We start from the raw sequence: 57,671 nt of genomic DNA on the forward strand, positions 1-57,671 counted from the left end.
TGATTTTAGTAAGGTATGGGTGAAGCCAGACAACCAAGAGGTGTCTGAGTAGTCATGGCAAAACCGAATAAAAAGCTGCCCACCAAAGCGGTAGATATTTTCTGTGCCAAATGTGGTTGTAAATTGTATCGTTACAGAAAAGGTGGCAAAGGTTCCTTGGTAAAATGCTTCAAAGAGCGCATTACCGAAGACAATACAAAAGCCGTTGGTGTTTGCCCAGAGTGCGACATTGTTTTTGGTAGAGAAATGCTGATACGAGGAGCGCCATCAATCAAAATGATGGGTGGCAAAGTACGGATGAAATAGGAAGGATTTGATGAAATCAAACGCTATTACGGTACTCACAACAGTCGGGTCGAAACAGCAAGCAGACCGCTTGATCAAAGTCTTACTGGAATCGCGCCTTGCGGCTTGTATTCAAACCCAGCAGATAGAGAGCAACTATGTATGGGATGGAAAACTGTGTTGTGATGAAGAAGTGTTGTTGATCATCAAATCCACCAACGAGGCTTATTCAAAGCTTGAGCGAACGATTGTGGCTAATCATGATTACGAAGTACCACAAGTGGTCGCGCTACCGATTGAGGCAGGCTATCGACCTTACCTCAATTGGCTTAAGCAGCACGTGAATCCCTAGTCGGCGAAGTCAGCCAAAACAGCATTAACGCCGTTATGGCTCCGAGCGTGTCACAAAGCATATCTTTTTGTGCGTCCCAAATATCTCCTTGCGAGCCTAAGAACGCAATTCCTTCATCGCCGCCAGCAAGCGCGGCGTACCACCATTCAATAATCTCATAAGCCGCCGCTAAACTCATGATAGCGAAGAGGGCAAACATCATGGCAGGCAGTTTGTTCATAACGCGAGTGCGGTAGACATATTCGGCAATGGGAAACGCATACAGACCTATGGAAAAGTGGGCGACACGATCAAAGTTGTTGCGCTCTGAGCCAATTAACTGATTGAACCAATCAAAAGGTACTTCTGCAAAGGTGTATTTGGCGCCTATAGTGTGTAGTGACAGCCAAATGAACATCAGTAAGTAAGCCAGTTTAGAGAACTTAAACTTTCTTGAGACCAACCAAATACAGACAAGAATACCCACCGCAGGAATAATTTCGGCGACCCACACCGCTCGTGAGCTCGGTGCGATTGCTGAAAACAGAAATACTAAGCAGTAGAGTCCGGTAAGAAAGGTCAGGCTAGGGCAAAAACGGGTCGAGCTTTGATAATTCATGCGTTTAATTTATCTATACAGAATGGAGTAAGCTTAGTATAGGTATAATAAAACGCCGTTCAATTACTAATTATGTTTAATTGGCGATCCAGTGCACAAAAGAGTCACTCGATGACAAACTGTGACATGAGAATCTTTGTAAAAGGTCTTACTTTTTTTTAACATCGGCGTCGCACCATAACGATAAGAAAGTAAAGTCATGAAATTAGAAACCGTCGATTATCAAGCGGCAGATGCTGCAGAGCAATTTGTCACATCACTACGCGAAACCGGATTTGGCGTACTCAAAAACCACCCAATCCCCCAGCAGCTTGTTGAGTCTATTTACGAAAATTGGTACCAGTTTTTTATGTCGGAAAACAAAAACGACTACCAATTTAATTTAGAAACGCAAGATGGCTACTTTCCACCAACGGTGTCGGAAGTAGCAAAAGGCCACAGCGTTAGAGATATTAAAGAGTACTTTCACGTATACCCTTGGGGTCAGATCCCACCAGAATTGCGTGCTCAAATTCTAGAGTACTATGACAAAGCGAACAGCTTTGCCCAAGAGCTACTGGGCTGGGTAGAGGCCCATGCACCAGTGGAAGTACAAGAAAAGTTCTCTATCGCTCTGTCAGAAATGATCAATGGCAGTGAGAAGACGCTGCTTCGCGTTTTGCATTACCCGCCAATGACAGGAGATGAAGAGCCAGGTGCTATCCGCGCGGCTGCCCATGAAGATATTAACCTTCTAACCGTATTACCTGCCGCCAATGAGCCAGGACTGCAAGTGTTAAGCAAAGAAGGGGAATGGTTAGACGTCCCTTGCGATTTTGGTAACCTCATCATCAATATCGGCGATATGCTTCAAGAAGCGAGCGGTGGGTATTTTCCTTCTACCACGCACCGTGTCATCAATCCGACGGGAGAAAAACAGCAAAGTTCACGTATTTCGCTGCCACTGTTTTTACACCCTAAGCCTGAAGTGGTGCTTTCAGAAAAATACACCGCGAACAGCTACCTTATGGAGCGTTTGCGTGAGTTGGGTGTAATTTAACTTAAGTTTACGCTTTGTCTAGGTTTTACGATTCGATAGGTTTTATACGTCGAATAGCAAAAAGGGCTCGAATGAGCCCTTTTTCTATTTGGTCAGGTTACGGCTGAATAATGTGTTTGGATTGAGCCTCGTTGTTTGCCAAGACAACGGGGTCGATTTTAAGTGTTTGCGTAGGGTAGGCGATATCGGCGCCATGACTTTTAATTATCTCCATCACTTGCAGTAGGACGTCTTGCTTCACTTCATGGTATCGAGCCCAGTTCACTGTCTTAGTGAAGGTATAAATAAAAAAGTTGAGTGATGATGGACCAAAGGCATCAAAGTTAACCATCAAGGTTTGGCGACTATCGATGTCTTTGTGGCTTTCAAGCATTTTCTTTACATCGTCGACAATGGCTTCCATCTTGTTGCCATCATCGTACCTTAGGCCAATGGTCTCGTAGATACGGCGGTTCAGCATGCGAGATGGGTTCTCAACGACGATATTGCTGAATACGGAGTTGGGTACATAAAGCGGTCTTTTATCAAAGGTGCGGATAATAGTCATACGCCAGCCAATGCGCTCGACAGTACCCTCAATGGCGCGATCTGGAGAGCGGATCCAGTCGCCGACTTTAAATGGGCGGTCGAAATATATCATCATACCGCCGAAAAAGTTGGACAGCAGATCTTTAGCGGCCAAACCGACAATCAAGCCACCAACACCACCAAACGTGAGTAGACCTGAAAGGCTCAGTCCCAATGCTTGCATGATGGTGAGAATACCAATGGTAACAAAAAACAATCGAGCAACTTTGGCAATGGCTTGTACTGTCGTTTCGTCGCGTTTTTTCTGCTCTAACACGTGTTCTTCGACATTTTGAATCAGACGCAGTGATATCCAGATAAAGGTGGTGATGACTAGGATAAGGTCAATCTTACCAAGCCAAATAGTGTCTTTTTCTGAGTGTGAAGCGACTATGAGCCCAACGGAAACGGTAGCAGGCCAAACCCAAATAAGTGTGCTGACTGGCGTTTTGACGGCTCGTATGACGAGGTCATCCCAAGCAAGTTGGGTTTTTGCGGTGATCGCTTTTAAGCGACCATAGATAACACGCCAGACTAGCCAAAGAACAAAACTGCCAGCGGTGATGAGCAGAACATTGCTAAGCCAATCATAGCCAAATGACTCGACGTAGCGCTGTAAGAATTCCATTGAACCGTTCATTAAAAGGACACTTGTTAATTATCAATAGGTTAATTATCAGTGATTGTGGGTATTTTTCATAGTCATCATTTGTATACCGCAGATAAAGAAACGCGACATCTGGAAGGATCATCGATGTCGCGTGCGTTCAAGTTTTAATGTTGGCTCCGCGCTTGCAGCATAGGTACGCGTTACCAAACTTACTTGTCGAACAAAGGTAGGAACTCTTCGTAGCCTTGCTGCGCGAGAAGCTTTTTCGGTACAAACCGTAACGCGGCAGAGTTCATACAGTAGCGTAGGCCTGTTGGAGCAGGGCCATCTTTAAATACGTGTCCGAGGTGTGAATCTCCATACTTGCTCCGAACTTCCGTTCTCGGATAAAGGAGCTTGTAGTCTGTTTTTGTGACAATGTAACGATTATCAATAGGCTTAGTGAAACTTGGCCAACCGGTACCGGACTTGTACTTGTCAGTGGAAGAGAAGAGCGGCTCTCCTGTTACGACATCAACATAAATGCCGTCCTCTTTGTTATCCCAATACGTATTGTCAAAAGGTCTCTCTGTACCGTCTTCCTGAGTCACGTAAAATTGTAATGGCGTCAGTGCCTCCTTAATGTCTTTGTCTGCAGGGCGAACGTAAACTTTTGCTGCAGGTTGGGTGGCACGATCGATCATCTCTCTAAGGGTGACGGGATTGTCCTTGCGGTCGTCACCAAAAATGTCGTCTAAATACTGATCTCGACCTGAGTTGTAGCGATAGTACTTGTATTTCAGACTGCTATTTTTGTAGTAGTCCTGATGATAATCTTCAGCAGGCCAAAACGTCGTATATTCAATTAGTTCGGTCGCGAGCGGTTTTTTGTACACACCAAGGGCGTCGATCTCAGCATAAATGATTGAGCCACCGCTTTTTGCTCAGCGGAATGGTAGAAGACAGCCGGTCGGTATTGCGCGCCTCTGTCTACGAACGACCCTTTGTCGTCGGTTGGGTCAATGTGTCTAAAGAAATGGTCGAGAACTTGCTCGTAGCTTACGACATCAGCATCAAAAGTGACCTGAATCACTTCAATGTGCTCGGTCTGTCCACTGGCGACTTGTCGGTAGGTCGGTTTTTCTAACGTCCACCCGCATAACCGGAGACGACATCGATAACGCCGTCGAGCTGTTCGAGGTCTGACTCAGTACACCAAAAGCAGCCGCCTGCTAATGTTGCGACTTGCGGCGCGGCAGCATTGGCCTTTTGGCTATTTGCCATGCCTGAATGGCTAGTGAGGGCAAACAGCGCAGGTACCGCGACAATGAGTGAAAGAAGCAGTTTGGCTAAGTTTGTCATAGTTACTCCTAAGACGTGGTGGTCTAATTTCTTAATAAGACACAACAAACGCGCAAAAACTTTCAAATTCACAACGTGTCGGGTTACTATCTTTGCCGTCTTTCCCAATTACCATGCAGAGGTTTATATGCAAGCGGAAGTGAAATGGATCGAAGGATTCAAGTTTTTAGGTCAATCTCAGTCAGGTCATTCTATCGTCATGGACGGTAGCGGCGGCGAAACGGCGCCAAGCCCAATGGAGATGGTGTTGATGGCAGCTGGCGGATGTAGCTCAGTAGATGTGGTCGATGGTCTTAAATCGGCTAACCAAGATGTGACCGCTTGTACTGCTATATTAACGACCGAGCGCCGTGAGACTGCACCACGTATTTTCACTGCAGTGAACATCCATTTTGTCGTGTCAGGCAATCAACTCGATGAGGCATTGGTCGAGAAGGTCACAAAGGACTCGCTAGAAAAATATTGTTCAGTGTGTCTGATGCTCGCTGAAGGCGTCACTATGACCCACTCATGGGAAATCGTTTAAATTGAAATGGTAAGTGAAAAGGAATTCGATAACTTACTTATCGTACTCGGCAAGCGGCTCAATCAGGACACGTTAACCCTCGAGGGCGTGTCTCGTATTGAAGCCCTTGCCGACATTGTTAAACACCAAGATATGTCGACGACTATTGTTGCTTTTTGCGGCGGCATAACCGAAGGGCAGTCGCGCTCAGAAGCTGCGGCAATGCTTGAACACTTCCAAAGCCTTGTGACTGAAACCGACATTCAAGGTATTGGCGCCATTTTAGTTGAAGACGCATCGACAAATACCGTCGAAAATATTCAGCTATTGGCAAAAGAATTGACAGAAAGCGGGATTGTGCCTCCCGGCAGTCGTCCTGTTAACGTTACGCTTCTCTCTAACGACTATCATCTGTATCGAGTTTTCACCGTGCAGCGACTGCTTGATCAGCAAGGATTACTGAAGTATTTAGTACAGTGCTGCCAACAAGCAGGACTCGCGATTAAACTATCGTATGATCCACACCAGCATGTGTTTGTTCCGTACCCTCACAAGGAAACCCAAGGACAACTCTTTGTTCTGCTTGATAGATTGACGATTTATCGAGTTTACCTCCAGGGTGTGGTGGCTGGTGTCTTTTCTGAGCCACTGAGTGAACTGGTAAAAGAACCGTATCGAATTGCCCAAGCATCGCTTGAAGCCCTAGAGAACCAAATTGATAATAGCTGCGGTCTCTTCAACGCACTGTGCGAGCAACTCGCTACGATACGCGAAGTTGTAGAAACGACAGCACAGCTAACAGAGCCTAACTCCTTAGCACTCCCTCTTGCCAAGTTAGACGAGCTATTAACACAGCTAAACCGGGCGCTTGACCCCGAGCAAGCGTGATTGAGCGAAGATGAAGATGAGAGCTAACCCATATAGTTCTATCAATTTATAAATTAGTTTGTCATTTAACTCGACTAAACCAATAGTTTTCCTAGACTTACTGTATCTAAACTATTGTGTTAACAAGTGTTGGGCAACGGAATGAACAAACTTGAGTTTTGGAATAACCTGTCAGTAAAGAAAAAGATGCTGTTGTTGGTGCTATTACCCATGGCACTGATTGTCTACTTGGCGACAAGGCAGATCAGCGCCCTCAATGACCAGCTTAGCGACCTAGAAAAAGTTGAGCGCCTAGTTCGATATTCAGAAGTGTTGTCCGACATACAGTCGAAAACTCATGACGCTCGTCCAACAGCGGGACTTGTTGATATTGCGAGCTCGATGCAAACCCTAAAATCTCTAGGACCAGAGATTTTTCCGTCAGATGTCGCTGTTCGCCTTTCTGGTTTGCTTGATGATTATCAGGAAAGTGTTGTTTCCATTGCAGAAGCGGCCGACTTTATAGAGAAGCAAGAGCTGGTGGAGTGGCAGGTTGATACCTACAAACAGATAATCATGATCATTGAACAATCACCTGCGAAAGGCGTTTTACCGGTGGTCAATGGGCATATGGTTGCTTTGTCTCAGCTTGAGTGGTTAGTGTTTTGGGCTAATGAAGAAATTTGGCAAACCCAAGCTCTAGTTCAAGCCTATCAAGTAGGGGAAAGTGGCGATCTGTACAGCAAGCAAGAGATAGCCAACTTAGTTCAAAATCAGCAGTTGTTTGTTGAGCGCTTTGTCGCGATAAACGCTGATCCAATGCAAGTTAATTTACTGCTCGATTCATTCTCTAACCCCGCATTTGAAGAGAGCAGCCTGTTTAGAAATATTCTGCTAAGTAGTGAAGGTATTACTAGTCTGAGTGGCGCTGAAATCAAAGCAGGTTTGGATGCTCTGAATTTACGCTCTAATCTAATTCAAGGTGTCTCTTTAGCCATTGAAGAGCAGTTGAGGCAGGAGATTAGAACCTTAGTGACCGGGTTTGAACAACAACGGATCGCATTTTTGTCAGCAGTGACATTGCTTACCATCATGTTGATTGTTCTGGGTATTAGCTTAGCTCTCAGGGTGACACGAAATCTTGGTTTAGTTCTCACGTTCCTCGAACAAAAAGATGAAGATCAAGAACAAGCGGTGTCATTGAGCCGAACAATTGGTGGTAAAGATGAACTCAGCCGTTTTGCAAAAGAAGTAGAGCGCCTTACCCATGAAAGGCGAGAAGGTGAAAGACGATTACTGGAAGCCAAAGATGATGCGGAGCAAGCCAAAGAAGATGCTATTCAGGCGAGTAAAGCGAAAAGTAGTTTCTTGGCGAATATGTCCCATGAAATTCGAACCCCATTGAATGGTGTGATTGGTATTTCTGAAGTCCTCTCTGATACCGATTTAACGGCAACTCAAAAAGATTATGTGGATACCATCGAGACATCGTCACATCTATTGTTGAGCCTTATCAACGACATACTCGACTTCTCTAAGATTGAATCGGGTATGTTGCAAATCAATCCGCACTCTACATCAATCCGTGAAACCATTTACGACATTGCCTCCATCGTAGCGCCGAAGGTGAAAGAAAAAGGGATTGAGCTCAACGTCGATATTGATGCCAAAGTACCATTCCGTGTGCTTGCTGATGATCATCGTATGCGTCAAGTATTGATGAACTTTATGTCCAATGCGGTCAAGTTTACCGAGGAAGGCAGCGTGACCATAGGCGTTCAGTATCAAGGTGAATCTGACAATTTGGCTAACCTGCTATTTGAAGTGAAAGACTCTGGGATTGGTATTGACAAAGCAAGGCAGTCGAAAATCTTTGAAGCGTTCGCTCAAGAAGATGACTCAACCACAAGGCAGTTTGGCGGTACAGGACTCGGGCTCGCGATCAGTACTCAGCTAATCGAGCTCATGGGCGGCAAAATTCAACTGGATTCAGTGAAAGGCGTTGGAAGCCGTTTCTACTTCACGTTGCCATTAGCCATTGATGAAAGAGAGTACCAACATCGTAGCCCGCTTAATTTCGACGAGCTGGTGATGGTATGTAACTCGAGTACCCATGAGGAGCGAATCAAACGCGACTTAGCATTTTATGGTATGACGGTGGATAGTGTCGCACCCACGTTAGCTGAGTTAAACCTCGACAAAGTAGATTCAAAAACCATCCTTATTTATGTTGATGGTGGCGGTATATCTTCTGAGGAAGACAGTAAGCGTTTCGCGGATATTAACGGTCGAGGGACAGCAATTTGCCTTATCAGACAATTTGATAGTGCTAATAAAGACTTTGGTCGTAACATTTGTGCGTTGATTACTTATCCACTGCTTGGGAATCGTCTACTGAAATCCATCGAAGCCTGTTGTAAAGCATTGGCGCAGGGGAGTGTATACACGAGTATTCGAAACACGAGCATTGATAACCGCATTCGCGTGTTACTCGTCGAAGATAATCTAGTGAACCAAAAAGTGGCGACCTTACATCTCAAGAAAATTGGCTGTGAGTATGATATCGCCAATGATGGTCAAGAAGCGGTCACACTGTTTGAGAAAAATCAGAACTACACCTTTATCCTTATGGATTGCATGATGCCAGTAATGGATGGCTTTGAAGCGACAGAAAACATCCGAGCGACGGAGCAACGACTTGGTTTGGCTCGAACGCCAATTATTGCTCTAACTGCGAGTGTGGTCGATGATGACATTCAGAAGTGCTTTGATTCGGGTATGGACGACTATGTTCCTAAGCCATTCAAGGCTGAGATTCTCAAAGAGAAAATTGTGACTGCGATTGAGTTGAAACAAGAGCAACTAGGTGGGCAACAAGCGCCAGTTCAGAATGTGGATACAACTTCCGATGTTGCGACTGCCAATGTGGCGGACATCGAAATTGAACATAGCCAGCGACAGCCTCAACCTGAGAATGACAATAGCGCCTCAACGAATGCAACAGCGACTGAATCGAGTAGTAAAGTTTTGCTGGTGGAAGACAATTTGGTGAACCAGAAAGTGGCCTCTTTGCACTTAGAGAAGGCTGGGTACCAGTATGATATCGCAGACAACGGTGCTGAAGCGGTGGCGCTGTTTCAGCGCAACGGTCGTTACGACGTTATCCTCATGGATTGTATGATGCCAGTGAAAGATGGCTTTGAAGCAACACAAGATATTCGCAATTATGAAAAGCAGCAAGGAATGACGCCAACGCCGATCATTGCGTTGACCGCTAGTGTTGTCGATGACGATATCCAGAAATGTTTTGATGCAGGGATGGATGCCTATGTACCAAAGCCTGTTAGACGAGAAAAACTACTTCATGAAATGAGCAATTATCTGTCATAGGCTTATTTGATAAGTGCTTGGTTGCTTATTTGTTAATGCCGCCAACCGTATGTGGCGGCATTATTTATAGTAGCGTTGATTAACTATGCTCTTGTTTCATGGTTCTAAAATTCTCGCATCTAGTAAATTAAGCTCGGCTTTCTACAATACCGTTCCGTATTAAAAACCGAGACTTGCAATGACTTTAATTGTGGCATTGATTGCCATTCTCTGCTTCTTAGCGCTGCTCCCTTTAATGGTCAACAAAGAGACTTATTCTCTTAATGAGGTGCATCGTGCGGAAGCACCTGGCCAGTTTATCGAGACCAAGTTTGGCCACGTCCATTATCAACTAGAAGGTTCGCCAGATGCGCCTTTGGTCGTGTTCGTACATGGTTTCTCTGCGCCTTCGTATATGTGGGACAATAATCGCAAAGTGGTCGCGAATGCGGGGTATCGGGTTTTAACATTTGATCTGTATGGCCGCGGTTATTCATCACGTCCCAATGTCAAATATGACAAGCAGTTGTTTGTCGTTCAAATTGAAGAGCTTACGGCGCAATTGGCTCCGAATAAGCATTCCATATTGTTGGTTTGTCGATGGGTGGAGCCATTACTTCAGCTTTTGTGGCTCAAAACCCAGGTAAAATTCTTAGCGTCACCTACGTAGCGCCTTTCAATCAACCGGTGGATATTGGCCCTCTCACTTTGCCGGTCATTGGTAAATGGCTCGGTTATCTGTTGTTCATTCCTAAACTTCCAAGTAATCAGGCGAATGATTTAGTGCAGCCCGAGCGCTTTCCTTATTGGGCAGATAAGTTCAGTGAACAGATGATGTATAAGGGATTTCGAAGAGCGATAATTAGCACTGGACGTCATTTGATTGCGAAAGATCCAACTAATGACTTCGCTGAGGTGGGTAAACTTGCGGTTCCTAAGCTACTGCTATGGGGGCAGGATGATAAAGTGATTCCACTATCCGATGCTGAGCGGGTAAAAGCGTTATTGGGTAGCAACGCCAAGCTCGAAGTATTCGAAAACGCAGGTCACGCGATGCAATATGAGTGTTATGACAGGATCAACCCCAAACTTCTATCGCACTTCGAGCGAGCTTAGTGACGACAGATAGCTAGAAGAGCAAAGCAATTGAGAGCTTTGCTCTTTTTTTAGTTTTTGACTAAGCGTTAGCAAGGGTGAGGTTGTTCATCCAGTAGCGCTTGAGGTAACGATGGAAACAAAGTGAAAACTTCACTACCTCTTCAAAAAGCATACACGCGTAAACCCACTTAAAATCGAGTCCAAGAATAAAGGCGGCGCTAGCTGTTAATGGCAAGCCCACCATCCACATCGCAATAAAGTCCATGCGCAAGCAGAACTTGTTATCACCACCCGCACGCAGAATACCGTTAATGATGATCATATTGAGCATTCTCAGCCAGATTGCCCCGCACAAGATAGCCATCGCGGGAGAGGCGATGGGGTAAAGCTCGGCGGTATCTAGGTTTAACCACGATAGAATGCTTTCACGCCCCAATAAGAGTCCAAAGCCAATCATCAGACCAAACACCAATACGGCTTTAATGAAGGTTTGCGACATGCTAAACGCCTGTTCAAATTCGTCTCTACCCAAAGATTGCCCAAGTAATATCGAACAGGCGACAGAGATGCCGAAGAACAAGGAATAGCATAGCGATTCAAACGGACCCATCATGCTAAATACCGCGAGTTCCGTCGTTCCCATGTGGCCAAAAATTACTTGATACATGAGCGTGCCCATTGCCCACAACACGGCGTTCAACGTGGTTGGAACGGCAAGTGATTTATAGGAGCTCCAAAGACGCGTTGTATTGTCTAGTACTTGCTCGGTAATCAACCAATGGCGGCGTAAATTTAAGTAGCCCCAGATAAACATAACTTGTAGTAGCCGAGAAATGGTGGTTGCCAAAGCCGCCCCAGCTACGCCCATTGCAGGTACACCCCAGCCACCTTTGATAAGCCAAAAGTTAAGTCCAATGTTGATGGCAATGGTCAGGGCTCCAAGTACCAGTGGTGTTACCGCATCGCCTGAAGAACGCATAGCAGATTCTGCCACGATCACAATATGTGTCAGGATAAGCACTGGGAATGCATACCAAAGGTAAGTGGCTCCGAGTTCGATAACGCGGCCATCGGTGGTTTGCAGCATCATGATGTAACTAGAAAACAGCGTAATCACCATAGTAACGGGTACAAGCAATTTGGCACCAAAGACCATCGACAGTCGAGTGATGGTATTTGCGCTAGTTTTGTCGCCACGTCCCCAATACTGAGCAACAAGCACACCATTGGCCGATGCCATGCCTGCCATGATCATAATGGCGACAAAATGCCACTTTGAGGCAATCCCCACTGCCGCGGTCGCTTCTTTACCAATATCACTCACCATCAGTACATCGGCGAGTGCCAAAATAGCCACTAGCGCACTCTGAATAGCAACTGGGAAACCAAGTTTTACAACGGCGGACAAGAGTTGATTTGAAGCCACACCGTTAGATGACTTATGATGGTGTTGAGTTGTCATAGCTGCCTCCCAGTTATGTGAATTTGAAAAAAGTTAAGTGAATTAGAGAAAAGAAAATCACGGAATGTGACTGGGTTAGAAACGTGGCTAATATAAAAAAAATGGCATTGTGAAACCATGTTCAAAAATAGACAAAACCTGTGCAAATCCGTCATTGAGCAATTTGACAGCAAAGCAGAGTGGGTGGACGAAGTGTATTTGTCTGAACACTGTGATGAGCGATTCTTATCTGCCAGTGATGTTCCTGAGTTTGCCGCTGAAGACATTTTTATGGCTGGAATGGCCAACTTACTAGATGGCTACCATGTCGAGCGTAAGGGAGTGGATGTCCACACTATACTCTTTACCATTGAGGGGGAGGCGTACTGATCACAGAAACGGAAGTGCATGCGATAGAACCTTATTCAATTGTGGTACTGCCTGCGAATACCTCGTTCCGATTTGAAATTAACCCTCAGTACCACCATTGGCGAATGATCTGGTTTTTGCCCAAACCGACCCAGCGCTGGAACATGTTTGCAAAGATTGGTCAAAAGGTTTTACCTTTTAACGGCTGCGAGCGGATTTGGGCGCTGATTACCTTATTGTATGTAGAGATTGGCGGGCGATCGAGCTACCGTAAGTTGTTGGTGAGTGAGCTATGTCGTTTGATAACAGGATTTGAATCTCAAACAAATGATTCAACGGTGAGAGTACAGGCTTTGTTTGCTCAAATCGAGGGGCAACTGCACCTACCTTGGACGGTCAAAGATATGGCGACAAAAGCTTACTTAAGTGAAGAGCAGCTCGCGAGAATCAGTAAGCAATTGTACGGCGTTTCACCAAGAGCCAGATTGATTAATTTAAGAATGGAAAAAGCCTGTGACCTTCTAGAAAACAACGATTGGTCGGTATCAATGATTGCTGAGCGATTAGGTTACCGAGACCCGTTTAATTTTACCCATCGTTTTACAAAACAGGTCGGCTGTTCACCTTCTGCTTATCGAAAGCAAAAATTAACCAGACCGACCTTTGATAAATAGCATTTGGCGACGGGTGCTTTGGCGACGAGAGCTTTGAAGGCTAACTAGCCTTTTAAGAGCGCCTGATTGAGCCATTGATCAAACTGAGATTTCGGTAGTGCCCCGTTAATGGTATCGATTCTTTGACCGCCTTTAAATACCATGATGGTTGGGATACTACGGATTTGAAACTGCGCGGCGAGTTGTTGCTGGGCTTCGGTATCAATTTTGATAAAACGGACGTCGCCTTGGCGTTCTTCTGCAACTTGTTGAAATACTGGCGCAAAACCCACGCAAGGGTTGCACCATGTTGCCCAAAAGTCGACCACAATTGGCTGCTCGCTATTTAACAACGTTGAGAAGTTATCTGAAGTGCCTTCAATCGGCGCACCGTCAAGAAGAGGCGACTTACAGCGACCACAGTTTGGTGATTCGGCGATTCTATCGACAGGTAGTCGATTCATACCTTGGCAGTGTGGGCAGCGGGTGGTGATAGTAGACATGACGTTTTCTCCTGTTGTTTTTATTTACAGACGAGCGAGCACTTGGGCTAGAAGGCTGAAATTAACAAATCAGACTTCTTTGAACCAGTGAATGTGAGTATACTCAGTCGTCTATAGTCAAGATAAGCAAGAAATTATCTCTCATTATCATAAGTTAGTGATTGATATGGCTTGTTTATCTTGATTGGCGAAAACTATAAGAAAATAGGTACACAATGACAACTTTTTACGCCGAAATTACTGGGTGGGGTAAGTGCCTTCCACCAGCAATTCTCTCAAACCATGACCTCAGCACAGTAATGGAAACGTCAGACGAGTGGATTCGCACTCGTACCGGTATTGAAAATCGCCGAATTAGTCACGTCAACACATCTGATATGGCGACAGTAGCGGCGAAACACGCAATGGCGTGTGCAGGTATTACGGCTGATGAGGTTGATCTGATTATTGTTGCAACGTGTTCACCTGACTCGTTGATCCCAAACACTGCATCGCGCGTTCAACAGAACTTAGGCGTGCCAGCTGCAGCGGCTTTTGATCTTAATGCTGCATGTACAGGTTTTGTTTACGGCCTAGAAACCGCAACTAAACTGATTCAGTCGGGCAACTATCGTAATGCTATCGTTATCGGTGCAGAGCGCCTTTCTTTCTTCATTGATTGGACTGAACGTGATACTGCCGTATTGTTTGGTGATGGTGCAGGTGCAGCGGTACTGACAAGAACGGAGCAAAAAGTTGGCTTGCAAGATGCGCAAATCGGCTGTGATGCAAAAGGCCGTGATATTCTAGCCGTGCCTAAGTTCGGTACGTCTATGGAGCGCTTTGCAGCAGATAACGGTTACTTTGAATTTGACTTCATTGGTAAAGAAATCTTTAAGCGTGCAGTAAAAGGCATGGGAGCAGCAGCGAACACCGTTCTATCTCGTTCTAATCTGACAAAAGATGACATTGATGTTGTGATTCCGCACCAAGCAAACATTCGTATCATTCAAACACTTTGTGATTTGTCTGGCATTGACCAAGAGAAAGCGTTTGTAAACATTCAAAACTACGGCAATACCTCTGCGGCAACCGTGCCAATTGCACTTTGTGAAGCACTAGAACAGGGTAAGATTAAGCCAAATGACGATCTCCTGTTAGCCGCTTTCGGTGCAGGTCTAACATGGGGCGCTGGCCACATTAAGTGGGGTGAGCGCGTAACACCTGTTGATACCAGTGATGCGGCATTGCCAGCATGTGAAGTGTCAGCTCTTGAGCTTATGGCAACTGCGATTGAGCATTGTAAAAACAAGCCGGGTAAATAGAACTTAAGTAAACCGCACATAAGTAAATAGTAAAAAGGCCAGCTCGTTAACGAGCTGGCCTTTCTTTTATCACGAATACTTTCTGTTGTTACGGATATCAGTTTTCTTGCTGATTACGCTTTTCGTAGAAATCCCAAACTGTGTAACGTTCTTGTTCCGACAATACACAGTAAGGAACGCGCTTGCCGCTTTCAGTGACACGCTCTAGCTTGTGGCCTTGTTCAACACAATAGACATAAGCAGGATCACTCTCTACAGTAATTTCATCCACATCATACTTATCCGGTTCACTGGCGCAGCCTGCTAGAACGCCAACCGCTACAGCGCCAATCATCCATTGTACTTTTTTCATTATATCTCCTAGTTGGAAGTTAGGCTTTCGGTTAAGTGTAGGAGATTTCTAACAAAAAGTGTTTTGATTTGGTCAAATTATCGATAAATTCAGCAAATAATCCTTATCAATGCCCACTTGTTCCCAGAATTCCTACAAACACTTGATTTACTGCTGTTAAATGTACTTGTTGCCTTCGCCAAAGCGATAAATGAGTCGCGTTCCCCACAAGCGATCACGAGCACCTGAATTGCGGTGATAGTTGTACTTCCAATCGGCTTGAACTGCCCAATTCGCATTCAGTGTATAATGGATGCCGGTACCAATATTCCACTGAAGCTTTTTGGTATCGCGATCCTTGTCGATCATTGCTTCACCAACCCCTGCATTCAGATAAGGCTTAAACGCATTGTTTTCGAATAGATAGTACTGAATGTCGAAGCTGTAGTTCTCGTAAATATGCTTTTGGTTGTTTGTTGTAGACTCATAATTACCTTGCATATAACCAAGTCGCGCAGATAACTGTTGAGTAAAGTACAAGCCTAACGTGAAGGCGGGGGCAAAATCGTTCTTCAGATTACGCTCTTTATCAAGCTGCGGATAGGCGAAGCCCGCACTTACCCCAACAATACCGTAAGTGACGGGATCGTCGGTATGTTGCTGGTAACTTTTTCTCTGACGGCGCTTTAATCCATCGGCCGTTTCGCCAGCACCAAACGCGTATTGTACCTGCATTTGATATTTGGTTTCGACATCACCATTACGCAGAACATTTGAGTGCACACCAACAAAACCCGTTCCCGCTTTTATAATCTCTTTGCCTGCCACGTTATTGACGCCGCGACCCAAACTGTCTACGGGGTCAAGGAAGAATAGTGCGGTTGAGCCAAGCGCATCAGAGCCCATTACCGTGCCGCCCCTCAAACGGATCTCTTTCTCTTTATTAAACGCCCATTCACCATAAACCCAACCAAGCGTGGGTGTGACAACTAGGTCTTGAATCGATGGCACTTCAGCGAATGCTTCTATACCGTATTCCCAGTAGAAGGTAGACATCAACGTGGAATACATAAACGCGTCCCACTGACGATAACCCGACTTACGAGCCGCCTGATAGTAGACGCCGCCAAAATAAGGGTGTCCAACATAATTGATCAAGTGGTCATCACGATCCCAAACAGGTCCAGAACGTACGTTATCCCACCACTTGTTCATCAGTTTGATGTCTTGTTTTTCCCAGTTGGTGATTGACTCAGGCATCAAAGCCAATACGCCAGCAACCCCGACGCCGTAACCAAAAATGGATTTGGTTTGAGACCAAAGCCTTTCACTATCTTCACCATTTTGAGGGTTGAAAAGGGAGACTCGGTACGGCGACTCGTTGAAATCGATTTGAGTGATCGTGTCGTCTTGCCTCAACTCTTCAAAACTACTATTCGTTGAAATCGAACGATAGCCAAGGGCATTCATGGTATCTTGGTGCGATGTATTGAGCTGCTGGTCGGTGAGTGTTTGATCGTAGCGTGTCGCTTGTTCAAGGAGATCCGCTTCAGTTACCGCGTTATTGGATGCGTCTGCAAGAGCAACATCGGTGGTAGATAAAGCGGCTGCGAAGAAAAAAGTACTTGGTTTCATAATAATTGGGGTATTTTTAGGTGCTATGTCTATTATTGCCTAACGTCCCTTTAAGCGAGGTGGGGATGTTAACACTCTGGTAAATGATTGTCTCATCCCATTTGATGAGAAACTGAGATTGAACTGTAAGTTATATTTTTGTGGTAAACTTCACGAAAAATAGACCAACTCAGAGCAAGACTATGCGACAACTCACTACAGCCATTCACCCAGATATCGCTCATCTTGATAACAAGAGCATCGTAAAAAGAAACGCGACTCGTGCCATTGTCATTGATGGCGAAGATATTCTGCTTCTCTACACCGAGCGTTATCATGATTACTCCCTTCCTGGAGGCGGCATTGATGAGGGCGAAGACGTTATTGCAGGTTTGGTTCGCGAGTTAGAAGAAGAGACGGGCGCTAAAAACATCCACGGGATCAAACCATTTGGTATCTATGAAGAGTTTCGTCCTTGGTACAAAGACGATGCGGATGTGATGCATATGATTTCATTTTGCTACTCTTGCAAAGTGGATCGAGAACTCGGTGAGACTGCTTATGAAGACTATGAAGTCAAAAATGGTATGAAGCCAGTTTGGGTTAACATTCATGAGGCCATTGCTTTCAACGAGAAAACGATTGCAGAGAGCGATAAGAAAGGCATGAGTATTGAGCGAGAAACGTATCTATTGCATTTGATCGCCAAAGAAATGCTTTAGAGTCAGGAGACACTATTTCATGAAATTGATGAGTAAAGACGATAACTTCTTCTTTTTACTTGGGTCGTTATTGGTGCTGTTTTTTTTGAGCGCTGTGGTACATCAGTTTAAAGATGATGCCCAAGACTATGTGCTGGCTTTGATTATTCTTTGCATGAGTACGTCGATTGTTGGTGTACATAGAAAGCAGACCTTTTACCGCTCTTGGTATGCAGTGATGATCATAGTAGCAGTCACATCGGGCGTGTTTTCATTGTTCGAGGACTATGATCTCTCGTTGGTGACCTTGTTTGCATTACTGTTTTTCGTATTAGCCCAGACGTTTTCAGCGCTTAAACAGGTCATCATGCCGAAACAAGTCACTATCAATCAAATTGTTGGCTCAATATGCGTTTATCTACTGTTCGGTCTCTCTTTCTCATTCATCTATCTGATCCAACTCGAACTGTTCGTTGAGCCTTTTAACGGGTTGGAGGCGAAACCTTGGCTAGATAACTTGTTCGATGTGATTTACTTTAGCTTTGTCACACTGACGACAGTCGGCTATGGCGATATTTCACCGGCTCTAGCCATCCCGCGTTTCTTCGTGTTTTTGGAGTCGATTACAGGCAGTTTTTACCTAGCAATTATGGTTGCGAGCTTAGTGAGCAGTCATCTTGCTCAAAAAGAGACCGAGTAGCGCTTTTGATTCAATAGACCTGTCTATATCGAGCAGCGGCTTGCTGCTCGAGCCATTTCCGCTCTTCGCATCGGCATATCATCAATCGTTTGTTTGATTTGAACCCAATTAGTGGTTGGCCCCCAACGTAATTTCTCTGTTCCATCTTTACCAATCAAAACGGCGGTGTGATCACCCTCTCGAATGTCGTACATTTTAACCAGCTTGTGGTAATCAAACGTATCTTTTACCCAGCTCGGTGATGAGAAGCCGTCTTTGGTGATCACCATGGTGACAACATCTCGTTCGTCGAGAGCGCATTCATTGATGAGTGTCCCTAACAGGAACTCATCGACAAGTACGTCCTTGCTCGGTGCAAAATACATAACGCTGCGGTGTGAAAGTCCTTGGTAGTAGCCGCCACTATGATATTCGGCGCCGTGCTGGTCGCTATGGTAATTACCGTGAGGATCCACATCGCCGCCTTGTTTTTTAGCGTATTCTGGGTAGCCACACGCTGTGGCGCTAAACAGTGCCGCAAGGGCTATGATACCTATGCCTTTCATAATTGCCTCCAAGCAAACAACCAAAAGGTTATACGTTAAGTTTAGCTACTGAGATTCGTCTCACTAAGTTCCACTTGCGGACAATATTTTTGTTACACTGCTAACATCATAAAACGACACGCAATACTATGAATTCAGCAGCTATTTTTGTGGACGTACAAAATGTCTACTACACCACCAGACAGGCGTTTGGTGCACGCTTTGACTACAACGCTTTTTGGGCTTGGGTCAGTGAACGATTTAACATTGAAAGTGCAAGAGCCTATGCGATTGCTTCCCATGATCCAAAACAGAGACAGTTTCACCATATTTTGCGTGGGATTGGGTTTGATGTTCAGTTGAAACCTTTATTCAACGTTCTGACGGCAGTGCAAAAGGGGACTGGGATGTCGGTATTGCGCTTGATGTGTTTGAAATGGCGCGTGATGTCGAAAACGTGATTTTGCTTTCCGGCGATGGAGACTTTGAAGTTTTGGTGGATCGCATTCAGAAACGCTTCGGATCTCGGGTTACGGTAGTGGGTGTTGCGAGTTTGACTGCAAACCACTTAATAGAAGCTGCAAACGAATTTGTTGCGATAGAAGAACCGTTTTTAATTGGTGCGCGTTAGCTTAAGGTCTCTCACGGGAAAGTTTGTGATGAAAAAAGCCAGTGACATTTTGGTTGGTGCATTAGAAACCGAGTTTAAAACCGTCAAAGCTATGATGGAGATTTATTGTAAACAGCAGCATGGCTCTAACGCGCTGTGTGAGAGCTGCAAAGCGCTACTCACTTATGCGGAGACAAAACTCGATCGCTGCCCTTATGGAGAGAGCAAGCCAACCTGCAATAAATGCCCAATCCATTGTTATAAACCTGAGCAAAAACAGCAAATGAAAGCGGTGATGCGCTACGCAGGTCCAAGAATGCTGTTGCCGCATCCGATCCTGTCAATACGCCACCTCATCCACGAAAGACGCGATGTGCCGTCTAAACCTGAGGCAGGTCGCTCGAACCGTGCTCGTCGAAAAGCTAAGCAAATAGACCAGCTTAAATAGCGCCGGCGAAAGCAATAATATGCGCGACCGCTACACCTACAGTGAGATGCTTCTTAGTCGTTGATACGGTTTTGGAAACTCATTCCCCAGCGCATTGAACTTGATTCTCTCGATTAACCAAACACAAACGTAGCCAGCAAGCGCGACGACAATCCCTAATCGAAACTGCTCAGGAGTAATGACAATCACGAGCCATGCCATTAAACAAATGAGGTTACTGAGCGCGAGAATGGGAAACGATAATTTATGCGAAGCATGAGTGAGCGCGTGCGACCACAAAATGCCGCATAGAAAACTCAAAATGATGGCGCTGTAAGACAAGAATAACATTCTTGTATTAACACCCATAAAAGTGCCATCAGGTGTAAATGTGGCGATGCAAAGGCTAAATGGGATAAGGCCAAGGTAGCCAAGCCACGTCATTAGCGTAATGCTTCTCTCAGACGATAGGTTAGACGGTGAGTTTTCCATAACATCTCAGCGATTAGTGGTTGAATACCCACAAGTTTAAGACGAGAAACACTAAGATGCTAACTATGGTCGTGATTAATACGTCTTTGATAATGCGTGCTAAGACGATGGCGAAGGTCGCCGCGAGTAGGTAAGGCAGGTTGTCATCCAGTGCTAGCTCACCGTGAGGTAAAAATACAATCGGCCCCCAAATCGCTGTTAAAACCGCTGGACTGGCATAGGCTAAAAATCGCTGCGCGCCGCTACTGATGCGAAGCGGAACTCTTGGTTCTAGAAACAAATAGCGGCTTAAAAATACAATGGCAGTAAGCACGGCAATGATTAAGTAAGTCATTGTTTGAGCTTCCCCTCACTGATATACCCAACCGTCATACCGACAATACTTGATATTACCAGCCCAAGTTCTATGCCCATAGCGGCGAAGATAACTGAACAGATTAGTGCAGAAGCAGCCGCAAGAAAGATCGGCAGTGTCGTGATGTTAGGTACCACAATAGCAATAAATGTCGCGGCTACCGCAAACTCAAGCCCGTACTGCTGTAAGTTAGGGATCTGCGCACCAATGACGATACCCACCATAGTCGCGATGTTCCAAATGAGATAGAAGGAGAGACCCGCACCGAGCGCATACCAGCGATCAAACTTCTCTGGTTTGTGGTGACCGCAGAGTGCAAATAGTTCATCGGTAAGTAAAAAGCCAAGGGTTAAGCGCCAACGCAGTGGCAAACCAACAATGTGGTTACGCATCGACAAGCTATAAAGAAAATGACGTGATGTGATAAAAAAGATGGTGACGACCATAGTGAGTAGCGTGGCTCCGGATTTGATCATTCCCATCGCGACAAGCTGTGCGGCACCGGCGAATAAAATCGCGCTCATCGCTTGTCCTTCCATAGGTGTTAACCCGGAGTCGATAGCAAACGAGCCTGCCAAAAATCCCCACGGCACAACCGCTAAACTTAGCGGCAACATCGCAATGCATCCCTGTAGCGCTCGCGAGACATAACTTGATGATTCCATAAACTCTCTCCTTGAACTGGTTAAGTTGTATTTAAATCAGTGATTTTCAAGGTTGAGTGCATACAAAATCAGAATTATTTTTATTCGTGACGCCCTGATAGTATCGCGCTCCCTGTTCTAAATTGAATTCAAACCCAATGAAACGAGCCCTGGTTCCCCTCTATTTTTTCCTGCTTTCTGCGAGCTACGTGTCGCCGGCTTTATCGAATGATGATACGGGCGTTAAAGACGAAGATTACGGTCGTACTTTACCCTTCTTTGGTGACAGAGTTAGGGATATGGGAATTAAGCTGCCAAAACCGGTTGGCTTGTCATTGTTTACCCATCAGCAAGAAGACTTGATGCAATTGGGGGATTTTAAAATCGATGGCGAACCGGTTGATGACATTCTTCCTGATGGTGGCAGTCAAACCACGAATACGACGAGCATTGTTGCCCTGCGTGGCGACGTCTGGATACTGCCATTTTGGGCTTTAACGCATGATAGGCAAAGCGGTGACCTCTTCAGATATTTCTATTGGCGTGAACGATTTTTCAAATGGAAATCTAGCGCGCCTTGAATTGAACGGCATGGCAACATCCTCAACCATTACAGCGGTGGGAACCACATTGGCCTATGGTCACAAGCAGTTCTTCACGACCGTTGATGCTCAATATGTGTCAACGTCAGTATCGGGTGTTGGCGTTAGTCTAGATGCGTTGGTGGTGACGCCGTTGATTGGGCTAAATATTGGCGACAGTGGCTGGCGCATTGTGGTGGGAGGTCAATATCAAGACTATCAGCGCCAGCTTAAAGGTCAGCTGGGGGACATCCGCTTTAACGCAACACAAACATCAAGTCGCTGGTCGACTATGGTGGGTATGCAAAAAGAGTTTACCGATAATTGGGAGGCCTCATTAATGGCTCAAAGCGGCAAAACTCGTGAAGGCGTCACCTTCATGTTGGGAAAACGTTTCTAGCTCACCAATTTAAGCCGAGGGTAGAGCGTTTGCGGCATAGCAAGGTGATACCCTTGGAAAAAATCAATATCAAGCGCTTTCATCGCCTCAAGCTGCGCTGCGGTCTCAACGCCTTCTATGACGGTTTTCGCTTTACACGCTTTCGCCAGCTTAATGCCGCTTAACAGTGGCTGAGGGTTGCCATCCATATAATCCACCAGCAGTTGTCTATCTAGCTTTAATATATTGGGCTTCACTTGAGCAACGCGCTCTGGGCTGGATTCTTTGCAGCCAAAGTCGTCAATGGCAATTAAAAACTCTTCTTCATTTAAGTGTTTTGCAGCAGATGCCAGAGACATAGGGCTAAATGCGGTAAGTTCAACGAGCTCTACCACTACACGTCGGCTATCAAGCTGTAACGCTTTCAGGCGTGACATCAATAATGATGAACGTATCCCTTCCGCAGCGAGGCGCTCACTTGAAATAGGCAAGAAGTTTAAGAAAATCAGACGTTCACGATATTGAGACATGCTGAAGTTTCGAAGGTGGATAGCTCGGCTCAACCTGTCTACGTTAAGCTGATCTGCCAGGGTAATCTGATCGTTTTGAAAATAGAGGTTGGGTGGGATGGGGTCACCGTTGAGATCCACCAATCTCACCAGTGCTTCCATGCCTATGATGGCATTATCTGCATTAAAGATAGGTTGAAACACACTTTTCAGCGTCAGGTCTTTGTACTGACCAATGCAACAGCCGGTATCGTCGGTACGTATACATTGGTTGAACTGGTGTTTTTCGGTTAAAAGCATGGTCTAACAAAACGATTAATTATGTCTGACATCTTGTCATGGCTGCCAAACAAGTCAAATTTGTTCGATGAATAAAAATCTCGACAGTTATCACTTAAATTTCTTTCAAATATATCCTTTGACGATTATCTGCTCAGTTTAGTATTTAAAATTGAGACATAAACATTGATAAATTAGATGGTTACAGATTTTATTAGTGTGATAAGTGAGTTGGATCAAATTTGTTTGATAAATGAAAGTAATTGAGAGTTGAGTGAGTTGCTGTCGGTTTTATACTAAATATTTGAACTGGCTCTCATTTTATCTTTCATCAAAGAAGTCCTTATTGCGAATATACTTGCTCATTAAGTGATAAGAAAACGGTCGAATGACCCATGATACTAACGAGCGACCAAGACGAACTAGGGTAGGTGTGTTTTCATAGATTCGTCCGTTGTAGAGCCACAACACCTTACCTACATGCCAATACAGCAAAGGAAGTGGTGGCAGGAAAGTGACGATATCCAAGTCGCAGCAGACCCGATAGGTTTTGTGAGCGAGCCGAAAACCCCTCTTAAAGTTATGGTTGCCAATGGCTGGTTGACCAAATGTGACGATACGTTTTATCGATTTAGGGTACTTTTGTTCTAGGGCATCGGCGATGACGCAACCGATAGCGCCCCCGGAAGAGTGACCGGTTATAGTGACGCGTTTACCACTTTGAATGAGCTCTGAAGCAATCTCAATGGTTCGTTCAAATAAGCTAATACCAAGGCGGTCTTTTTTATGAGTGGGCTGGCTCTCTTGGTTGAGTATGTGGTGAAAACCAGCGTGAATTCGATAATTCAAACCAAAAGCTTTGCAGTGGCGTTGCCACATAGCAAACGTAAGTAACCAATCGGTCAGGCTATGCGAGCCTTTTATTACGATGACGGCTTCTTCTTTATCTTTACTCCACAATATTCGCACAACGGTTTTGCCGAAGCGGTTCGCGACTGTGCGTTGCCCATTAGGGTCAAAACCATATCGAGTTTGCTTAAACACTCTTGGGTAAGCGAGATTGCAAAGTACGGCATACTTTTCGTATTGATAGCGTTTTAAACTTTTCACGATCTTGGTAGTGAGCAAACGGATAAAGCCACTATGAAAAGTTTTGATGAAGCTTTAATGACAAACAAAGGGGAATACAAGGCTTGGTGATGATAGCGTACAGTGTAGAGCAGTTAGAGTGATGCGACAGCGTACAGTTGAACGTATTTCATGACACGTTCACCCGAGCAAGGCTTGGTCAATGGATGCAAATAGGTGACGTAACTTGGGTACAGCTGACAACGCTGAGACAGTTCTTGACTCATCGAGGTGTCGGATCCGAGCAGTTTGACCCCTTGCTTTAAGTAGTGGCTGTCGTCTTCGGGGAGTTCGTCACTCCACCAGTTAATCAACGAACGACTCTGATGGCAACGGCTTAGCCAGTGGTCGGCGAGTACGACCAAAAGATCGCGCTTTTGCACTGCGTATTGATATTCCACTAGCCATTCTTGAACCAGTGAAAAGACATGCTCGCGACTGGTTTGATTCCCATTAACAAAGTGATAAGCCAACACCCAAATGGTGCCATAGGCGGTACTGACTCGATAAGCACAGCGTAATTGGCTGTTATCTTCTTCATCGAGTGGCGTGATGCTGACATCAAGCTTGTGCTGCTGTATGTCTGCTTTAAGTCGCCGAGCGAAAGCTGCAGAGAGGTGGCGACTCGTCAAACCACCATTGTGTACGGCTGGATAGTGCTGAAGACATAACGCCTGACAATCGGTTTGGAACCGTTTGAAACTCTGTACCACTGTGTCGAGAAGCATGACTCATTCCTTGTCTTTGCATAAATGACCCGATTTAAACCAGGCCACGCTGGCTTCCTAAATCCGTTTTTCCCAGGTGCCCCTACGCACTACACCTAAAATCTCAATGTCATCGTCTTGGACCTGATGTATTGCGTTTTTCGATGTGTCGTCACCGTACCAGACATGAATAGTGGTGCCGACCTTAACTAAAGTAAAAAAGTCAGGGTGAGGATTTCCCGGTAAGCGCGCTAGAACGATATCGTCATTGATCCACTCCAACTCTCTGTTCACCAATGCTACGCAATCCCATTTATAGGAAACGTTTCCTCCAACTGGGTACAAGACAGCAAAACAGTCTTTATATTCAGGAGGAACGGGGATGGAGCCCTTACTGGCTGCTTTACCTGTTTTGAGCAGCTCGCTAATTTCTGCGCGACTGTAAACCGGTAACATAGTTGCATTACTGCTTACAGCCTTAGTCAGTTCGCTCGGCTCGGTGTGTTGATTGCCTACGCCAAAACACAACCAATGTGGTTGTACATTAAAGTAGGAGGCAATCAGCGATAAATCTTCTATCGATGGATAGGTGCGTGTAGGGCCTTTAGTAAGATATCGACCAATAGTGGCTTTTCCTTTGCCGATGGCTTCAGCAAGTTCGTGGTTGGTGATTTTATTTGCCTTGAGCAGCGCTACTATACGTTCTTGATAGCCGTAATCCATGATTCCTCCATATGTCCGCTGATAGTTTAGTTTATGGGTTTCAGAAATGAAACTAAGAGCGTTAATAATGTTTGAAAATGAGATGCGCGCTAGAGGTTTTGTGTGTGATCCAGTGTGTAAATTCACCAATTAGTTTTGAAATCATTACGTTATACACCAAACTGGTAATCAAATTTGCAAAAAAAAGCGAGACTAAACATGTTTGATACCAAGAAAAGAGCAGCAATTGTATCGGAGCTGCAAGAGTACTTTGACCGAGAACTCGAATCCGAGCTCGGGCAATTCGATGCCGAATTTCTGTTGGACTTTCTGATAAAAAAACTTGGGACCCGCCTTTTACAACCAAGGACTAGAAGATGCCAAAGGGGTGTTGGATCGTCGTGTCGCCGATATAGCTGATGAGCTTTACGAAATTGAGATGCCGGATGACTTATAGATTTCACAAAGTATGTATCGAATTAGGTAGTGACAACATGTTCAAAAATATTGAATGACTCCATCAATGGAGTGTTGTCGTTAAAGTGTCAATTTAAGTAAATACTGTGTCCCATAGGTTGATGAGTTGTTAACATAACGGGCAATGCACACGGAATCATGGAATTAACGATGGCGGTAAAAGAAGTAAAAAACTACAACCCTGTAGCAAGAGCGTTACATTGGCTCTCTGCTATCTTGGTAATAGGCATGTTTGCTATAGGTTTGTGGATGGTTGATCTAACGTACTACAGTCAATGGTACAAAACAGCCCCGGACTGGCATCGTTCGGTCGGCATTTTGCTGGCATTGGCGACGGTATTCAGATTGGTTTGGAAACACATAACGGTAGCGCCAAAAGTTGAAGGCAATAAGTTTGAAAAAGTGGGTTCCAAAGTGGGTCACATTGCTATGTACGTTGCCCTGTTTGTGATTTTTGCTAGTGGTTACCTTATCTCTACCTCAGACGGTCGCGGTATCGACGTTTTCAATTGGTTTACCGTACCAGGTTTGGGAGAACTATTCCCAAATCAATCAGACATTGCGGGTGAAGTGCATTTCTATGCTGCTTGGTTCGTCATACTTGCCGCTGCTGGTCATGCGCTAGCTGCGTTGAAACATCACTTTATAAACAAAGACAACACTCTTCGGAAAATGTTAGGAGTTTCGAAATGAAAAAGACACTAATCGCTACTGGAATGGCCGCGGCAATGCTTTTGCCACTAGGTGCAAACGCTGCTGACTATGCTATCGACACTAAAGGCGCTCACGCTTCAATCAACTTCAAAGTGAGCCACCTGGGTTATAGCTTTATCAAAGGTCGTTTTAACACATTTTCTGGTGACTTTAGCTACGACCCAGCAAACATCGAAGCGTCAACAGTCAACGTTGTCGTCGATACAACCAGCCTTGACTCAAACCACGCAGAGCGTGATAAGCATATTCGTAGCTCAGATTTTATCGATGCGGGTAAGTATAAAGAAGCAACGTTCAAGAGCACGAACGTGAAAGATAAGGGTGATGGCAAGCTAGACGTAATGGGCGAGCTTACTTTACACGGGGTTACTCAGCCAATCACGATTGAGGCGGAGTTCATCGGTGCAGGTCAAGACCCTTGGGGTGGCCAGCGCGCAGGTTTCATCGGCACAACTCGCTTAGAATTGGCTGATTTCAAAATCCCTGTGATGGGCGCATCAAGCTACGTTGACATGGAGCTGCATGTCGAAGGTATTCAGAAGTAGTTTTAGTCGTTGAAATTAAGTAGCCCCGGTTTTTACACCGGGGCTTTTTTCGGCCAAACGACTTATTTCCTAGCCAAAAATGGGTGTGTTGTATTACGCAGATTCAAGTTCGCGTTCAACAACATTCAAGCGCTCGCCGTAGATAGGGCGGACAGCTTTCATTACTTCAGCTCTTGATAAAACACCAACCAAGACACCACTTTCTAATACAGGCAACACATGGGGTTTGTTCACTTTCATCGCTTTCGCACGCTCTTCTAGTGAAAGCGTAGTGAAGCTTGTTGCGATGCCCATTGAACTTACTGGATACAGTTGCTCTTTATCGATGCAAAGAAACTCTGCCACATCGACCAATTTCTCAGACGCATTGATAGCGACAACATCACGGTTCATCAGGTCTACCACTTTTTGACCTTGCTCAGGGATGTAATCTTGGCACCACAAATCAACCATGACATCGTGTACTGAGAAGAAACCAACTAAACGACCTTCAATGTCAGTAACTGGAGCACTTGTAAGGTTGTGATCCAAAAGTGTATCTAGGGCAACAGATGTTGGCATTTCAACGCTTAGTGTTACTGGTTGAGTGTTCATGATGTCTTTTACGATGATGTTGTTGTTCATTTGCGTCTCCTTTACTGACGTAAGTTCAGTGGTTTGTGTAATTGCAGTTACGTTTGCTGGTTTTAGTTGTGGTCTGCGGTAGATACTCCAGTTCGCAAGTCCTACCAAAACCGAACCACCTATAATGTTTCCTAGCGTGACTGGTATAAGGTTGTTAGTTAAAAAGTGAATCGGTGTTAGGTCGCTAAATTGTGCTTGGGTTGTGCCCGTTGCTGCCCAGAATTCAGCGCCTGCAAAGTTTTGAATCACAATGCCAAGTGGAACCATAAACATGTTGGCTACGCAGTGTTCAAAACCGCTGCTGACAAACATTGCGACGGGCAAAACTGTCATTGCCGCTTTGGTCATCGCGTTGGCGCTGCTAAACGTCAGCCAAATTGCAAGACACACTAATAGGTTACATAGAACACCTAAAGCGAAAGCCTGTACCCATGTGTGATGCAGTTTATGCTGTGCAATATGCAGAGCGTTGAGTCCCCATTGGCCATTGTCCATTTGGTAAAGCCCCGCGGCAGAAACAATCAAAAGCAAGAACATCGCGCCAATGAAGTTTCCAACGTAAACCTTTCCCCAAATTGAAAGCATTTTGCTAAAGCTAATTTGTTTATTTGCCCAAGAGATGCTCGAAAGCACCGAGCTCGTAAACAGTTCGCCACCGCATATCACGATGAGGATCAACCCCATACTGAATGCAAGACCGCCAGCTAGCCTGCTTAAGCCCCATCCCGCATCTGCGCTTCCCGTCGTTACCGTGATGTAGAAAAGAAATGCCAAGCCGATAAAGGCGCCCGCCATAATGGCTAGGCTCATTGTCATTCCACTGGTCTTTTTAGCTTTACTTAATGCGAATTTTTCAGCTTCTGCCATCATTTCTAATGGTGAGAAGAGCAGATTGTTTTCGGAGCTAGCTGATGCCATTCCTTACTCCTTAACCTCGTTAGTGTGTGAATCGCCCATGTCATGACCCCTTACTTGATTGAAATAAAAGTGATTGAGATGTAAGTGCGAGAACAGAGCCCCGTGCTGTGTTCGAATCCAGATTAAGGGCAATTGGTGGTAGTGGTAAAATTGATAATTTTTAAAATCGAAATCAGAAATATTGATAACTTATCTGCACAAGGTAGAATAAGGCCTGAAGTCCATAACGTACTGTTTTTTGGTGATTGATTAGCGAGTGTCGTGATTCTCAATCGATGAAAAATTCGTCACAGAACGAACATCGAAAAGGCGACATAAAAGAAACTGATAGAAACAGTTCAGGATTTGCTATGAAACACAGTGTTTTAAGATTGAAGTGGTGAAAGGAAAACGGATGCGATATTCATTAAAACAACTTGCCGTTTTTGATGCCGTAGCGGATACGGGGAGCGTGAGTCAAGCTGCCGATAAGTTGGCATTGACACAGTCCGCAACGAGTATGTCATTGGCACAGCTAGAAAAAATGCTTGGTAGGCCGTTGTTTGAAAGGCAAGGCAAACAAATGGCATTGACGCATTGGGGCGTATGGTTAAGACCCAAAGCCAAGCGTTTGTTGCAAGATGCCCAGCAAATTGAAATGGGTTTTTACGAGCAGCACTTGCTAAGTGGTGAATTAAAGTTGGGTGCCAGCCAAACGCCAGCAGAGCATTTGGTGCCGGATCTTATCAGTGTCATTGATAACGATTTCCCTGAGATGCGCATCTCGCTTGGGGTAAAGAGTACCGATTCGGTGATTGAAGGGGTTTTGGACTATAAGTATGACCTTGGCATTATCGAAGGCCGTTGTGATGACAACCGAATCCACCAAGAAGTTTGGTGTCGTGACCACTTAACGGTTGTCGCGTCAGCACATCACCCATTTGCCCGCAGGGACCGAGTAAGCTTAGCTCAATTAGAGCAAGCGCGCTGGGTGCTTAGAGAGCATGGTTCGGGTACTCGAAAGATTTTTGATAGCTCAATTCATCATCTCATTGCCGACTTGGATGTATGGCGAGAGTACGAACACGTGCCGGTACTGAGAAGTATGGTAGCCAATGGTCAGTATTTAACGTGTTTGCCTTATTTGGATGTTGAGCGATTTGTAGAATCCGGTCAACTGGTGGCGTTAAATGTGCCTGAGCTGGAAATGGAGCGAACGCTGTCCTTTATTTGGCGCGCTGACATGACGGAAAACCCGCTTGTGGAATGTGTTAAACGAGAGGGGTTAAGAATGATGAAAGGCAAACCGTCGGTATTTTAGTGATCGGAGTCACTAATTTAATGCAATGAAATGTATGTAATGTCTTTTGTTGTGATTTTGATCGCTTAAATAGGAGTCTATATTCGTTACCTTAGATTGAAATTGAATCAATCATTGGTCGACGATATGAGTCCATTAATCGCTATTTCCGTTACAACGGGTATTCTTTCCGGTATTTGGGGTGGGCAGCCTTGTCATTGGGGCTGCTGTCCTGGGCTGGCTTCTTAGGATGTACCAGTTACTTTGCGTCACCAAAAGATGGTGTAACTGGACTAGCCCAAAGCTTACTGACTAACATGTCGGGCGTCGTTTGGGCAATGGTCATCATTCATGGCTCGTCACTGATCAATATGGAAATCGCTGGGTACGTAATGACCGCTTTAGTGTCATTTTTCATGTGTATTCAAGCGAAACGAGCGTGGCTTCAGTATATCCCTGGCACGTTCATAGGAGCATGCGCCACATTTGCCGCCGATGGCGCATGGCAACTCGTGGTCCCGTCTTTGATATTGGGTGGCTTATTTGGTTATGCAATGAAAGCGAGCGGTCTATGGTTGCACAAACAGCTTAGCAATCGTGATTCTGACACCAGTAACGCCAAGGCGACGAATGCTAAAACGGCACTAGCGAATGATTGATTAACGCCTGTTCTCAATTAAAAAGACCCTATCAGAATTTCTGATAGGGTCTTTTCCTTTGCTTTGAAGTCATAGTGGATTAGGTGTTGCCGTTAGCCATTGTGATCACTCTTCTTAGGATCCACCGTATCAAGACAGGAATACTATCGACACCTTTCTCCTCGCACTCTGCGACGATAGCCAGCGCCAAATCAGGTTGGCAAACTTCTTGAGCACTCGCGCCACCACTTTTTTAGGAGGGATCGGGTGGTCATGAGGGATTTTGATGAGATCCCTAAAGAAAATTTCAAACCCGTGAGTGTAAAGATAGTGCTCTATGTCTCTGTCTGGTAGCTCGGTTAGATGATGACGTGGATGCTCACCGTCTAGTTGGTGAAGTACGGTTGCTGCGTATTTCTTACCTGCGGCGTCACCATCGGTCACCACATGCCAGTCAATACCGAATGCTTTTGCGACCTTAATGAGCGATCTCAGCCCTGATTGAGCAAACTCGATGATTTGTACCCCTTCGGCGGCTAAGTTATATCCACATTGGTTGGCAAGCTCATTAAACAGCCATACTTCGGTTTCACCTTCAACCAGTAACCAACAACGCGCAAATAGAGCTCGTGAACGATGAAATCGAATATGAAATCCGACTCTTCGAAGTTCATCCTTGGTGAGTCCATTGGTGGCTAAGGATTTAGTAATGGTTTTGTCAGATTGCCTTACTAAGCGCCTTATAGATTGCAAAGGAACGGCACCCAGCAAATCGCTACTGTTGGTGGTGAGTATTTTTTGCATGGGCAACATTTGCAACAGGCTCCAAGCGCGAGCCAAATGGGTAGGGTGCAAGCGGCCTTCTGGATCTTCTATGATGAGTATCGGCCGTGCACAGCGACGTAGTTCATTCGGTCCTTTGGCTTGGAGGTAAGCATTGAGCAAACCAAGTAGCAGAAGTCGTGTTTGATGGTTTCTTGTTTCGTCTATGACCTGGGCAAGGTTTTGTTCACTGTTAGGCCGAGAGAAAAATACGCCGTCACGCTGTCCTTTGGTCGTCTTACGTGAGTGACTTTTGAATGAGAAGTAATGCTCCACTAGCGCTTTCATCGATGTAAGGCTGCTCTTAATCTCCCCCTTATTGACGTGTCCAGGAATGGCCATTAAGCGTCTGACTGTATTATTGATCCGTTTTTCAGAACGAGCGTTCAATCCATTTCCACTGCCGTTATTGCTGCTTGCAGCAACAGGATTACCATTGTTTACGCCCTCCTGTTGGTACAAACGACGGGAATCGCGTAATCGTATGACCGGATGCAGCGTCATTAGCTCCTGGGCAATTTTTTCCGAATGATGGAGCATTAGGGGAGCGCCTTCGGGATCTAAGAAATTGTACTTCTGAGTAATGTCATAGCCATCAAGCGTTGCACTGATTCGGTAATAGAAACGATTAGCGCCATCTTCGTCTTGAAACCAAATTGGCTTGAGTTTTCGGTAGCGCCCGGACAAGGTTTCATTGCGTTCAGTAGAAACAAAAGAGAGAACGATTTGCAGATGTCGCGTTTGAGGATGTGCCGCCGCGTGGTCAACGTGAAAGTCTTTCATTTCGAATGAATAAATGCGACCGTCGGCGGGGAGCGCGACATTCAATGCGTCGAGCAAGGAAGACTTGCCCCAGGTGTTCTCTCCAATGAGCGTAGTGAGATCATCCAGCGCAATGGAGAGGCGTTTGATTCCTCGAAAGCCGGATACATCGATACGTTCTAGCTTCATCCATTTCTCCCAACAAAGTCATACTATCTACTTCAATTATAAGCCTCTTTTTACAAAGCAACTGTAATCAAACTCATAAATGGCTAAGTAATTTCAGCCGGTTAGCGGCTGTTCTGGATCTCGCCAACTCCAATATTAATGTGATTAACATCATAAATAGACCTGTGATATCAGTATGTGATTTCATGAAATTCATTGGAATGTCACATAAAGCACGCTACCATCACTAGTACGATAAAAGAGAAGATGCGATGACAATAAACAACAAGCCTCTTTCGCTCACAGTAGCGCACATCAACGATACACACTCTTATTTTGACCCCACGTCACTTGCGTTAAGCATTGCCCACAACGGGCATCAATGTCAGCCATATGTTAGCGCTGGTGGGTTTGCACGCATAGCCGCTCGCGTTAAGCAGCTAAAGAACTCTCATACCAGTGATGACTTTTTGTTTTTGCATGCTGGAGACTGCTTTCAAGGGACGTTGTACTTTTCGCTGTTCAAAGGTGAAGCTAACGCTGTCATGTTGAACGCTCTGGGTATTGACGCCATGGCACTTGGCAATCATGAACTGGATATGGGTAATGAACCGGTTGGCAAATTTTTGCGTGAGATAGATTTTCCTCTTCTCGCTGGGAATTGGAATGTATCCGGTGAGCTACGCAAACAGTACCCTCTAAAATCTCATCCGAATTTGATGGATTTTGACCATCAAACACATACCGCGAAATGGATTGAAAAGCGGGTTGGTGAAGAGCGAGTTGCAATCTTTGGTTTGTCGCTCGATAAGATGGCAGATATTGCAAACCCAGATTGCGACACCACATTTGAGCCTTGTGCCGCCACCGCAAAAGCAACGGTAGACGCGATTCATAAAACAGGTATCAATAAAATCATTCTGTTAAGCCATATGGGGTACGAAGCAGATCTAGCGCTTGCTGAAAAAGTAAGTGGCATTGGACTTATCATTGGCGGTCATAGCCATGTGTTACAGGGTGACTTTTTAGCGCTAGGGCTCAAGTCTCAAGAGCATTATGGCGTTCACATCAATGGGACCTACGTGGTTCAAGCTGGGCATCACTCTATGACACTTGGCCATTGTCGAATAGACTTTGCAGCGAATGGTCAAGTTATTGGTTTTGAAGGACGTAACGAGCTACTAGTTGGACGTCGCGCATTTATGGATGTTCATGGTGAGCATTCTGCAAGCGATATTGAACAAATCAAGCAACAGATCCATGCCCATGACCACGTGGTTGTGGTAAGAAAGGATCCTGCGGTAAAAGCAGTACTGGCTGAAAAATACCAGCCTCAGGTAAGAGCATTACAAAATCAGACAATAGCCCATGTAGACTCCGAATTACGTCATGTTCGATTGCCAGATGAGTATGGCCCTAGTCAACTTGCTCCCTTAGTCGCTCATTCTTTTTTGTACACGATGCAAAGTTTGGGGCACACAGTAGATTTTGCCATGCATAACGCGGGCGGCGTTCGCAATTCACTCAGTGTTGGTGCTGTGTCGGTTGCCGATGTCGCAGGAAAACTGTTGCCGTTCGCTGTGCCGATTGGCATGTATCGAATTAAAGGTATTGATATTCCCAAGATACTGGAAGGGGCGCTCGATAATGCATACAGCAATGGTGTTCAAGGCACAGGCTCAGGCAGTTACCCCTATACTTCGCAACTTGACTTTCAATATGACGCAACCTTACCAAAAGGAGAACGTGTCTTTAATGTACGGGTCGCTGGAGAGGTATTGGATGAAAATCGTGTATATACCGGAACATCAAGCGCTTACACCATGAAAGGCAAAGAAGGCTATGATGCGATAAAAAATATGCTTGATAGCGGGATTATCACCACTTGGTCCATGGCTGACTGTTTTATCAAGATGTTATCGGAACAGCCGGATAGCGTGCGCCTCAATTCACAAAAAAACGCGGGCTTGCTTCCATAATTAGGGAACAGTTTTTGCTTTATTTGAACCAATCTACGTAAAGGTCGTCTGTTACTTATGTATGGGTGACCACCACATTTCATCGGAGGGAGTATGTGGAACAAAGATTGGGCTGATACATTTGTTGTCATTGGATGGATTGGGGCATGGTCATTGCTGGTTTACTTGATACCAAGTGGTATGCTTTAAAGTGAAAGTCTGGGGTTTGGCCGAGTACAACATCCTCTCGGCTATCCAGACGCGCAAGCAAAGGCGTTCCGTCCTAAAGCTATGGGGGAATAGGTGAAGCGTCAAGGGTAAACACACGCAATACGTTATAATATAGCCGAACGAGGAGTTTATTTAACCAATGTGCGGCCGACTTAACATTATCGATGATCCTTTTAGCCACTATGTTTCAGAGCAACTGGGTATTAAGTTTTCTGCACAACCTAGAGAAGAAGCGTTCCCGTCTGAAAATCTTGAGTGCGTGGTGGCAGGGTATGATGAACAATTATTTCAATTACCCTTAGCTTGGGGAATTAAGCCGCTTTGGAGCAACAAACTTATCATCAATGCCCAAGCAGAATCCGTTCAAACAAAACCCACTTTCTCACAAGCATACGCGTCTCATCGAGCTATTGTCCCATGCTCAGGCTGGTTTGAATGGAGAGCGGAGTCAAATGGCATTAAAACCAAATTTCTTTTCCAATCTCCAAATGATCGGCCACTGTATATGCTGCGGTGGGTTATCCTGATTCAGGTCAAGTGGTGACACTAACGACCGCACCAACAGAGAGCTACAAGACGTTCCATCACCGCATGCCATTGATTTTATCTGCTGAAGACGCAACACGTTGGTTACTACCGTCTGGCAACAACCACAAAAGTCTACTGAGGCGCTTAGTCGACGATGCCTATTGGAAAGTGTCTACGGTAGGAAACTAAACCACCTAGGGCTACTCGTTGACTAAGACTGAAAATCCACCATAAATTAGGCGTTTTGTATCAAACGGCATAACAGCCATTTCTTGTTGGATCATAGGATCATCAAACACAGCCTTCATTCCAGCGTCTCGAACTTCCTTTGAAGGCCATGAAATCCAAGAGAAGACGACGCATTCGTTGTCTTGTTTCATTACCGCTTGAGGAAAAGAGGTAAGTTGTCCCTCAGTCACATCATCTTCCCAACATTCGATAACAGACAGCGCTCCGTGTTGTTTGAAAACGGAGGCAATCTTCAGGACATGCTCTTTGTACAACGCTTTGTTTTCTTTTGGAACTGCCGCTACAAAACCATCTACGTATTCCATCACTGCCTCCTAGAATGAATGAGAACCTAACTCATAGTATGAACCAATATCATGAGTTTAGCGGATAACAACAGGTATTGATGGTTTCAATCTATCAATGGGGAAGATACACTGAACGCTAAATCGTTACACAGAGAAAATCCATGTTCATTTTGATTCGCCTTCTAAAACTTGCCGTCATTTCAGCTGTGTTTTTCACCATCTATGATCTTATTGCGTTCGGTGAGATCACTTGGTTCAGTCGTTTCTTTGGTTAGTGTTTGTATGGATGAAAAAAAGCCTCGACATTGTCGAGGCTTCTTAAATGGGGGCATAATTCAAAATTGGCGACTAAGCGTTAGATTCAGCGCTCGTCCCGCTTTTTTTTTGCATCTGTAGCAAGAAATAGACGTTTACGCATGCAATGAAGCCGTTGGTAATAACGACTGGCATAGAGTCGATTGCCAAACCGTAAGCGGTAAATAGGGCACAACCTACAAAGTTAAGTACGCGTAGCTTAACAATGTCTTTCATTGTTAATGAGATTGCGACCATGATCGATGCTGCGTAACCAAGTAATTCAACCATACTGAAGTCCATAATTTCCTCCTCAAATATTGCCAGGGGTGCTGGTACCTATTCTTCTCATCATGAGAATCTCGAGGAAGCTCCTTGCCTCGAATGGTGTTACCGTGATTTGCAGACACTATAGCAGCCTAAATTCTGTGATGAAACCGTCAATTTTGGATACGGAGAAGGTTAGCGATTACGCAAACGTTTTAGTGCGGGAGAGGGGATAGTTGAGCGTAAAAACTGTTGAAACTGTCAATAGATGTTCCGGGAGATCAAAAAGAGCCTGCGAACAGGCTCTCTAGTATTTGGCACAAGAAATTATTTCTTACCTTGAACCATTTGCTTGTCTTCTTCAGTCAGCTCACGGATACGACGGCTGATGTCACGACGAGCTTTTGAAATCTCAGCGCTCTTGATGATGTGGTCATCAACACGGTCTTCGTAGTCTGCTTTCATGTTCTTGATGATAGTGACGATTTCATCGTGCGTCATTTCTGGCTTGATGTAGTCCATCAGGTTTTCTAGTAGGTCGACACGCTTACGGTTGTCACGAACCTTTTTCTCATTGTCTAGCAGTTCACGCTTTAGTTTGTTCTTGCGACGTGCTTGCGCAACGATTTCAAATACGCTACTCATGTTTCCTTTCCTAATTCGTGTGGGTATCTGTCTTGATTAAAACACAACAAACCCATCTATAACAGACCTTAGATCAATACTCCTTGGCTATTGCTTAGTTTGTCGCCACTCAGTTGAAGAAACAATTGAGTTGCAGTAAGGAATAGCGCTATGATTTCAGAACAGCAAGGTTTTTAACACAAAGTCATTCATGTCACTGTTATCTCAAACTTCATTAGAACCCGACAACAACATTGTCCTCCCAACCGATAAGCCATCACCAAAAGAAAGGCTTAAAGGGGCATACATCTGTGAGCGTAGTAAGCTAGAGGTAGTTGAAGTCGAACTCAATCGAAGTAAAGTCGTCATGATCGACCAAGATGGGAAACTCATAAAAGTCCCGTTCTTGTCGGAGCATTGAGCTTACTTTGTGACACTGTAGCGGACTATAAAGGAATACAATAATGAACATCGAACTGTCCCCAGTTGAGGCGCGCGTCATTGGCTGCCTTATCGAAAAAGAAATCACTACCCCTGATCAATATCCTCTTACGTTGAATAGTTTGACGACGGCTTGTAACCAAAAAAGCAATCGCGATCCTGTCATGAGTCTTAGCGATGCTGATGTACAAGATGCCGCTACGGCGTTGATCAACCGTCGACTATTGAGTGATGAAAGTAGCTTCAACAGCCGCGTGTCGAAGTTCCAACACCGTTTTTGCAATACTGAGTTTGGTGATTTAAAGCTTAATGAACAGGAAAAAGGCATCGTATGTTGTATGTTGCTTCGCGGTGCACAGACGCCTGGTGAAATTCGCACCAGAACCAATCGACTTTGTTCATTTACCGACGTGAAAGAAGTGGAGGCGGTACTAGAAGCGATGGCATCACGCGAAAGTGGTGCCTTGGTGGTGAAACTGCCACGTGAAGCGGGTAAGCGCGAATCGCGTTATATGCACTTGTTTAGCGGTGAAGTGGATATTGAACAACTTGCTCAGCAAGCAGCGTCAGGCAGTTCGTCCGCTGCAGTACCAGCCGGTCAAGCGCGCATTGAGCGTTGGAAGCCGAGGTTGAAACCCTGAAGCAAGAGCTCAGTGAGCTTAAAGCATTGGTAAACTCGTTACTGTAAAGGGTAAGGCGGCTTAGGCCGCCTTTTCCTATTCGCATAGGTAAGATAATGGAATCACTTCTCAATGTCTGAAATTGCAACCGAAGCAGAGTGGTTCGTTTACTTAATTCGTACGGCTGAAGATAAACTCTACTGTGGCATCACCAATGACCTAGAGCGCCGCTTTAAACAGCACCAAGCAGGTAAAGGCGCAAAAGCACTGCGTGGTCGAGGACCGCTAAAGTTGGTTTGGAGCCAAACGCAACAAAGCAAAAGTGAAGCGCTTAAAACTGAAATCGCGATAAAGAAGTTAAGCAAAAAACAAAAAGAGCAATTAGTTGCCAACGAAGAAAAATTCATCATTAAAGTCAGCGTTTGATTCTGAAAACTGGCTGAATTGAACCTCATTGTATACACTTGTTCTTAAACACAAAAATATACAGAACAGATGCGCAAATTACATACGTTTCTCACCATAATATTGCTTGCAGCGCCTTCTTTCACAATCTCTGCAAATACTATCCTGTCTGACTATTGGAATTATCAACAATTCCTGAAAACGTACCCGGAACAAAAACAGCTTGCTGAACAATTACAGAATACAGTGCTAGAAAGTGCGGTGCCTCTGTCGGTTGAGCAAAAGGAGCCAGTGACTATTTCTGTGGTTTATCCTGGCCAGCAGGTGTCAGACTATTGGGTAAGGAACATAGAAGCGTTTGAGCTTAGATTAGAAGAATTAGGCGTTGCCTATGAGCTAAATCAGGTTTTCACTCGCCCTAACGAAGACTACCGACAACAAAGTGCATCGCTGATGGAAGCGGTCAAAAATAACTCGGGCTATCTGATCTTTACCTTAGATACAACAAGACACCGCAAGTTCATAGAGCATGTTTTGCATTCAACCGATACTAAGCTAATCCTACAAAATATCACTACACCAGTGAAAAGCTGGGCTGATAACCCACCATTTATGTATGTGGGCTTTGACCACGTCAAAGGAAGTTTACTGCTTGCCGACTATTTCAAACAGCGTTTCGGTGGCGATCCAACAAACTACTCAGTGTTGTATTTCTCTGAAGGATATGTAAGTGACGCGCGTGGCGGTACTTTCATTGAACAGATGGATGCTCAAAAAAGCTTTAACTTAGCGACATCTTACTACACCAAAGCGAATCGAGAGAGTGGTCGAGAAGCCACACTCAATGCGATGCAGCAGCACCCAAATGTAGACTTTATTTACGCTTGTGCAACGGATGTCGCTCTGGGCGCAACTGATGCACTGCGTGAACTTGGAAAAACCAATGTTATTGTCAATGGTTGGGGTGGCGGTTCTGCTGAGTTGGATGCCATACAGCGCGGCGACTTGGACGTCACTGTTATGCGAATGAATGATGACACCGGAGTGGCTATGGCAGAAGCAATCAAATGGGATCTGGAAAAAAAACCGGTTCCGCAGGTCTATTCGGGCAGTTTCGAGTTAGTGACCAGTGAAGACAGTGCTCAACGAATAAGTGAGCTTAAATCTCGAGCATTTCGTTATTCTGATCGATAGTCGCGTGTGAAGTTTGTATGCCATTAACGGATTTTAATAATCGCAAAACTCTCGCCACACTGATCACGCGAACCGTGATTACGGTAGTGGGGGTGTTCACGTTCGCAATGCTAATGCAAAGCTGGCAGTTAAGTCGTGACATCGTTCGAGAAGAAGTGCAAAAGAGCGCTAGGCAAACCAGTGCTTTGGTTGTTAACTTTTTTAATTATCGCTTAGCCTCCTTACAAATCCTTCAAGACAGTAATGCAAAAAGTGATGCCGTCGAAAGTTTTTTCCAAACCTTTGATGCCAGGCTACTCGACTACTTCTTTTTGCGAGAGGATAACCTTCAGCCTTCGCACGCGCCTGACTTTCGTTTTATCACACGTAGCAATGACATTGTGTGGGATGACGGTAACGCACTGTTTTACGGTCTTGAGCAAAGTAGCCTAGAGACACTTCACGTAGCTGCTGGGAAAACGAATAGTTGGAAAACCGTCGAGACAGGATCGCAACTCGGTGAAAGACACATCCTATTGCGTAGGACTCCTATTGTTGATCGCTCTTCGGGTGAAGTGCTTGGACAGCTATTTGTCGGAGTCATACTTGATGACAACGCGGGACTATTAACGAGCCTGTTGCGCGGCAGTAATAGTGATGACGTCATTCTAAAGTATGGTGATACAGTGATTGCTTCTTCGATTTCGTCTGACGACAGCTACACGCAAGCGTCCGTCGTAGCGGTCATCAAAAGTGGAGAAGTGGATCTAAACAAAATACTCGTTACCGAAACGCCACTGTCTATCGGTAGTCAGCTATCTAAGCTCACGGTTTACTCAGTTCAACGCAATCCGGGCATTCTCGCTCTTAGAAATAATTACCTGTTTTGGATTTTTCTCTCTTTTGTAGTGATAACTATTACTTCCGTGATAACCAGACGTTGGTTAAATAGTCGAGTCACCAAGGAGTTGGCGAAGCTGATGGTTTACACTCGAATCGCCGGTAACACGCAGAAGTTTGAGCATTTCTCCGGTTCGACTATTCACGAGTTTAACCATATCGGCAAGACTTTGGGTAATACCTTTGAGCGGCTTTCTGAGCAAGAAAAGCTGTTCCAAGACCTGTTTAACTTCTCCCTGTCTCCAATCATTGTTTGGACCGAAAATTCTACCATTTTGCAGATCAACCCTGCTGCTCGAAAAGCACTGGGTTTGGAGCGCAACGCAGACAGTAGTGATGCACTCCCGTTTCGTCAATTCGTCGAGGAAATGAAGGTTCAAGTCGATAAGGCGAATCATGGCGTGACCATCACCGGCATTGATGTACCAATCAATGACATGGTATATCGTTGGAACTTGTCGTCTATCCAAACCCGTAAAGATAAAAAGTTGGTGTTATCGCAGGGGTTGGATATCACCAAGTTGGTGGAGGCTGAAAAGCAGAGTGAGAAAGCAAGAGTAGAAGCTGAGCGTGCTGCTGTGGCTCGAACTGAATTCCTCGCTAAAATGAGTCACGAAATACGTACTCCGCTCAATGGGATTTTAGGTATTTCACAGCTGTTGAAAAAAGAAGCCAAGCAAACACGTTATCAAGAGCAAATCGACGTACTGTGTAACAGCGGTGAACATTTGCTCGCCGTGCTAAACGACATTCTTGATTTTTCAAAAATTGAAAATGGCAGCTTTAAGCTAGAGAAACACAGCTTTAGCTTCAAAGAAATTGTGACCGCACTTGATGGTATTTACCGACCTTTATGTGATGAAAAATCGATTACATTGAAGATTGATAATCGGCTTCCAATCGAGACCGTGTTGTTCACCGACCAGGTTCGTCTTAATCAAATACTGTTTAATCTGCTGAGTAATGCGATTAAGTTCACCCATTTCGGTCAGGTGAAAATCTCATTTAGCATGAACCGTCATCATTCCGACGAGACTGCTCAGCTACTTATAGAGATTGAAGATACTGGTATTGGTATACGGCAAGATCAGCTCGATCAGATTTTTGATCCATTTGTTCAATCCGATTCGACAACCACACGGGAGTACGGGGGCAGTGGATTAGGTTTAGCTATCGTTAGGAACTTGGTAACCATACTTGATGGTGATATTACCCTCACCAGTGAAGTAGGGGTTGGGACGCAGTTTAAGTTAACATTGCCTGTTGAAGTCGTCGAAGGTGCGGCTGCGCTCGCGGTCGAGGAAACAGAAATCGATTTCGATCTGTTTGATCGTGAAATATCGGTGTTGCTGGTCGAAGACAACCATACCAATGCGTTTATTGCTAAAGCGTTTTGTGAAAAGTATGGAATGCACGTTGTCTGGGCAAAAGATGGCCAAGAGGCGCTTAACTATATCGATAGCACGAGTTTTGATTTAGTACTAATGGATAACCAGTTACCAAGTGTATCGGGAATTGAAATCACCAAGCAAATACGTCAAGAATATAACAAGACACTGCCGATTTATGCCTGTACTGCGGACAACCAAACTTCGACACGCCAAGCGTTTTTTGCGGCGGGCGCCGACTTTGTTATCGTCAAGCCGATTAAAGAGAAGTCGCTTAACGATGCGTTGCGTCACTTTAAGCAGTTTCATTTTTTAGCGGCTTAGCAGGCCTCTTCTTGGCAGAGAAAACAAAAAGGATGCCTCGGCATCCTTTTTTCTGTTCACTGCTTGAGAATACGTTATCTCGCTAATTTGTGGTGGGCGCGAGAGAAGTGGCCTGCGCAGAAAGCACCAACAATAGAGAGCTCTCCAGCTAAGCAAAGCGTCGCTGCTACTTCTGCCAATGCTTGTGATTGGCCAGAGCCGTGCAAACCGAGTAGATCCAAGCACGCTTTTTGGCTTGGTAGTCCAGTGCCGCCGCCAACGGTTCCAACCATCAAATTAGGTAGAGTCACACTCGCGTAGAGTTCACCTTTTTCAGTGACTTCCATACGGGTCATACCGATTGCTGACTCCGCAACGCACGCTGCATCTTGACCACAAGCAATATAGAGAGCTGCTAACGCATTGGCATAATGGGCATTGATGCCAATCGTGCCGCTAAGCGCGCCACCGACCGTAGTCATTTGACCAAATTGAGCCATCTTTTTTGGCGTGGTGTGCAGATACTTCTCAACCAATTCCGCTGGAATGGTCACTTCAGCAGTCACTTTCTTGCCGCGAACACTGCGTAACGTTTGCGAGTTTGCTTTTTTGTCACCGGATAAGTTGCCGTCCAAAAATGCATAGTCTGGTTCGATAGGTGTATTGGTCAAGATATAGTCAAACACTACGTTGGTTGCAATGGTCACCATATTTTGACCAGAGGCATCACCGGTTAAGTATTCAAACACCAAATAGACATGATTACCCTCGATATTAACGCTAACATCGCTAAGTTTACCGTGAGAAGTCGTCGATTCTGCGAGCGTTTTGAAGTGGTCGAACTGAGTCACTAACCAAGCAACAAATTGACCCGCTTCAATGAGTGATTTGAATGCAAATCCAGGCGTTCGGGTCACACCTTCATTTAATAGCATTGCACTGGCACCACCGCAGGCAGTAATCAAGTTTGCCCCACGATTGTACGACGCCACAAGCGCTGCTTCTGTCGTCGCGAGTGGGACTTGATAATCACCTTGTGCAAAAAGGCCATTGACTCGCAAGGGACCAGCGGTACCTACTGGCATCTTTAGGGTGCCAACAAAAAACTCGATGTTTTTTTCGTAAGCTTGCATTTGCGATTCAGTATGAGCATCAAAAAGCTCAGCTTGTGCACTAGGATTGTCTAGGGTTTTCCAACGGTAGTCGACGTTGCGCTGAGTGAGATAAGGACTGCGATTCACCCTTTTGGTAGGGGATTCAAACTTGGGCGTGAGTTTTTGTTCGAACTCAGACATTGCGAGCTCGTCACCTAAATTGTTTAGGTAGTCACGCTTGTGAAGATTTACTTTTGGCATGTCGATGTTTGTCAGTCAGTTTGAACGGGGATTCTACCCACATAGACCAGAGATACAAGGTATGGTGGAAAAGTTCTGTGACATCATATTACAGACGTACGCATTTTGAACCGACAACTGTCAGCGTAGGACATAGTTGTGGGGCAATGTGCTAAACCGCTCTATTTTTCACGAAACAGCGGTGACAGGGCTTAACGAAACAGTTGTGATAGCGCAGTTAACTCTTCTTCGCTCAGTAAGTTATCTGAGTTTGGCTGTAGCTGTGAGCTGATTTCACCTTGCAGGGCTTTGAGTTGCTGGGGTGATAGCTGTTTTAGCTGTTCTTTGAGTTTTTCAAATTGCTGTGTTGGCATAGTATCACCCGTATTGACGCAGTTTGTTTGATCGTGGTTGTCTCTTATACAAAAGCGGCTTGAGTTCCTTTCGATCATCAATGATGAGTCGCTATACTGAGTATTCTATAAATTCATTTTGTGAATTTTGTCCGAGAAATGTAAGAGGGCGTCAATAGGTTGGTTAACTACGTCATGTCAATGCAAAGACTGCAGTAACATGACGTTCACTGCTGAGTTAACCTTCTTGGTTAGCTTGGGCGAGCTGTTCGGGCTTGAGGTGTGTCGACAAGGTCTGTAGCTCGGGTAGCATTCGATAGATCAAATGCAACTGTTGCAATACCATTCGCGCAGAACGATCGTCTTCGTCTCGCCATTCTGATAGTCGTCTATGGATATCAAACTGATCGACGGTGGTGTGAGTTGCATCACTTGCTGTCCCCGATAGGTTTGCTTCAATGATTTCAATATGTTGGTTGATGCTGCGATGCGCCTCAAGTACCAATAAGTGAATTGATTCATCGTCAAGACGCTGACGATGCGCTCCCAATGCTGAGATGTAACTCAGAAGGGCATGATTGAGTGTCAAAAAGCGAAAGCACTCATCGGTATCCAGTTGATAACGATCCGGTTCAGCCAGCATATTTGAGATGGCTTTGGAGAGGTTTGCATCCGCATTGTGAGCATCGCGTCTCGCGATTCTGTAGCTTAAATCATCTTTCTTACCGACTCGATATTGGCCAATGATTTGCAGCAAATACAGGCGATTGGTTTTAAGTGCCGAGACCATGATTTTCGACAAACGTTTAGACTCCCAGTCCGGAAGTATGAAGTACACAGCACAAACAGCCAATGCGCAGCCTATCAGCGTATCCATTAAACGTGGTAGCACTACCGCGTACCCTTCTCCAAGTTGATGGAAACAAAGCAGAACCAAGACGGTGATAAAGCCAGTCGCATAGCCGTAATTATTGAGTCGAAACGCAAAGAACATCACGCCAGAAATGACCAGAAGTACCAGTTGGCTCTCTGTGGATGGAAATAGGGTAAGCAAAGGCACTCCAACCAGAAGGCCGACGACCGTACCAGCAATTCGAGCGGTGAGCTTTTGCCGTGTTGCGCTGTAGTTTGGTTGACAGACAAACAATGTGGTTAGCAGGATCCAGTAACCACGTTCGAGTTCGAAAAACTGAATGATCCCGTAACCCAAGGTTAGTGCACAAGACAGACGGATAGCATGGCGAAGCAACAACGAGTCTAACGTTAAGCTAGACTTTACTCTCCGCCACATGGCGAGTGGGGTGTGAGCGTTGGTATCGTCAAGCACGTTGTCATCTTGGTTGACGATGTCAGGGTTACTCACATTGCTGAGTAGCTTCTCAACGGTCGCTAGATTATTGAATAGGTAGTGGATCTGTACCAATAATGGTTTCCACTCTGGACGATTTTGTGTCTCTAAATACTCGATAGAGTCTTGAAGCTCAACCAGTGCGTTAAGTGAATCATTACTGTGAGAGTACTTGTTACCAAGTTTCAGAGCGTGCGCGATGTTCTTACAGGCGATGGATTGCATTTCAAGCAAATGCTTAAAGCGAAATAGCACATCTGAGTGGGAAAAGGCACTCGCTAGCTCTTGATAACGATAGTGACTGGAACTCACTCGCTCATGGATATCCTGAGCGATAAAGTAAACTTGTAAAAAGCGATCGCTTGGCCCGTCAACATGGCCGCGTTTCGAGCGATTAAGCAGTGTTGTTTTACACTCATTGAGCGCATAAACGGTACAAGCATTCAGGCTTGCTTCTTTCAGTCGATGCGGCTGAGGGATGAGGTTTCGTGTTGGATGAAACAGATTTCGCTTCGCGTCCAAATACAAACTCAGTTCATTAAACACATTCGAGAGGCTCTGTTGTACCGGCTGTAATGGCCAAAGGCTGTTCCAAACCAACGAAACGAGGTAATACCAAGAGGCACCGCCTAACAGTAGTGTGGGCTGCGTCCATAAATCACTACTCTCGCTTGCCCCTAACATGGTGTAGATAGCCACCAACAAAGAGCCAAAAGCAATACTGGTATATCTCGGACCGATGGCACCCAAAAGTACAAAACCTAAGGTCGAAACAAACAGACCCGCAGCAAAAAGCCAAGGTGTATTAAATAATAGCTCGATTGAAAATGAGGCAATGGCGAAACAGATCATCGTGATGATGAGCGCTTTCAATCGGCCAGTGAAGCTATCGTCACTTTCAGCCAGTGCAGCCGCAATGACACCAAGAATTAGCGGGGTAACCCAAGTCTGCTGCTCTAAATACCAGGCGGGAATGACCACGCCGAGCAGCGCAAACAGCATAAGGACGCTGTAATTAAATGTTTTGTTGGCCCATAGAAGGCGAAGTTGACCAAGAATGCTCACAATTGACACAGTGTAAGTGATAAGAAGCGTTATCTTAACAGAAACTTAGTGGTAGTGGTGAGGTTGGTTGAGGTGATTTGCAGAGTCATAAACACAAATGCCAAAGCTATCTTAATTGTAAGCTTTGGCATTGAGCTTGCCTTAATATACGTGAGTGCTAAATCTTAACGCTTGTTTTTCAAGTAACGCTTACGGCGTTCTTCTTTTTTCTTCGCTTTCTCTTCGGCTTTACGGGCTGCTTCAAGTTCCACTTCCACCAGCTCTTTGGTGATCATTTCTGGTAGTTCAAGCGTGAGTTGACCCAACGTGCCATTGCGAAGTTCATGAAGTAGGATCTCAGAGGCTTTGTGTAGGTTCACTCGGCCGCCCGATTGCAGTGCGCCGCGTTTTCGGCCAATAAGCTCCATAATCTCTAGATCAGACTCAGGAAGTTCTTCGTCGATTTGGTAACGCTCTTTTAGGCGTTCTGGGTAGAACTCTGCGAGGTATTCAACGGTATAAAACGCGACTTCGTCATATTCAATGGCAGTGTCTTTTACAGCGCCCGTCGCTGCCAAACGAAAACCACTGTGTGGGTTTTCTACTTTTGGCCATAAGATCCCAGGAGTGTCAGACAAAACAATGCCGTTTTGTAGGTTAATTCTCTGTTGGCGGCGAGTGACGGCTGGTTGGTTGCCTGTAACTGCAATGGTACGACGAGCTAAAGTGTTGATAATGGTCGATTTGCCTACATTCGGGATCCCCATGATCATGGTGCGAATATTTTTGCCAATCTCTTCGCGATGAGGAGCGAGTTTACGACATAACTCAAGGATTTTATTGACCTCTTGCGGATTAGATGTCGTGATAGCCATCGCTTTAACACCTTGCTCTTTTTCGAGATGAGCTATCCACAATTCTGTTTTTTCTGGGTCAGCAAGATCGCGTTTATTAAGAACTTTCACTACCGGTTTATCACCGCGTAGCTCAGAGATCATAGGGTTTTCACTACTAAATGGGATACGAGCATCAAGAACTTCGATAATGACATCTACTTGTGGGATGACTTCTTCGATCTCTTTGCGAGCCTTGTGCATGTGGCCTGGAAACCATTGAATAGACATGTATGAAAACCTTTAACTTTGAAATTTGTGCACATTGTAGGAGCTTGAGGCAGATAGTAAAGCCTATCAAGCATTTAATCGTCTATTCAGAGGGTATTTATCCCAGTTATTCGAGCGAATATCGCCCTTTAAATAAGCATTTTTTGTTGTAACGACAAAATAAATTTCCTAAAAACCAATAGCTTAGCGTCGATATAATAGTTGGAATCCATATCACTAAAGACAACTTTTCGTACCTTTAGTGACCAGTGTTGTCGTTTGTAGAGTTGTTAAATGCGTTTGCCTTTCCATAACCGTCTGTTTTTATGTAGTTTTATTGCTTCTTCAGCGTTGGCGAATGAAGATCTTATGTCACTATTGGATATGCCACTAGCATCCCTCGCAGAAACCAAAGTGATGTCTAGCACTCGAAGCACTCAAAGCCTAGCCGATACGCCTGCTGCTGTTTATGTCATAACCGCGAAAGAGATAAATCGTTCGGGTGCACGCTCAGTTGCTGATGCTCTCGCCTTAGCGCCAGGTTTGCACGTAGCTAAATTCTCGAATTATGACTGGGGCATTTCTGCCCGCAGCTCGAATCAAGCGCTAACCAATAGTTTACTCGTCATGGTAGACGGAAGAAGCGTACTCAATGCGATGTTCTCTGGTGTCGACTGGGATCTTATTCCTGTCAGTATGGATAACATTGCTCAAATTGAAGTGGTGTTAGGTCCAGTAGGCACCATCTGGGGCGGCAATGCGGTTAATGGAGTGATCAATATTATTACTCTGGATGCAGAAAACGCACCCAAAGGAAAAGTGTCTGCCAGTTTCGGTAACTATGGTTACAAAGAAGTAAAGCTGCATCATGGCGGTCAAGTCGGCGATTCATCGCATATTAGCGGTTACGCTGAATACTTGGAGCATAAACCATGGGCGAGTACCGAAGACAAAGTGCAATCTCAACAGCATTACAATGTCGTGACGGGTCGATTTGGTGCTCGTTTTGATTATCAGTTTTTAAATCATACGCTCAATCTGCAAGCTGGTGGTATTCGATCTGAAGAAGATTATTTATGGGCTAATTACCATCCTCATTTGTTTTTTCCACAGCGTCCAGCGCACGATTATTATGAACAGAAAATGATCGCACAAGAGTGGTTTGCCGGTGGCTCGCATATCTATGAGAGAGCCAACAATGACCGCATAGAAAGTGATCTATGGTTAACTTATAGCGATAACGATGGCCCAGATAGAAACGCCCATTTTGTACGTTTTGATTTGGACAGCCGCTACTTGTTTGATGACCTGTGGGGCACACAGCTCATGATTGGTGGCAATGTTCGTTTGATTCAAGAACGTTTCCATCAGTATTCTCGATATGATGAAGTGACTGCGCCATATCTACGCTCTGCAGACAAACCAAGTTATTTAAATCAGAGCTATGGTATTTACGCTAACTGGACCATTCCTGTGACCGATTCAGCCACGCTAATGTTAGGGAACCGTTGGCAATACCATAACATAACGGATGATACCTATGCTCAGCCTCAAGTTCGTCTGAACTACAAATTGGCGGACAACCAAACTCTCTGGGCGGGTTGGGGCTCTGCTGTGGTGACGCCGTCACGTTTGGAGCGTTCAACCACTTTCCGACAAAACGGTTATGTTGAAAATGCCCTGTTCAGTGACGGGAATCATTACGATTACTACTATAGCTACATCTACAAAGGCAATAACCAGCTTAAGGTGGAGACGGTCGACACCCTAGAAGCCGGATATCGCTTTTGGCACGATGAAAAGCTGCAGTTGAACCTTAATGGTTTTTATAGCATTCACGAAAATATTCGCGCCTACGCAGGTACTGGCGCACAACAGTGGGTGATACCAGGTGGCGCATCTGAAGGTAGTGTGGGAACTGTCTTTGAGCAGTACACCTCGGAATATGTCGATCCGCTGTGGACTCGAACGTATGGTGGTGAGGTGTCTGCAAAATGGCAACCTATTTCAAACCTCCAGCTCAATGCAAACTATAGCTATAAAAAGATCCTTGGCTACTGTAGTGGAAGCATTTGTCAGTCCAACTCTGCGGTAGCAAAGGCCTTAGAAAATCAGCCTAATCATTTTTTCAACGCTCAGGCTATTTGGGATATCTCATCGCAGTGGTGGGTAAGTAGTGCTTTGCAATATGTGTCGGCCACGAGTGTGCCGAGTCATGTAGGGACGGTTGAGCAAAATGGTTGGCCACGTGTCGTGAATCTTGACCTAGCGCTTAGCTGGCAACATTCTCGTCAATGGCCTCGCATCACCGCCACCGTTGAAAACTTGGGCGCCTATGAAAACTATGAATACCCTCAAGCGTATGGGCCTTTTCAAAACGATACCCAATATTGGTTACAAGTTGAATGGCGCTATTGGGATGCTCAAGGTGAGCATCGATGGTGAAGTGCAGGTTTAGTTGGCGACTTCTATTGATAACTATTCTATGGCTTGGTTGGGAGCCAAGCCGTGCATGGGCGGCGGTGAGCGATGACCAGCTTAAAGCTGTGTATCTATACCGCTTTCCTATGCTTGCGGATTGGCCAACCGCAGCGACAGGCAAAGTCACGCATTACTGTATTACTCGAGAATCTTCGATAGGGGATTACTTGTCACAAATAATCGCGAGTAAATCGTCATCCGCTCGTTTCGTCGACCTGTCGCAAAGTGATAAGTCACAGACAGAGATTTGCCATATTTTGTATGTTGATGGACAAGATCGTGAGCATGTTGTTGAGTTAGCAAAGCGCTACCCATACGCCCTGACGATAGGCACTGGCGTTCAGTTTGTGTCACTAGGAGGCATGTTGGCGTTCATTAAAGTAAATAACCGAATCAAACCATTGATATCGCAGCACAACGTAGAAAAATCGGGTGTTCGTCTTCGCGCACAACTATTGGCGATTTCGGAACTGGCAGAGGAAAAATAGTAATGATCACTCGGATTGCTTCGCTGCCTTTGCGATACAAAATGATATTGCCGACTTGGCTTATTTCGACCTTTTTGGTGTTCATTGTAGGTGTGACTACGATCCTAATTTTGACCCACTATCAAAAAAGGGCGCTCGAAACGCGTGTGACCATTTTGACTCAGGGTGTTGCGAATACTTTGCAAGCTGCAATGATGTTCGACGATAGCCTATCTGCCGAAGAGCAGCTTTCGAACCTGTCATTTGACCCAGATATCTTAGCCGCCGTTGTCAATGACGTTGAAGTCAATGAACTTGCTAAGATCTTGCGTCTACCAAAGGGATGCCATTGGCAGTTTGACTCTGTGCGGTGTGACGATATCGCTTTTGAAAGTCAAACTCAGACAATACGTCTTGGAGAGGAAAACCTAGGCGAACTCCGGGTTTGGGTTTCACACGAAAGATTGATGCTAGAGCAACGACAAATGTGGATTGTGCTGTTTTCAACGTCTTTGCTTCTCTCCCTGTTCGCATGGCGCTTTGCAAAAGTCATGCACTCTCTAATCGTTATGCCGCTAAACTCATTGCACCAATCAATGCAACAAGTGATTGAGGAGGGGATACGTCAACGAGAGTTACCAGTAAATCAAAATGATGAACTCGGAAAACTGACGACTTGTTTCAATGTGATGGTGGCAAGCCTTGTTGATAGAGAGCGAGAACTAAGTAAAGCTTTGGAACAGCTAGAAGGTAAAAACCGATACATTATTCGTGCACTAGACGTAATGGAAAAAGGTATCTTGGTGGTTTCGCCGAGCCTTGATGTTATCTATAGCAATCCATTCGCTGACAATCAGATTCAAGAACTGAAAATGAGCAGAGATGCGAGAACACTATTGGAAAGTCGATTTAACCCAAGAGCTGGTATCGACAACATAGTCAGTGCGATTACTCATCAGAATGTCGTAGAGTCGGTAGAGCTTCATCAGCATCATTCTGATCGCCGCTATAGGGTGAGTTGTCACCCATTAGAGTCTGAAGCCCACACATTAGTGCAATTTGAGGATTTTACGGATCGCTACGTTAGCGAGCAGCGCAGATCACTCATTGAACTGGTGTTTGAACAAAACATGGATGCCATGTTGGTGTTGGATCGCCATGGCATGGTGTCAATGATGAACTCTGCGGCGGGAAACTGGTTTGGATCTATTCAATCCTTTACCGAGATTAAGTTGCAGAGCAAAGATCGCTTATCACGGAATGACATAAAACGGTTGTTAGTCAAAGAGCGAATTGAAAACCATATCGATATTGATCTTCTTACTGGAAAGCGAATTCCTTGCCACGTGCAGGTGAGAGCACTCAAGTCTCAAAAAGGCAGGGTTGAAGCGATCTTGGTGACACTCCGAGACCTGACGCATGAACAAGAACTTCAGCGACTCAACTACCAAGTAAGTCATGATGTATTAACGGGATTAAGCAATCGAACGGCCGCTCTTCAGATACTAAAAGATAAGCATATGGCTCATCGTGACCAGTGGGTACTGTTTATCGACCTAGATGGATTTAAAGCGATTAATGATAAATATGGACACGCGACGGGAGATGAATTGTTGAGGATTGTCGCCAATAGGCTCAAAGAAGGAGCGCCTGCGCAGTCATTGGTGTCTCGCTTATCTGGTGACGAGTTTTTAATTGGCCTTGAAGAAGATGGAAAGCTTGATGTGCACCTTGAGCGACTGCTCTATCTGTTGAAAACACCGATTGTTATTGATGGCCATCACTGTCATGTTTCGGCGAGCATTGGTGTAGTGTCATGGAAGAAAGAGTCTAAGACACCGCTAACACTGGTCGTTACGGCAGCAGATCAAGCTATGTACCACGCCAAAAGAGCAGGCAAAAACCAATACTACTTAGCTGAAGCAGTATAACGAGAACGTAATGCGGCAATAAGACGTTTAACTGTAGCGTCTTATTGCTCGCTGTTGGCGAACTCTGATTTAAGCCAACCTCTCAGTGCCAATGTACTCTCTAGCTTAAGTTTCTCAGGTGGGCAGGCGAAGTAGTATTCTTGGTGGGGGTTTACCACCGCTTTACCCACTTCGACGAGTAACTGGTTGTCTACTTCGTCTTTGATAAATAGTCGATGAGTCACCAAGAGACCTAAGCTGCGAATGGCAGCGTGGATCGCTTGAACTGACGCATTGAACGTCAGTGAGCGAGGGGAGTTTGGAATCGAAAGTGCATGGGCTTGACTCCAAACCTCCCAGTCGTGTTTACGCCGGTCATTGGTTACCCAGATGATTGGGTTATCACTGACAAGTGTGGCTAAATCATCAGAAGGTAGCATCTCTAAAAGGCTAGGGCTGCAGACCATAACTAACTCGTCATCCCCCAGTTTTTCACAGTAGTACTGTTGCCAATCATCAATCTTGCCATGGACGATTGCGACATCCACACCTTCTCGTTCTAAGTCGAACGGCCCTATTAGATTAGAGATTCTGGTATCAAGGTTTGGGAGCGCTTGCTGTAGATTTTCGACGCGAGGGATCCACCAATGGAGCGCGAGGGAGTTCACCATGTTAATGGTTAACCGCTTATCGTGCTTATGCTTTAGCAGGTTTTCACTCGCTCGCACGATTTTCTCGAGCGCAGGAGCCACGTCTCGATAGTACGCTTTTCCCTCACGAGTGAGTGATACCTTGCGTCCAACTCGGTGAAACAGCTTAGTATCGAGCTGGGTCTCCAAGCTTTTGATTGCTTGACTGATAGCGGAGTGACTGACAAAAAGCCGTTCAGCCGCCATCGTCATACTTCCTAATTCCGCGACAGCGACGAACGAATAAAGTGATTTTAACGCGACATGTTGCTTCATTATGCTATTCATATATGTAAGTTATACTTACAGTATAGTTAACAAAAACTCGCTATTCTTCAGTGATGCTCCTCACTACAATGCCAATAAGTTAACAAACAGTAGTAAGGGATAATGTGAGAGTCAGTCAACATCACAAAGCGAGCATTTTCATGCTTTCTTCAACACTCAGTTTAGCGGTAACAGGATTGGTGACCCAATACTTATCCACCCAATTTGTTGCTGTTGAACTGGCGTTGTTACGGTTTTGGACGCCTGCGCTGCTATTGTTTGCTTTTCTTACATTTCAAGGTATTCGCACGCCTCCAGAGTCAATGCGACGCGTATTATTGATTCGTGCTTTTTGTATAGCAGCCTGTCAGTTTTGCTTTATCTACGCGTTAGGGAAATTGTCTTTAATCGAAGGCGTCGTGTTATTCGGTACCGGGCCACTGTTCATTGCGCTGTTTGAAAAGTTGCTGTTCCGAGTTCCTCTTTCGAAGCAAACTCTTATAGCGCTGTTTCTTACCTTTGTAGGCGTCGTTTTTCTTGCTGGAGATACACAAGGGTTTACTCTAAAACCAGAACTCGCTATTGGGTTAATGGCGGGCGTATTTAACGCAGGTTCCCAGCTCAGTTTACATCGCGCTTCCAAAGGAGAGATGTCAGGCACTGAGAATAATGCTTGGACGTTTTTACTTGCTGGGTTGTTGTTGATACCCGTTGCTGTCGGCTATTACGCTACGGCAGGCATACCTTCGTCGATACCTCTAGAGTTACCAAACGATTTGCCAGTGATGTCGGCAGTTTTGCTACTCACCTTGATGATAATTAATACACAGGTGTGTCGATATCAAGCCTATAAGTCTGCTGCGACCAATACTCAAGTTGCGCCGCTCATTTATACCAATTTGCTCTTTACCGCCCTTTTCCAGTTTACATTGTTTGATACACCATTTACCTCAATGCAGCTGCTAGGCATTGGATTGATCGTATTTGGTAATCTCATACCCGCTCTCTGGCCTGTATTATTCGGTGCCTTTCATCGCCCAATTGAACCGACATCTTCATCAAGCAGTTCAAATTGATTCTCATATTAAAAATTAACATACACAATAATATAAGTGATTGATATTTAGGTTATATTATTTTGGCATGTGTTTTGTATCCATAGAGTTAAGCCATCAGCAAAGGGACAAACTCATGGTACTCACAAATAACGTAAAAAGACTAACAGGGATCGGAGGCAGCATTGCTGCTACGCTACTTGCGACAAGCGTTCAGGCAGCGCCTTTTGATACTTGTCCGAGTAAAGCTTACCTTTTTCAATCTACGCCAGTAAAAGTGTACGGGGTAAACCTAGTAACAGGCTCAACAAGTCTATTGCAGGCAGATACCGGTATAAATGCCAACATCAACGGTGTCGGTTTTGATTTCAACGCTCGCTATATTTATGGTTACGATACCACCAACAAACGTTTGGTTCGACTTGGTCAAGATTTTCAGGCGGAAGTGCTCAACACGACAGGATTGCCTACCGATCACACCTTTTTTGTCGGAGATGTGTACGAGAGTGTTTATTACCTTTATCGTAAAAACAAAGGCCTCTTTACTGTCGACCTCACACCATTGGATACTGATGCCAATGCGACTCTTACCGTAAACCGAGTGACGACACGGTCTGTGGTTAACTTAACGGATTTTGCTTTTCACCCAAGCGATGGCAAGCTTTACGGTATCGATAACAGCTCCGGCGCATTGTACTCTTTCAACCCAGAGACCGGACAAGAGACTTATATCGGTGACACCGGTGAAACGGGCACCTTTGGTGCGGGGTATTTTGATGTTGATGGATACTACTACGTGTCACGAAATCAAGATGGCCAGATTTACCGTATCGACCTGTCTCCAGGGAATGCGTCAAATATAGAGAACGGGATCGTACCTGCGGTCAAATTCGCAGACGGGCCTAACTCCAGTCAAAATGATGGCGCCCGCTGTGCCAACGCTCCTGTGTTGATGAAGACTCGCAAATTGACTTTGGTGACGCACCTACTTCATACCTAACCAAACTTGCAGACAATGGTCCAAGGCATGGGCTTGACGGCATAACTTGGTTAGGCGATGCAGAGCCAGACGGTGAGCAAGATGGTCGTGCTGATAACTTAGCAGATGATGAAACCGGGCTTGACGACGAAAACGGCGTTGGCTTTGTTACGGCGATTGAACCCGGTTTGGACAGTATTGTCACTGTTAATGCTTCCACCAACGGCTACCTGTCTGCATGGTTTGACTGGAACCAAGATGGAGATTTTGCCGATGAGGGTGAACAAGTGTTTACCGATACACAGTTGCAAGCCGGTAACAACAATTTAGTGTTTACTGTCGATGCAGCAGCCTACATTGGAACCACTTGGAGCCGCTTCCGTTTCAGTCAACAGCAAGGGCTAGATTACTTTGGCGGTGCTGCTACTGGTGAGGTAGAGGATCATCCATTGACAGTAACAGGTGAGGGCTTGTCAGTTCGCTACTACCCGAACGCAACAGACTATACGACCGTTGCTTTTGAGGACAACTGGCCTTATACCGCTGACTACGACATGAATGATGTGGTTGTTAGCTATCGCATCACAGAAATCCTTCGAGATGGTAATGTCGTTAAGTCCAAAATTGACGGCTATTTAGGAGCAGTCGGTGCTTCTTACCATAATGGGTTTGCGATACGTCTAAAAGGGCTTAACCGTAGCGACATTGATACTGATACCAGTCGTTTGATCAAAAATGACGTTCTGTCTGAGACCAGCGGTTTAGAACAGATATCAAATGAAGCGATTTTTGTGATTAGTGAAGATACGTCAGTCTATAAACTGGATAGCTGTGACTTCCACCGTACGTTGATGTCATGTGGCGCAGAAGATGTACAACTCAATTTCACGCTTCACGTCAACATTAAAGAGGGCACAAATACCTCATCGTTGATGTCGATGCCGTATGACCCGTTTATCTTTGCAACACCAGACTATTACCATGGTGCCGGCTACTTCCAGCCAGGAAGAAAATGGGAAGTCCACTTACCAAACTACGAACCCACTGAGCAATTCGACGCGGAACTATTTGCAGGTCTTGGACGAGATGTCAGTAACGCTTCAACCAACACCTATTTCAAAACAGCTGAAAACTTACCTTGGGCAATCATGGTTAACGACGAATGGCTATGGCCAACGGAAAACACGGATCTGTTAGCGGCGTATCCACAGTACGCAACCTACGCAGAATCGAGCGGTGAGCAAGCGCAAAACTGGTTTGAGTCGCAATTCGCAACCCCTGACAAATGCTACATCCCATAGGAGAAATATCATGAAAGCACTTACTGTAACCTCAATAATTTCTCTTGGACTGTTAGTAGGCTGTGGAGGCGGCGGTGGCGGTAGCGATTCTGGTGGCAGCGTATCAGTCCGCCTCCTGCGGCGACACCAGCCCCAGCGCCAACACCGGCTCCAGCACCAACACCGGTTGCGGTCACAGAGAGAACGATGGAAGATTTATCGATTCCTGACGATTTTGACTATCGACCAATAGAGGCTTATTCACTTTTGGTTGATGCGACCAACGATGTCAATGGCAGAGCGTTTGTTTCGGTCTATACAGAGTTTAGCGAAAAGGCATCGGGTGAGTTAGAACCTAACTACGAAAGTAAAGTCGCTTCGCAAGCACTACGAAACGGCAAGGCAGAACTAAACTTCAATGCTGCAGAACATGTAGGATCGTTTTTAGTCGAGATATGGACGTACGATGGCAACGACCCTGTGAAGAAGTTAGTGACGGCCTCTAGCGAAAAGTTAACATGGTAAATCCGTATTAAATACGCAACATATCAGTACAGCGCAAAAAGCCTCGCCACAGCGAGGCTTTTTAATAGCTTGTCGATAGCCAAGGCAGTACAATGCACAAAAAGCCACAAGCGATAAAGACAATGAATCAAGAATACCTAAACGAGCCCGAAGAATTTGACGATCAAGAAGGCGAAGAGATCGAAATTGAAGCATCGGAATTGAAGTCTCAAGTCATCCCATTGAGTTATATAAACTGTTCAAAGTGGCTAACTTAGTGGGCGGTGGTGGTGAAGCGAAACACTTTATTGCTGAGGGTTATGTTGCGGTAAATGGTGAGCTGGAAACACGCAAGCGCCGCAAAATGTACGATGGTGACTTCTTTGAGTTCAACCAAGAATATTACGTTGTCGTTTGCGATCAGCCGCCGACTGAGCCAGAAGAGGCAAAGGTAGCGAACAAGCCTGAGCCAAAAGCGGCGCAGTCGAAACAGAGCAAGCCGCAACAAGACAAACAAAAAGAACAAAAAGGCGAAGTCCAACAAGCCTGGTCAATCGTCGTCAAAAGCCAATAAGTCGAACAAATCCAACTCAAGCAAATCGAACCAAAAAGGCAGTAAAGACCCGAATAGCGGACGCGGTTCCATCGATTTCTTCTA

Annotated in this window: 54 protein-coding genes and 9 pseudogenes (2 of these 63 running past the window's edge); 38 read left to right on the plus strand and 25 right to left on the minus strand. The window is 45.2% G+C overall.

Translation table 11 applies throughout. From position 1 onward, the window contains the following. The 3 genes in view from TZ48_RS01535 to cutA are tightly spaced (at most 10 nt apart) and all read left to right on the plus strand, a layout consistent with a single transcriptional unit that may run on beyond the window. Positions 1–52: the 3' end of an SgrR family transcriptional regulator gene (locus TZ48_RS01535; protein WP_112477999.1), read on the plus strand. 1,688 nt of this gene lie to the left of the window's left edge; the window shows 52 of its 1,740 coding nt (coding positions 1,689–1,740); the start codon falls outside the window, past its left edge; the stop codon is at positions 50–52. Between the two features lie 2 nt (positions 53–54). Further along, positions 55–306, plus strand: coding sequence for a hypothetical protein (locus TZ48_RS01540; RefSeq protein WP_112478000.1), 252 nt, complete (start codon positions 55–57; stop codon positions 304–306). A gap of 10 nt (positions 307–316) precedes the next feature. Further along, on the plus strand, positions 317–637 hold the full coding sequence (cutA, locus tag TZ48_RS01545) for a divalent-cation tolerance protein CutA (RefSeq protein WP_112462632.1): 321 nt from the start codon (positions 317–319) through the stop codon (positions 635–637). Here the strand turns inward: cutA and TZ48_RS01550 are convergent. Next, positions 615–1,235, minus strand: a complete 621-nt coding sequence (locus TZ48_RS01550) for a DUF2238 domain-containing protein (RefSeq protein ID WP_112478001.1) — start codon at positions 1,233–1,235, stop codon at positions 615–617. The two genes, cutA and TZ48_RS01550, sit on opposite strands and share 23 nt — an antisense overlap. 199 nt (positions 1,236–1,434) lie before the next feature. On the opposite strand from TZ48_RS01550, the gene TZ48_RS01555 reads away from it, so the two are divergent. Then, complete coding sequence (locus TZ48_RS01555) at positions 1,435–2,274, plus strand: isopenicillin N synthase family dioxygenase (protein ID WP_112478002.1); 840 nt, start codon at positions 1,435–1,437, stop codon at positions 2,272–2,274. A gap of 97 nt (positions 2,275–2,371) precedes the next feature. On the opposite strand, the gene TZ48_RS01560 is transcribed toward TZ48_RS01555, so the two are convergent. Both TZ48_RS01560 and msrB read right to left on the minus strand, forming a co-directional pair. Beyond that, positions 2,372–3,469 (minus strand): mechanosensitive ion channel family protein, encoded by a 1,098-nt coding sequence (locus tag TZ48_RS01560; protein WP_112478003.1) that lies wholly within the window; start codon positions 3,467–3,469, stop codon positions 2,372–2,374. A 191-nt stretch (positions 3,470–3,660) separates the two neighbouring features. Then, positions 3,661–4,792, minus strand: a pseudogene (gene msrB, locus TZ48_RS01565) (peptide-methionine (R)-S-oxide reductase MsrB). A gap of 127 nt (positions 4,793–4,919) precedes the next feature. Here msrB and TZ48_RS01570 point away from each other — a divergent pair. The 5 genes from TZ48_RS01570 (at position 4,920) to TZ48_RS01590 (ending at position 10,649) form a co-directional block, all read left to right on the plus strand. After that, positions 4,920–5,318, plus strand: coding sequence for an OsmC family protein (locus TZ48_RS01570; RefSeq protein ID WP_112478004.1), 399 nt, complete (start codon positions 4,920–4,922; stop codon positions 5,316–5,318). A 6-nt stretch (positions 5,319–5,324) separates the two neighbouring features. Continuing rightward, a complete protein-coding gene (locus tag TZ48_RS01575) occupies positions 5,325–6,185 on the plus strand; it encodes a YdcF family protein (RefSeq protein WP_112478005.1) in 861 nt (286 codons plus the stop codon). Positions 6,186–6,326: 141 nt separating this feature from the next. After that, positions 6,327–9,554: a response regulator gene (locus tag TZ48_RS01580; RefSeq protein ID WP_239670653.1), complete on the plus strand. Its 3,228-nt coding sequence runs from the start codon at positions 6,327–6,329 to the stop codon at positions 9,552–9,554. A gap of 178 nt (positions 9,555–9,732) precedes the next feature. Continuing rightward, the gene (locus TZ48_RS25660; protein ID WP_112478079.1) at positions 9,733–10,203 is read left to right on the plus strand and encodes an alpha/beta fold hydrolase; all 471 of its coding nucleotides are present in this window, start codon (positions 9,733–9,735) and stop codon (positions 10,201–10,203) included. Next, the gene (locus tag TZ48_RS01590) at positions 10,134–10,649 is read left to right on the plus strand and encodes an alpha/beta fold hydrolase (RefSeq protein ID WP_112478006.1); all 516 of its coding nucleotides are present in this window, start codon (positions 10,134–10,136) and stop codon (positions 10,647–10,649) included. The genes TZ48_RS25660 and TZ48_RS01590 overlap by 70 nt, the downstream gene beginning before the upstream one ends. Before the next feature lie 61 nt (positions 10,650–10,710). On the opposite strand, the gene TZ48_RS01595 is transcribed toward TZ48_RS01590, so the two are convergent. Then, on the minus strand, positions 10,711–12,093 hold the full coding sequence (locus TZ48_RS01595; RefSeq protein ID WP_112478007.1) for an MATE family efflux transporter: 1,383 nt from the start codon (positions 12,091–12,093) through the stop codon (positions 10,711–10,713). A gap of 117 nt (positions 12,094–12,210) precedes the next feature. Here TZ48_RS01595 and TZ48_RS01600 point away from each other — a divergent pair. After that, positions 12,211–13,115: pseudogene (locus tag TZ48_RS01600) on the plus strand (AraC family transcriptional regulator). A gap of 44 nt (positions 13,116–13,159) precedes the next feature. Here TZ48_RS01600 and trxC read toward each other — a convergent pair. After that, positions 13,160–13,597, minus strand: coding sequence for a thioredoxin TrxC (gene trxC / locus TZ48_RS01605; RefSeq protein ID WP_112478008.1), 438 nt, complete (start codon positions 13,595–13,597; stop codon positions 13,160–13,162). A 215-nt stretch (positions 13,598–13,812) separates the two neighbouring features. On the opposite strand from trxC, the gene TZ48_RS01610 reads away from it, so the two are divergent. Next, on the plus strand, positions 13,813–14,901 hold the full coding sequence (locus TZ48_RS01610; protein WP_112478009.1) for a ketoacyl-ACP synthase III: 1,089 nt from the start codon (positions 13,813–13,815) through the stop codon (positions 14,899–14,901). 97 nt (positions 14,902–14,998) lie between these two features. Here TZ48_RS01610 and TZ48_RS01615 read toward each other — a convergent pair whose 3' ends face one another. Both TZ48_RS01615 and TZ48_RS01620 read right to left on the minus strand, forming a co-directional pair. Then, entirely contained in the window at positions 14,999–15,253 is a 255-nt protein-coding gene (locus TZ48_RS01615) for a putative hemolysin (RefSeq protein WP_112478010.1), read from the minus strand. Positions 15,254–15,409: 156 nt separating this feature from the next. Further along, positions 15,410–16,867, minus strand: a complete 1,458-nt coding sequence (locus tag TZ48_RS01620) for a DUF3943 domain-containing protein (protein WP_112478011.1) — start codon at positions 16,865–16,867, stop codon at positions 15,410–15,412. Positions 16,868–17,049: 182 nt separating this feature from the next. On the opposite strand from TZ48_RS01620, the gene TZ48_RS01625 reads away from it, so the two are divergent. Both TZ48_RS01625 and TZ48_RS01630 read left to right on the plus strand, forming a co-directional pair. Continuing rightward, entirely contained in the window at positions 17,050–17,568 is a 519-nt protein-coding gene (locus tag TZ48_RS01625; RefSeq protein WP_112478012.1) for an NUDIX hydrolase, read from the plus strand. A gap of 19 nt (positions 17,569–17,587) precedes the next feature. Continuing rightward, the gene (locus TZ48_RS01630; protein ID WP_112478013.1) at positions 17,588–18,247 is read left to right on the plus strand and encodes a potassium channel family protein; all 660 of its coding nucleotides are present in this window, start codon (positions 17,588–17,590) and stop codon (positions 18,245–18,247) included. Positions 18,248–18,270: 23 nt separating this feature from the next. On the opposite strand, the gene TZ48_RS01635 is transcribed toward TZ48_RS01630, so the two are convergent. Then, a complete protein-coding gene (locus tag TZ48_RS01635) occupies positions 18,271–18,792 on the minus strand; it encodes a DUF4174 domain-containing protein (protein WP_112478014.1) in 522 nt (173 codons plus the stop codon). Positions 18,793–18,920: 128 nt separating this feature from the next. On the opposite strand from TZ48_RS01635, the pseudogene TZ48_RS01640 reads away from it, so the two are divergent. Further along, positions 18,921–19,402, plus strand: a pseudogene (locus TZ48_RS01640) (LabA-like NYN domain-containing protein). Positions 19,403–19,430: 28 nt separating this feature from the next. Beyond that, on the plus strand, positions 19,431–19,829 hold the full coding sequence (locus TZ48_RS01645; RefSeq protein ID WP_112478015.1) for a nitrous oxide-stimulated promoter family protein: 399 nt from the start codon (positions 19,431–19,433) through the stop codon (positions 19,827–19,829). Between the two features lie 36 nt (positions 19,830–19,865). Here TZ48_RS01645 and TZ48_RS01650 read toward each other — a convergent pair whose 3' ends face one another. From TZ48_RS01650 to TZ48_RS01660, 3 genes are read right to left on the minus strand one after another with little or no spacing between them, the layout of a single operon-like run. Continuing rightward, positions 19,866–20,300, minus strand: coding sequence for a DUF3429 domain-containing protein (locus TZ48_RS01650; RefSeq protein WP_112478016.1), 435 nt, complete (start codon positions 20,298–20,300; stop codon positions 19,866–19,868). Between the two features lie 13 nt (positions 20,301–20,313). Beyond that, positions 20,314–20,634: an AzlD domain-containing protein gene (locus tag TZ48_RS01655; RefSeq protein ID WP_112478017.1), complete on the minus strand. Its 321-nt coding sequence runs from the start codon at positions 20,632–20,634 to the stop codon at positions 20,314–20,316. Beyond that, entirely contained in the window at positions 20,631–21,320 is a 690-nt protein-coding gene (locus TZ48_RS01660) for an AzlC family ABC transporter permease (RefSeq protein ID WP_112478018.1), read from the minus strand. The genes TZ48_RS01655 and TZ48_RS01660 overlap by 4 nt, the downstream gene beginning before the upstream one ends. Before the next feature lie 137 nt (positions 21,321–21,457). Between TZ48_RS01660 and TZ48_RS01665 the strand changes: the two genes are divergently transcribed. Next, positions 21,458–21,880 (plus strand): hypothetical protein, encoded by a 423-nt coding sequence (locus tag TZ48_RS01665; RefSeq protein ID WP_112478019.1) that lies wholly within the window; start codon positions 21,458–21,460, stop codon positions 21,878–21,880. Further along, complete coding sequence (locus tag TZ48_RS01670) at positions 21,816–22,280, plus strand: hypothetical protein (RefSeq protein WP_239670654.1); 465 nt, start codon at positions 21,816–21,818, stop codon at positions 22,278–22,280. The genes TZ48_RS01665 and TZ48_RS01670 overlap by 65 nt, the downstream gene beginning before the upstream one ends. Here the strand turns inward: TZ48_RS01670 and TZ48_RS01675 are convergent. The 4 genes from TZ48_RS01675 to TZ48_RS01690 form a co-directional block, all read right to left on the minus strand. After that, entirely contained in the window at positions 22,277–23,068 is a 792-nt protein-coding gene (locus TZ48_RS01675) for an EAL domain-containing protein (RefSeq protein ID WP_112478021.1), read from the minus strand. The two genes, TZ48_RS01670 and TZ48_RS01675, sit on opposite strands and share 4 nt — an antisense overlap. 300 nt (positions 23,069–23,368) lie before the next feature. After that, positions 23,369–24,157 (minus strand): lipase family protein, encoded by a 789-nt coding sequence (locus tag TZ48_RS01680; protein ID WP_112478080.1) that lies wholly within the window; start codon positions 24,155–24,157, stop codon positions 23,369–23,371. Positions 24,158–24,270: 113 nt separating this feature from the next. Then, entirely contained in the window at positions 24,271–24,903 is a 633-nt protein-coding gene (locus tag TZ48_RS01685; RefSeq protein WP_112478022.1) for a hypothetical protein, read from the minus strand. 57 nt (positions 24,904–24,960) lie between these two features. Then, positions 24,961–25,605, minus strand: a complete 645-nt coding sequence (locus tag TZ48_RS01690) for a helix-turn-helix domain-containing protein (protein WP_112478023.1) — start codon at positions 25,603–25,605, stop codon at positions 24,961–24,963. A gap of 198 nt (positions 25,606–25,803) precedes the next feature. Between TZ48_RS01690 and TZ48_RS26585 the strand changes: the two are divergent. The 4 genes and pseudogenes from TZ48_RS26585 to TZ48_RS01705 all read left to right on the plus strand — a co-directional run. Then, positions 25,804–25,866 (plus strand): annotated as a pseudogene (locus tag TZ48_RS26585) (hypothetical protein); the annotation flags it as partial. Between the two features lie 61 nt (positions 25,867–25,927). Further along, complete coding sequence (locus tag TZ48_RS26590) at positions 25,928–26,041, plus strand: DUF2164 family protein (protein WP_338062238.1); 114 nt, start codon at positions 25,928–25,930, stop codon at positions 26,039–26,041. Between the two features lie 170 nt (positions 26,042–26,211). Further along, positions 26,212–26,754, plus strand: coding sequence for a cytochrome b (locus TZ48_RS01700; protein ID WP_112478024.1), 543 nt, complete (start codon positions 26,212–26,214; stop codon positions 26,752–26,754). Next, a complete protein-coding gene (locus TZ48_RS01705; protein ID WP_112478025.1) occupies positions 26,751–27,320 on the plus strand; it encodes a YceI family protein in 570 nt (189 codons plus the stop codon). Before TZ48_RS01700 ends, TZ48_RS01705 begins: the two co-directional genes overlap by 4 nt. Positions 27,321–27,413: 93 nt before the next feature. Here TZ48_RS01705 and focA read toward each other — a convergent pair whose 3' ends face one another. Continuing rightward, positions 27,414–28,862, minus strand: coding sequence for a formate transporter FocA (gene focA, locus TZ48_RS01710; protein ID WP_112478026.1), 1,449 nt, complete (start codon positions 28,860–28,862; stop codon positions 27,414–27,416). A 394-nt stretch (positions 28,863–29,256) separates the two neighbouring features. On the opposite strand from focA, the gene TZ48_RS01715 reads away from it, so the two are divergent. Together TZ48_RS01715 and TZ48_RS01720 are read left to right on the plus strand one after the other, a co-directional pair. After that, positions 29,257–30,162: a LysR substrate-binding domain-containing protein gene (locus TZ48_RS01715; protein WP_112478027.1), complete on the plus strand. Its 906-nt coding sequence runs from the start codon at positions 29,257–29,259 to the stop codon at positions 30,160–30,162. Positions 30,163–30,288: 126 nt separating this feature from the next. After that, positions 30,289–30,800, plus strand: a pseudogene (locus TZ48_RS01720) (DUF1097 domain-containing protein). A 79-nt stretch (positions 30,801–30,879) separates the two neighbouring features. On the opposite strand, the pseudogene TZ48_RS01725 reads toward TZ48_RS01720, so the two are convergent. Then, a pseudogene (locus TZ48_RS01725) lies at positions 30,880–32,552 on the minus strand (DUF2813 domain-containing protein). 251 nt (positions 32,553–32,803) lie between these two features. Here TZ48_RS01725 and TZ48_RS01730 point away from each other — a divergent pair. The 3 genes from TZ48_RS01730 (at position 32,804) to TZ48_RS25665 (ending at position 35,437) form a co-directional block, all read left to right on the plus strand. Further along, positions 32,804–34,510, plus strand: a complete 1,707-nt coding sequence (locus tag TZ48_RS01730; protein ID WP_112478028.1) for a bifunctional metallophosphatase/5'-nucleotidase — start codon at positions 32,804–32,806, stop codon at positions 34,508–34,510. Positions 34,511–34,859: 349 nt separating this feature from the next. Then, positions 34,860–35,264 (plus strand): SOS response-associated peptidase family protein, encoded by a 405-nt coding sequence (locus TZ48_RS01735; protein ID WP_275426390.1) that lies wholly within the window; start codon positions 34,860–34,862, stop codon positions 35,262–35,264. After that, on the plus strand, positions 35,261–35,437 hold the full coding sequence (locus TZ48_RS25665) for an SOS response-associated peptidase family protein (protein ID WP_275426391.1): 177 nt from the start codon (positions 35,261–35,263) through the stop codon (positions 35,435–35,437). The genes TZ48_RS01735 and TZ48_RS25665 overlap by 4 nt, the downstream gene beginning before the upstream one ends. An 11-nt stretch (positions 35,438–35,448) precedes the next feature. On the opposite strand, the gene TZ48_RS01740 is transcribed toward TZ48_RS25665, so the two are convergent. From TZ48_RS01740 to TZ48_RS01750, 3 genes are all read right to left on the minus strand, one after another. Then, positions 35,449–35,802: a DUF1428 domain-containing protein gene (locus TZ48_RS01740; protein WP_112478029.1), complete on the minus strand. Its 354-nt coding sequence runs from the start codon at positions 35,800–35,802 to the stop codon at positions 35,449–35,451. 330 nt (positions 35,803–36,132) lie between these two features. After that, on the minus strand, positions 36,133–36,381 hold the full coding sequence (locus tag TZ48_RS01745; protein WP_042495801.1) for a YgjV family protein: 249 nt from the start codon (positions 36,379–36,381) through the stop codon (positions 36,133–36,135). A 291-nt stretch (positions 36,382–36,672) separates the two neighbouring features. After that, complete coding sequence (locus TZ48_RS01750; RefSeq protein ID WP_006072802.1) at positions 36,673–36,990, minus strand: DUF496 family protein; 318 nt, start codon at positions 36,988–36,990, stop codon at positions 36,673–36,675. A 190-nt stretch (positions 36,991–37,180) separates the two neighbouring features. Here TZ48_RS01750 and TZ48_RS01755 point away from each other — a divergent pair, with 190 nt between their 5' ends. From TZ48_RS01755 to luxQ, 5 genes and pseudogenes are all read left to right on the plus strand, one after another. Next, on the plus strand, positions 37,181–37,390 hold the full coding sequence (locus TZ48_RS01755; RefSeq protein WP_112478030.1) for a hypothetical protein: 210 nt from the start codon (positions 37,181–37,183) through the stop codon (positions 37,388–37,390). Between the two features lie 43 nt (positions 37,391–37,433). Further along, a pseudogene (locus TZ48_RS01760) lies at positions 37,434–38,098 on the plus strand (YceH family protein). Positions 38,099–38,162: 64 nt separating this feature from the next. After that, entirely contained in the window at positions 38,163–38,456 is a 294-nt protein-coding gene (locus TZ48_RS01765) for a GIY-YIG nuclease family protein (protein ID WP_112478031.1), read from the plus strand. A 69-nt stretch (positions 38,457–38,525) separates the two neighbouring features. Next, a complete protein-coding gene (locus tag TZ48_RS01770; RefSeq protein WP_112478032.1) occupies positions 38,526–39,629 on the plus strand; it encodes an autoinducer 2-binding periplasmic protein LuxP in 1,104 nt (367 codons plus the stop codon). A 17-nt stretch (positions 39,630–39,646) separates the two neighbouring features. Further along, positions 39,647–42,220, plus strand: coding sequence for a quorum-sensing autoinducer 2 sensor kinase/phosphatase LuxQ (gene luxQ / locus TZ48_RS01775; protein ID WP_112478033.1), 2,574 nt, complete (start codon positions 39,647–39,649; stop codon positions 42,218–42,220). Between the two features lie 74 nt (positions 42,221–42,294). Here the strand turns inward: luxQ and TZ48_RS01780 are convergent, their stop codons facing one another. The 4 genes from TZ48_RS01780 to ylqF form a co-directional block, all read right to left on the minus strand. Beyond that, the gene (locus TZ48_RS01780) at positions 42,295–43,554 is read right to left on the minus strand and encodes a hydroxymethylglutaryl-CoA reductase (protein ID WP_112478034.1); all 1,260 of its coding nucleotides are present in this window, start codon (positions 43,552–43,554) and stop codon (positions 42,295–42,297) included. Positions 43,555–43,745: 191 nt separating this feature from the next. Beyond that, a complete protein-coding gene (locus TZ48_RS24610) occupies positions 43,746–43,907 on the minus strand; it encodes a hypothetical protein (protein ID WP_239670655.1) in 162 nt (53 codons plus the stop codon). Positions 43,908–44,124: 217 nt separating this feature from the next. Continuing rightward, positions 44,125–46,299, minus strand: a complete 2,175-nt coding sequence (yccS, locus tag TZ48_RS01790; RefSeq protein ID WP_112478081.1) for a YccS family putative transporter — start codon at positions 46,297–46,299, stop codon at positions 44,125–44,127. Between the two features lie 164 nt (positions 46,300–46,463). After that, positions 46,464–47,402 (minus strand): ribosome biogenesis GTPase YlqF, encoded by a 939-nt coding sequence (gene ylqF / locus TZ48_RS01795; RefSeq protein WP_112478036.1) that lies wholly within the window; start codon positions 47,400–47,402, stop codon positions 46,464–46,466. 273 nt (positions 47,403–47,675) lie between these two features. Between ylqF and TZ48_RS01800 the strand changes: the two genes are divergently transcribed. The 3 genes from TZ48_RS01800 to TZ48_RS01810 are packed head-to-tail and all read left to right on the plus strand — an operon-like array spanning position 47,676 to position 52,260. Then, positions 47,676–49,826, plus strand: coding sequence for a TonB-dependent receptor plug domain-containing protein (locus tag TZ48_RS01800; RefSeq protein WP_162674450.1), 2,151 nt, complete (start codon positions 47,676–47,678; stop codon positions 49,824–49,826). Positions 49,827–49,852: 26 nt separating this feature from the next. Further along, complete coding sequence (locus TZ48_RS01805; protein ID WP_162674451.1) at positions 49,853–50,350, plus strand: YfiR family protein; 498 nt, start codon at positions 49,853–49,855, stop codon at positions 50,348–50,350. Between the two features lie 2 nt (positions 50,351–50,352). Beyond that, complete coding sequence (locus TZ48_RS01810; protein WP_112478038.1) at positions 50,353–52,260, plus strand: diguanylate cyclase domain-containing protein; 1,908 nt, start codon at positions 50,353–50,355, stop codon at positions 52,258–52,260. A 41-nt stretch (positions 52,261–52,301) separates the two neighbouring features. Here the strand turns inward: TZ48_RS01810 and TZ48_RS01815 are convergent, their stop codons facing one another. Next, positions 52,302–53,204, minus strand: coding sequence for a LysR substrate-binding domain-containing protein (locus TZ48_RS01815; protein WP_112478039.1), 903 nt, complete (start codon positions 53,202–53,204; stop codon positions 52,302–52,304). 116 nt (positions 53,205–53,320) lie between these two features. Here TZ48_RS01815 and TZ48_RS01820 point away from each other — a divergent pair, with 116 nt between their 5' ends. From TZ48_RS01820 to TZ48_RS01835, 4 genes and pseudogenes are all read left to right on the plus strand, one after another. After that, positions 53,321–54,271: a DMT family transporter gene (locus tag TZ48_RS01820; RefSeq protein ID WP_239670656.1), complete on the plus strand. Its 951-nt coding sequence runs from the start codon at positions 53,321–53,323 to the stop codon at positions 54,269–54,271. 115 nt (positions 54,272–54,386) lie between these two features. Continuing rightward, positions 54,387–56,530 (plus strand): annotated as a pseudogene (locus tag TZ48_RS01825) (LruC domain-containing protein). Positions 56,531–56,716: 186 nt separating this feature from the next. Then, on the plus strand, positions 56,717–57,034 hold the full coding sequence (locus TZ48_RS01830) for a hypothetical protein (RefSeq protein ID WP_112478041.1): 318 nt from the start codon (positions 56,717–56,719) through the stop codon (positions 57,032–57,034). A gap of 122 nt (positions 57,035–57,156) precedes the next feature. Next, positions 57,157–57,671, plus strand: a pseudogene (locus TZ48_RS01835) (RNA-binding S4 domain-containing protein) (it continues 1 nt past the right edge of the window).

The sequence above is a fragment of the Vibrio variabilis genome, from assembly GCF_003263785.1.
Classification (GTDB): domain Bacteria; phylum Pseudomonadota; class Gammaproteobacteria; order Enterobacterales; family Vibrionaceae; genus Vibrio; species Vibrio variabilis.

Excerpts from the sequence above, each read along its gene's own strand:
- TZ48_RS01540 (WP_112478000.1), top strand. The coding sequence starts at position 55 with ATGGCAAAACCGAATAAAAAGCTGCCCACCAAAGCGGTAGATATTTTC.
- cutA (WP_112462632.1), top strand. The coding sequence starts at position 317 with ATGAAATCAAACGCTATTACGGTACTCACAACAGTCGGGTCGAAACAG.
- TZ48_RS01550 (WP_112478001.1), bottom strand. The coding sequence starts at position 1,235 with ATGAATTATCAAAGCTCGACCCGTTTTTGCCCTAGCCTGACCTTTCTT.
- TZ48_RS01555 (WP_112478002.1), top strand. The coding sequence starts at position 1,435 with ATGAAATTAGAAACCGTCGATTATCAAGCGGCAGATGCTGCAGAGCAA.
- TZ48_RS01560 (WP_112478003.1), bottom strand. The coding sequence starts at position 3,469 with ATGGAATTCTTACAGCGCTACGTCGAGTCATTTGGCTATGATTGGCTT.
- TZ48_RS01570 (WP_112478004.1), top strand. The coding sequence starts at position 4,920 with ATGCAAGCGGAAGTGAAATGGATCGAAGGATTCAAGTTTTTAGGTCAA.
- TZ48_RS01575 (WP_112478005.1), top strand. The coding sequence starts at position 5,325 with ATGGTAAGTGAAAAGGAATTCGATAACTTACTTATCGTACTCGGCAAG.
- TZ48_RS01580 (WP_239670653.1), top strand. The coding sequence starts at position 6,327 with ATGAACAAACTTGAGTTTTGGAATAACCTGTCAGTAAAGAAAAAGATG.
- TZ48_RS25660 (WP_112478079.1), top strand. The coding sequence starts at position 9,733 with ATGACTTTAATTGTGGCATTGATTGCCATTCTCTGCTTCTTAGCGCTG.
- TZ48_RS01590 (WP_112478006.1), top strand. The coding sequence starts at position 10,134 with ATGGGTGGAGCCATTACTTCAGCTTTTGTGGCTCAAAACCCAGGTAAA.
- TZ48_RS01595 (WP_112478007.1), bottom strand. The coding sequence starts at position 12,093 with ATGACAACTCAACACCATCATAAGTCATCTAACGGTGTGGCTTCAAAT.
- trxC (WP_112478008.1), bottom strand. The coding sequence starts at position 13,597 with ATGTCTACTATCACCACCCGCTGCCCACACTGCCAAGGTATGAATCGA.
- TZ48_RS01610 (WP_112478009.1), top strand. The coding sequence starts at position 13,813 with ATGACAACTTTTTACGCCGAAATTACTGGGTGGGGTAAGTGCCTTCCA.
- TZ48_RS01615 (WP_112478010.1), bottom strand. The coding sequence starts at position 15,253 with ATGAAAAAAGTACAATGGATGATTGGCGCTGTAGCGGTTGGCGTTCTA.
- TZ48_RS01620 (WP_112478011.1), bottom strand. The coding sequence starts at position 16,867 with ATGAAACCAAGTACTTTTTTCTTCGCAGCCGCTTTATCTACCACCGAT.
- TZ48_RS01625 (WP_112478012.1), top strand. The coding sequence starts at position 17,050 with ATGCGACAACTCACTACAGCCATTCACCCAGATATCGCTCATCTTGAT.
- TZ48_RS01630 (WP_112478013.1), top strand. The coding sequence starts at position 17,588 with ATGAAATTGATGAGTAAAGACGATAACTTCTTCTTTTTACTTGGGTCG.
- TZ48_RS01635 (WP_112478014.1), bottom strand. The coding sequence starts at position 18,792 with ATGAAAGGCATAGGTATCATAGCCCTTGCGGCACTGTTTAGCGCCACA.
- TZ48_RS01645 (WP_112478015.1), top strand. The coding sequence starts at position 19,431 with ATGAAAAAAGCCAGTGACATTTTGGTTGGTGCATTAGAAACCGAGTTT.
- TZ48_RS01650 (WP_112478016.1), bottom strand. The coding sequence starts at position 20,300 with ATGGAAAACTCACCGTCTAACCTATCGTCTGAGAGAAGCATTACGCTA.
- TZ48_RS01655 (WP_112478017.1), bottom strand. The coding sequence starts at position 20,634 with ATGACTTACTTAATCATTGCCGTGCTTACTGCCATTGTATTTTTAAGC.
- TZ48_RS01660 (WP_112478018.1), bottom strand. The coding sequence starts at position 21,320 with ATGGAATCATCAAGTTATGTCTCGCGAGCGCTACAGGGATGCATTGCG.
- TZ48_RS01665 (WP_112478019.1), top strand. The coding sequence starts at position 21,458 with ATGAAACGAGCCCTGGTTCCCCTCTATTTTTTCCTGCTTTCTGCGAGC.
- TZ48_RS01675 (WP_112478021.1), bottom strand. The coding sequence starts at position 23,068 with ATGCTTTTAACCGAAAAACACCAGTTCAACCAATGTATACGTACCGAC.
- TZ48_RS01685 (WP_112478022.1), bottom strand. The coding sequence starts at position 24,903 with ATGCTTCTCGACACAGTGGTACAGAGTTTCAAACGGTTCCAAACCGAT.
- TZ48_RS01690 (WP_112478023.1), bottom strand. The coding sequence starts at position 25,605 with ATGGATTACGGCTATCAAGAACGTATAGTAGCGCTGCTCAAGGCAAAT.
- TZ48_RS01700 (WP_112478024.1), top strand. The coding sequence starts at position 26,212 with ATGGCGGTAAAAGAAGTAAAAAACTACAACCCTGTAGCAAGAGCGTTA.
- TZ48_RS01705 (WP_112478025.1), top strand. The coding sequence starts at position 26,751 with ATGAAAAAGACACTAATCGCTACTGGAATGGCCGCGGCAATGCTTTTG.
- focA (WP_112478026.1), bottom strand. The coding sequence starts at position 28,862 with ATGGCATCAGCTAGCTCCGAAAACAATCTGCTCTTCTCACCATTAGAA.
- TZ48_RS01715 (WP_112478027.1), top strand. The coding sequence starts at position 29,257 with ATGCGATATTCATTAAAACAACTTGCCGTTTTTGATGCCGTAGCGGAT.
- TZ48_RS01730 (WP_112478028.1), top strand. The coding sequence starts at position 32,804 with ATGACAATAAACAACAAGCCTCTTTCGCTCACAGTAGCGCACATCAAC.
- TZ48_RS01735 (WP_275426390.1), top strand. The coding sequence starts at position 34,860 with ATGTGCGGCCGACTTAACATTATCGATGATCCTTTTAGCCACTATGTT.
- TZ48_RS01740 (WP_112478029.1), bottom strand. The coding sequence starts at position 35,802 with ATGGAATACGTAGATGGTTTTGTAGCGGCAGTTCCAAAAGAAAACAAA.
- TZ48_RS01745 (WP_042495801.1), bottom strand. The coding sequence starts at position 36,381 with ATGGACTTCAGTATGGTTGAATTACTTGGTTACGCAGCATCGATCATG.
- TZ48_RS01750 (WP_006072802.1), bottom strand. The coding sequence starts at position 36,990 with ATGAGTAGCGTATTTGAAATCGTTGCGCAAGCACGTCGCAAGAACAAA.
- TZ48_RS01755 (WP_112478030.1), top strand. The coding sequence starts at position 37,181 with ATGTCACTGTTATCTCAAACTTCATTAGAACCCGACAACAACATTGTC.
- TZ48_RS01765 (WP_112478031.1), top strand. The coding sequence starts at position 38,163 with ATGTCTGAAATTGCAACCGAAGCAGAGTGGTTCGTTTACTTAATTCGT.
- TZ48_RS01770 (WP_112478032.1), top strand. The coding sequence starts at position 38,526 with ATGCGCAAATTACATACGTTTCTCACCATAATATTGCTTGCAGCGCCT.
- luxQ (WP_112478033.1), top strand. The coding sequence starts at position 39,647 with ATGCCATTAACGGATTTTAATAATCGCAAAACTCTCGCCACACTGATC.
- TZ48_RS01780 (WP_112478034.1), bottom strand. The coding sequence starts at position 43,554 with ATGCCAAAAGTAAATCTTCACAAGCGTGACTACCTAAACAATTTAGGT.
- TZ48_RS24610 (WP_239670655.1), bottom strand. The coding sequence starts at position 43,907 with ATGCCAACACAGCAATTTGAAAAACTCAAAGAACAGCTAAAACAGCTA.
- ylqF (WP_112478036.1), bottom strand. The coding sequence starts at position 47,402 with ATGTCTATTCAATGGTTTCCAGGCCACATGCACAAGGCTCGCAAAGAG.
- TZ48_RS01800 (WP_162674450.1), top strand. The coding sequence starts at position 47,676 with ATGCGTTTGCCTTTCCATAACCGTCTGTTTTTATGTAGTTTTATTGCT.
- TZ48_RS01810 (WP_112478038.1), top strand. The coding sequence starts at position 50,353 with ATGATCACTCGGATTGCTTCGCTGCCTTTGCGATACAAAATGATATTG.
- TZ48_RS01815 (WP_112478039.1), bottom strand. The coding sequence starts at position 53,204 with ATGAAGCAACATGTCGCGTTAAAATCACTTTATTCGTTCGTCGCTGTC.
- TZ48_RS01830 (WP_112478041.1), top strand. The coding sequence starts at position 56,717 with ATGGAAGATTTATCGATTCCTGACGATTTTGACTATCGACCAATAGAG.